General features: G+C 63.9%; 40 protein-coding genes, 2 tRNA genes and 3 rRNA genes (2 of these 45 cut by a window edge). 20 read left to right on the top strand and 25 right to left on the bottom strand.

Annotation, left to right across the window (positions count from 1 at the left end; all coding sequences use genetic code 11):
* Positions 1-3,553, bottom strand: the 5' portion of a protein-coding gene (locus tag EST26_RS04370) for an FAD/FMN-binding oxidoreductase (RefSeq protein WP_291065661.1). Its footprint begins 341 nt before the window's first position; only the first 3,553 of its 3,894 coding nucleotides appear in the window; it begins with the start codon at positions 3,551-3,553; its stop codon lies off the left edge, out of view.
* 207 nt (positions 3,554-3,760) lie between these two features.
* On the opposite strand from EST26_RS04370, the gene ugpB reads away from it, so the two are divergent.
* The 9 genes from ugpB (at position 3,761) to EST26_RS04325 (ending at position 14,325) form a co-directional block, all read left to right on the top strand.
* A complete protein-coding gene (gene ugpB / locus EST26_RS04365) occupies positions 3,761-5,122 on the top strand; it encodes a sn-glycerol-3-phosphate ABC transporter substrate-binding protein UgpB (RefSeq protein ID WP_291065660.1) in 1,362 nt (453 codons plus the stop codon).
* 122 nt (positions 5,123-5,244) lie between these two features.
* On the top strand, positions 5,245-6,129 hold the full coding sequence (gene ugpA / locus EST26_RS04360; RefSeq protein WP_291065659.1) for a sn-glycerol-3-phosphate ABC transporter permease UgpA: 885 nt from the start codon (positions 5,245-5,247) through the stop codon (positions 6,127-6,129).
* 23 nt (positions 6,130-6,152) lie between these two features.
* Complete coding sequence (ugpE, locus tag EST26_RS04355; protein WP_291065658.1) at positions 6,153-7,007, top strand: sn-glycerol-3-phosphate ABC transporter permease UgpE; 855 nt, start codon at positions 6,153-6,155, stop codon at positions 7,005-7,007.
* Between the two features lie 14 nt (positions 7,008-7,021).
* Positions 7,022-8,038 carry a sn-glycerol-3-phosphate ABC transporter ATP-binding protein UgpC gene (gene ugpC, locus EST26_RS04350; protein ID WP_291065657.1) on the top strand — a complete coding sequence of 339 codons (1,017 nt, stop codon included), beginning with the start codon at positions 7,022-7,024 and terminating at the stop codon, positions 8,036-8,038.
* Complete coding sequence (ugpQ, locus tag EST26_RS04345) at positions 8,035-8,781, top strand: glycerophosphodiester phosphodiesterase (protein WP_291065656.1); 747 nt, start codon at positions 8,035-8,037, stop codon at positions 8,779-8,781. The genes ugpC and ugpQ overlap by 4 nt, the downstream gene beginning before the upstream one ends.
* Before the next feature lie 703 nt (positions 8,782-9,484).
* Positions 9,485-10,957 (top strand): efflux transporter outer membrane subunit, encoded by a 1,473-nt coding sequence (locus tag EST26_RS04340; RefSeq protein ID WP_291065655.1) that lies wholly within the window; start codon positions 9,485-9,487, stop codon positions 10,955-10,957.
* 34 nt (positions 10,958-10,991) lie between these two features.
* Positions 10,992-12,299: an efflux RND transporter periplasmic adaptor subunit gene (locus tag EST26_RS04335; RefSeq protein ID WP_291065654.1), complete on the top strand. Its 1,308-nt coding sequence runs from the start codon at positions 10,992-10,994 to the stop codon at positions 12,297-12,299.
* Between the two features lie 113 nt (positions 12,300-12,412).
* Positions 12,413-13,117: an ABC transporter ATP-binding protein gene (locus EST26_RS04330; protein ID WP_291065653.1), complete on the top strand. Its 705-nt coding sequence runs from the start codon at positions 12,413-12,415 to the stop codon at positions 13,115-13,117.
* A complete protein-coding gene (locus EST26_RS04325) occupies positions 13,117-14,325 on the top strand; it encodes an ABC transporter permease (RefSeq protein ID WP_291065652.1) in 1,209 nt (402 codons plus the stop codon). The genes EST26_RS04330 and EST26_RS04325 overlap by 1 nt, the downstream gene beginning before the upstream one ends.
* Before the next feature lie 142 nt (positions 14,326-14,467).
* On the opposite strand, the gene rrf is transcribed toward EST26_RS04325, so the two are convergent.
* The 5 genes from rrf to EST26_RS04300 all read right to left on the bottom strand — a co-directional run bounded on the left by rrf (position 14,468) and on the right by EST26_RS04300 (position 19,748).
* A 5S ribosomal RNA gene (gene rrf, locus EST26_RS04320) occupies positions 14,468-14,580 on the bottom strand.
* 159 nt (positions 14,581-14,739) lie between these two features.
* Positions 14,740-17,616, bottom strand: a 23S ribosomal RNA gene (locus EST26_RS04315).
* Positions 17,617-17,940: 324 nt separating this feature from the next.
* A tRNA-Ala gene (locus EST26_RS04310) sits at positions 17,941-18,016 on the bottom strand.
* 26 nt (positions 18,017-18,042) lie between these two features.
* Positions 18,043-18,119 (bottom strand) — tRNA-Ile (locus tag EST26_RS04305).
* Positions 18,120-18,218: 99 nt separating this feature from the next.
* Positions 18,219-19,748, bottom strand: a 16S ribosomal RNA gene (locus tag EST26_RS04300).
* Together the 16S, 23S and 5S rRNA genes with 2 tRNA genes alongside form the textbook arrangement of a ribosomal RNA operon.
* A gap of 537 nt (positions 19,749-20,285) precedes the next feature.
* Between EST26_RS04300 and EST26_RS04295 the strand changes: the two genes are divergently transcribed.
* Positions 20,286-22,196, top strand: a complete 1,911-nt coding sequence (locus EST26_RS04295) for an ATP-binding cassette domain-containing protein (RefSeq protein ID WP_291065651.1) — start codon at positions 20,286-20,288, stop codon at positions 22,194-22,196.
* 34 nt (positions 22,197-22,230) lie between these two features.
* On the opposite strand, the gene hslU is transcribed toward EST26_RS04295, so the two are convergent.
* From hslU to EST26_RS04265, 6 genes are all read right to left on the bottom strand, one after another.
* Positions 22,231-23,556 carry an ATP-dependent protease ATPase subunit HslU gene (gene hslU / locus EST26_RS04290; protein WP_291065758.1) on the bottom strand — a complete coding sequence of 442 codons (1,326 nt, stop codon included), beginning with the start codon at positions 23,554-23,556 and terminating at the stop codon, positions 22,231-22,233.
* 29 nt (positions 23,557-23,585) lie between these two features.
* Positions 23,586-24,134, bottom strand: coding sequence for an ATP-dependent protease subunit HslV (hslV, locus tag EST26_RS04285; RefSeq protein ID WP_291065650.1), 549 nt, complete (start codon positions 24,132-24,134; stop codon positions 23,586-23,588).
* Between the two features lie 24 nt (positions 24,135-24,158).
* Positions 24,159-25,931: an STAS domain-containing protein gene (locus EST26_RS04280; RefSeq protein WP_291065649.1), complete on the bottom strand. Its 1,773-nt coding sequence runs from the start codon at positions 25,929-25,931 to the stop codon at positions 24,159-24,161.
* Positions 25,932-25,974: 43 nt separating this feature from the next.
* Positions 25,975-26,802: an RNA polymerase-binding protein DksA gene (gene dksA / locus EST26_RS04275; RefSeq protein ID WP_291065757.1), complete on the bottom strand. Its 828-nt coding sequence runs from the start codon at positions 26,800-26,802 to the stop codon at positions 25,975-25,977.
* Between the two features lie 276 nt (positions 26,803-27,078).
* Positions 27,079-28,158 carry a GTP-binding protein gene (locus EST26_RS04270; RefSeq protein ID WP_291065648.1) on the bottom strand — a complete coding sequence of 360 codons (1,080 nt, stop codon included), beginning with the start codon at positions 28,156-28,158 and terminating at the stop codon, positions 27,079-27,081.
* A gap of 132 nt (positions 28,159-28,290) precedes the next feature.
* Positions 28,291-30,144 (bottom strand): ABC transporter ATP-binding protein/permease, encoded by a 1,854-nt coding sequence (locus tag EST26_RS04265; RefSeq protein WP_291065647.1) that lies wholly within the window; start codon positions 30,142-30,144, stop codon positions 28,291-28,293.
* 37 nt (positions 30,145-30,181) lie between these two features.
* On the opposite strand from EST26_RS04265, the gene EST26_RS04260 reads away from it, so the two are divergent.
* On the top strand, positions 30,182-30,613 hold the full coding sequence (locus EST26_RS04260) for an acyl-CoA thioesterase (protein ID WP_291065646.1): 432 nt from the start codon (positions 30,182-30,184) through the stop codon (positions 30,611-30,613).
* A gap of 26 nt (positions 30,614-30,639) precedes the next feature.
* Here EST26_RS04260 and EST26_RS04255 read toward each other — a convergent pair whose 3' ends face one another.
* The 6 genes from EST26_RS04255 to EST26_RS04230 are packed head-to-tail and all read right to left on the bottom strand — an operon-like array spanning position 30,640 to position 40,461.
* Positions 30,640-36,564, bottom strand: coding sequence for an Hpt domain-containing protein (locus EST26_RS04255; RefSeq protein WP_291065645.1), 5,925 nt, complete (start codon positions 36,562-36,564; stop codon positions 30,640-30,642).
* Positions 36,565-36,583: 19 nt separating this feature from the next.
* Complete coding sequence (locus EST26_RS04250; protein ID WP_291065644.1) at positions 36,584-38,836, bottom strand: methyl-accepting chemotaxis protein; 2,253 nt, start codon at positions 38,834-38,836, stop codon at positions 36,584-36,586.
* A 59-nt stretch (positions 38,837-38,895) separates the two neighbouring features.
* Positions 38,896-39,435: a chemotaxis protein CheW gene (locus EST26_RS04245; protein WP_291065643.1), complete on the bottom strand. Its 540-nt coding sequence runs from the start codon at positions 39,433-39,435 to the stop codon at positions 38,896-38,898.
* A gap of 46 nt (positions 39,436-39,481) precedes the next feature.
* A complete protein-coding gene (locus EST26_RS04240) occupies positions 39,482-39,847 on the bottom strand; it encodes a response regulator (RefSeq protein WP_291065642.1) in 366 nt (121 codons plus the stop codon).
* Complete coding sequence (locus tag EST26_RS04235) at positions 39,847-40,245, bottom strand: response regulator (protein ID WP_291065756.1); 399 nt, start codon at positions 40,243-40,245, stop codon at positions 39,847-39,849. Before EST26_RS04235 ends, EST26_RS04240 begins: the two co-directional genes overlap by 1 nt.
* Before the next feature lie 42 nt (positions 40,246-40,287).
* Positions 40,288-40,461: a rubredoxin gene (locus EST26_RS04230; RefSeq protein ID WP_291065641.1), complete on the bottom strand. Its 174-nt coding sequence runs from the start codon at positions 40,459-40,461 to the stop codon at positions 40,288-40,290.
* Positions 40,462-40,596: 135 nt separating this feature from the next.
* Between EST26_RS04230 and EST26_RS04225 the strand changes: the two genes are divergently transcribed.
* From EST26_RS04225 to EST26_RS04190, 8 genes are all read left to right on the top strand, one after another.
* The gene (locus EST26_RS04225; RefSeq protein ID WP_291065640.1) at positions 40,597-41,529 is read left to right on the top strand and encodes a bifunctional hydroxymethylpyrimidine kinase/phosphomethylpyrimidine kinase; all 933 of its coding nucleotides are present in this window, start codon (positions 40,597-40,599) and stop codon (positions 41,527-41,529) included.
* Complete coding sequence (gene hemL, locus EST26_RS04220; RefSeq protein ID WP_291065755.1) at positions 41,526-42,836, top strand: glutamate-1-semialdehyde 2,1-aminomutase; 1,311 nt, start codon at positions 41,526-41,528, stop codon at positions 42,834-42,836. Before EST26_RS04225 ends, hemL begins: the two co-directional genes overlap by 4 nt.
* Positions 42,837-42,891: 55 nt before the next feature.
* On the top strand, positions 42,892-43,749 hold the full coding sequence (locus EST26_RS04215; RefSeq protein WP_291065639.1) for a 3',5'-nucleoside bisphosphate phosphatase: 858 nt from the start codon (positions 42,892-42,894) through the stop codon (positions 43,747-43,749).
* On the top strand, positions 43,749-44,633 hold the full coding sequence (locus EST26_RS04210; RefSeq protein WP_291065638.1) for a DMT family transporter: 885 nt from the start codon (positions 43,749-43,751) through the stop codon (positions 44,631-44,633). The genes EST26_RS04215 and EST26_RS04210 overlap by 1 nt, the downstream gene beginning before the upstream one ends.
* A 39-nt stretch (positions 44,634-44,672) precedes the next feature.
* The gene (locus tag EST26_RS04205) at positions 44,673-45,308 is read left to right on the top strand and encodes an L-threonylcarbamoyladenylate synthase (protein WP_291065637.1); all 636 of its coding nucleotides are present in this window, start codon (positions 44,673-44,675) and stop codon (positions 45,306-45,308) included.
* Between the two features lie 79 nt (positions 45,309-45,387).
* On the top strand, positions 45,388-46,056 hold the full coding sequence (locus EST26_RS04200; RefSeq protein ID WP_291065636.1) for a site-2 protease family protein: 669 nt from the start codon (positions 45,388-45,390) through the stop codon (positions 46,054-46,056).
* Between the two features lie 21 nt (positions 46,057-46,077).
* Complete coding sequence (locus EST26_RS04195; protein ID WP_291065635.1) at positions 46,078-47,388, top strand: tryptophan--tRNA ligase; 1,311 nt, start codon at positions 46,078-46,080, stop codon at positions 47,386-47,388.
* A 141-nt stretch (positions 47,389-47,529) separates the two neighbouring features.
* Positions 47,530-48,123, top strand: coding sequence for a response regulator transcription factor (locus EST26_RS04190; protein WP_291065634.1), 594 nt, complete (start codon positions 47,530-47,532; stop codon positions 48,121-48,123).
* A 12-nt stretch (positions 48,124-48,135) separates the two neighbouring features.
* On the opposite strand, the gene EST26_RS04185 is transcribed toward EST26_RS04190, so the two are convergent.
* Complete coding sequence (locus tag EST26_RS04185; RefSeq protein WP_291065633.1) at positions 48,136-49,548, bottom strand: HAMP domain-containing sensor histidine kinase; 1,413 nt, start codon at positions 49,546-49,548, stop codon at positions 48,136-48,138.
* A 92-nt stretch (positions 49,549-49,640) separates the two neighbouring features.
* Positions 49,641-50,480 (bottom strand): pseudouridine synthase, encoded by an 840-nt coding sequence (locus tag EST26_RS04180; protein WP_291065754.1) that lies wholly within the window; start codon positions 50,478-50,480, stop codon positions 49,641-49,643.
* A gap of 396 nt (positions 50,481-50,876) precedes the next feature.
* Between EST26_RS04180 and EST26_RS04175 the strand changes: the two genes are divergently transcribed.
* On the top strand, positions 50,877-51,860 hold the full coding sequence (locus tag EST26_RS04175) for a tripartite tricarboxylate transporter substrate-binding protein (protein WP_291065632.1): 984 nt from the start codon (positions 50,877-50,879) through the stop codon (positions 51,858-51,860).
* 96 nt (positions 51,861-51,956) lie between these two features.
* On the opposite strand, the gene EST26_RS04170 is transcribed toward EST26_RS04175, so the two are convergent.
* From EST26_RS04170 to EST26_RS04150, 5 genes are all read right to left on the bottom strand, one after another.
* On the bottom strand, positions 51,957-52,283 hold the full coding sequence (locus EST26_RS04170) for a DUF1840 domain-containing protein (RefSeq protein WP_291065631.1): 327 nt from the start codon (positions 52,281-52,283) through the stop codon (positions 51,957-51,959).
* A gap of 137 nt (positions 52,284-52,420) precedes the next feature.
* Positions 52,421-52,891 carry a CopD family protein gene (locus EST26_RS04165; protein WP_291065630.1) on the bottom strand — a complete coding sequence of 157 codons (471 nt, stop codon included), beginning with the start codon at positions 52,889-52,891 and terminating at the stop codon, positions 52,421-52,423.
* A 327-nt stretch (positions 52,892-53,218) separates the two neighbouring features.
* Positions 53,219-54,289 (bottom strand): phosphate ABC transporter substrate-binding protein PstS, encoded by a 1,071-nt coding sequence (gene pstS / locus EST26_RS04160; RefSeq protein WP_291065629.1) that lies wholly within the window; start codon positions 54,287-54,289, stop codon positions 53,219-53,221.
* Between the two features lie 22 nt (positions 54,290-54,311).
* Positions 54,312-56,609, bottom strand: coding sequence for an ATP-dependent DNA helicase DinG (dinG, locus tag EST26_RS04155; protein ID WP_366474295.1), 2,298 nt, complete (start codon positions 56,607-56,609; stop codon positions 54,312-54,314).
* 57 nt (positions 56,610-56,666) lie between these two features.
* On the bottom strand, positions 56,667-57,671 hold the 3' portion of the coding sequence (locus EST26_RS04150) for an NADP-dependent isocitrate dehydrogenase (RefSeq protein ID WP_291065628.1). The gene runs 519 nt beyond the window's last position; the window shows 1,005 of its 1,524 coding nt (coding positions 520-1,524); its start codon lies beyond the right edge, outside the window; it ends in the stop codon at positions 56,667-56,669.

Genomic DNA, 57,671 nt, shown 5'->3' with positions numbered 1-57,671 from the left:
CGTTGTCGCCCAGCAGCGCCTTCACCGTCTTCATCGGCTCTTGCAGTTTCATGGGCGAGTGGCAGGGGTCGTGATACAAGTAGCCGCCCGGGCCGCCTGGCAAGGTGATGCCTTTTTCCAGCAGGTATTCGTGGATGTCGATGATGCGGCAGCCGGGGAAAATTTGATCGAATTCGTAGCCCTGCAACTGGTCGTAGCAGGTGCCGCAGCTCACCACCACGGTCTTGATGTCCAGGTAGTTCAGCGTGTTGGCCACGCGGTGGAACAGCACCCGGTTGTCGGTGATGATCTTCTCCGCCTTGTCGAACTGACCACTGCCGCGCTGCGGGTAACCGCAGCACAGATAACCCGGCGGCAGCACGGTCTGCACCCCCGCGTGCCACAGCATGGCCTGCGTGGCCAGCCCGACCTGGCTGAACAGGCGCTCCGAGCCGCAACCGGGAAAGTAGAACACCGCCTCGGTCTCGGCCGTGGTGCCCACCGGGTTGCGGATGATGGGCACGTAGTCCTTGTCCTCGATGTCGAGCAAGGCGCGCGCGGTCTTCTTGGGCAGGCCGCCCGGCATCTTCTTGTTGATGAAGTGGATCACCTGCTCCTTGATCGGCGCCGGGCCCAAGGTGGCCGGTGGTGCGCTGGTCTGCTTGCGCGCAGCGAGATTCAGCACCTGGTTGGCCAGCCGCTGGGCCTTGAAACCCACGCCGACCATGGCCGAGCGCATCAACTTGATGGTCTGCGGGTGGGTGGCGTTCAGGAAGAACATGGCCGCAGCGTTGCCGGGGCGAAAGCTCTTCTGGCCCATCTTGCGCAGCAGGTTGCGCATGTTCATGCTCACGTCGCCGAAGTCGATCTTCACCGGGCACGGCGAGAGGCACTTGTGGCAGACCGTGCAGTGGTCGGCCACGTCCTCGAATTCTTCCCAGTGCCTGATGCTGATGCCGCGGCGCGTCTGCTCTTCGTACAGAAAAGCCTCGACCAGCAGCGAGGTGGCCAGTATCTTGTCGCGCGGGCTGTACAGCAGATTGGCGCGCGGCACATGGGTCGAACACACCGGTTTGCACTTGCCGCAGCGCAGGCAGTCTTTCACCGAATCGGCAATGGCGCCAATGTCGCTCTGCTGCATGATCAGCGACTCGTGGCCCATCAGGCCGAAGCTGGGCGTGTAGGCGTTGGACAGATCCGCGCTGCGCAGGCTGGTGTCGGCGGCCAGGCCTTGCACGCCCGAGAGCTCGCGCAGCAGCTTGCCCTTGTTGAAGCGGCCTTGCGGGTCCACCCGGGCCTTGTACTCGGCGAACGGGCGCAGCTCGTCGTCGGTCAGAAACTCCAGCTTGGTGATGCCGATGCCGTGCTCGCCGGAGATCACGCCGTCCAGGCTGCGCGCCAGCAGCATGATGCGGGCCACCGCCTGGTGGGCGGTCTGCAACATCTCGTAATCGTCGCTGTTGACCGGGATGTTGGTGTGCACGTTGCCATCACCGGCGTGCATGTGCAGCGCCACCCACACGCGGCCTTTGAGCACGCGCTGGTGAATGGCCGTGATTTCGCTCAGGATCGGGCCGAACGCCGCACCGTTGAAGATGCCTTGCAGCGGTGCACGCAGCTGCGTCTTCCAGCTCGCGCGAAGCGAATGGTCTTGCAGCTGGGGAAACAACACGTCCACACCGCTCAACCAGCCAGCCCACAGCGCGCGCACTTCGCGCACCAGCGCCAGCGCCTGTTGCACGCGGTCTTCCAGCAGCTCGGCGCTGGGGATGTCGTTGGCGTCGTCGGTTTTGCCCAGCGGCAGCTGCCCTTGGGCGAAGAAGGATTCCAGCGCTTCACACAGCTTGAGCTTGTTGCGCAGCGAGAGCTCGATGTTGATGCGCTCGATGCCCTCGGTGTACTCGCCCATGCGCGGCAGCGGAATCACCACGTCTTCGTTCACCTTGAAGGCGTTGGTGTGTTTGCTGATGGCCGCGGTGCGCTTGCGGTCGAGCCAGAACTTTTTGCGTGCTTCGGCGCTGATGGCCACGAAACCTTCGCCGCTGCGGCCGTTGGCCAGGCGGATCACCTCGCTGGTGGCGCGCGCCACGGCGTCGGCGTCGTCACCCACGATGTCACCCACCAGCACCATCTTGGGCAGCGTGCCGCGCTTGCTCTTGGTGGCGTAGCCCACGGCCTTCAAATAACGGTCGTCCAGGTGCTCCAGACCCGCCAGGATGGCGCCACCTGGGCGCTTCATCTCGGCGAACATGAAGTCCTTGATGTCCACGATGGACGGCACACAGTCCTTGGGGTTGCCAAAGAACTCCAGGCACACGGTGCGCACGTGCTGCGGCATGCGGTGCACCAGCCAGCGCGCGCTGGTGATCAGGCCGTCGCAGCCTTCTTTCTGGATGCCCGGCAGACCGGCCAGGAACTTGTCGGTCACGTCCTTGCCCAGGCCTTCCTTGCGGAAAGTCGAACCGGGGATCACCAACTGTTCGGTGCGAACGTGCGTCTTGCCATTCGCCTCGAAGTACTTGAGCTCGAAGCTGGCGACCTCGGCGTCGTGGATCTTGCCGCGGTTGTGGTCCAGCCGCGTGACTTCCAGCCACTGCGCCTGCGGCGTCACCATGCGCCAGCTCACCAGGTTGTCCAGCGCCGTGCCCCAGAGCACGGCTTTTTTGCCGCCGGCATTCATGGCGATGTTGCCGCCCACGCACGAGGCCTCGGCCGAGGTCGGGTCCACCGCGAACACATGGCCGGCGCGCTCGGCCGCATCGGCCACGCGCTGCGTCACCACGCCGGCCTCGGTCCAGATCGTGGGCAGCGGCTCGGTGTGGCCCGGCACCGCCACGAACTCCAGCTCGGTCATGGCTTCGAGCTTTTCGGTGTTGATCACCGCGCTCTTGCAGGTCAGCGGGATGGCGCCGCCGGTGTAGCCGGTGCCGCCGCCGCGCGGGATGATGGTCAGGCCGAGCTCGAAACAACCGCGCACCAGCTCGGCCATCTCGGCCTCGGTGTCGGGGGTGAGCACCACGAACGGGTATTCCACGCGCCAGTCGGTCGCGTCGGTCACGTGCGACACGCGCGACAGACCGTCGAATTTGATGTTGTCTTTGGCGGTGAGGCGGCGCAGCGCCTTGGTGGCGCGCTGGCGCAGCGCGGCCATCTCTTCGAACGAACGGGCAAAACGATCCACCGCACCGCGAGCGGCGGTGAGCAGCTCGGCCACCAGCGCGTCGCGCGCGGCATCGTCCTGCGGCGTGCGGCGCTTTTGCACCTCGCCCAGGCGGTGGTGCAAGGCGTCCACCAGCGCGCTTCGGCGCTTGGGGTTGTCCAGCAAATCGTCCTGCAGATACGGGTTGCGCTGCACCACCCAGATGTCGCCCAGCACCTCGTACAGCATGCGCGCCGAACGGCCGGTGCGGCGCTCGGTGCGCAGTTCGTCGAGCAAAGCCCAGGCGCGCTGGCCGAGCAGCCGCAGCACGACTTCGCGATCCGAGAAAGACGTGTAGTTGTAGGGGATTTCGCGCAGACGCGGCGCGTCGGCGGTGGCGCAGCCGAGCGGCAGCAGCGGAAGGGGGGCATTCATGGGCGTGGCAGCGAACAGCAAAAAATGCTGAACGGTCGATGTTAGCGCAGCGCCACATAGACTTGTTTGCCATGGGGAAACCCGAGCAGGCAAACGTTTGCTGTCATCTGACTTGCATCTTTGTGAAATATTCCTGACGCAGCAGGCTCGGACAATCGTCAGTTAGCTGTTTTCAACCGAGATGGTTCAACCAATCCTGGAGTTTTCATGAAACGATACCTGACCCGCCTGGCACAGGCGCTGGCCCTGAGCACTGCCTTGGCGGGCACGGCGCAGGCGCAAGCCCCGGCGCCCGCGCCGGCGCCGACCGAAATTCAGTTCTGGATGGGCCTGACAGGCGTCAACGGCCAGTTGCTGAGCCGCTTTGGCGAAGACTTCAACCGCACGCAAAACGAATACCGCGTGGTGGTGTCGTTCAAGGGTCAGTACCCGGAGCAGCGCGCCGCTGCCGTGGCGGCTTACCGGGCCGGCAATCCGCCGCACATCATGCAGATGTTCGACGCCGGTTCGGGCGACATGATGGCCGCCAGAGAGGCGATTGTTCCGGTGTCGGAGGTGTTTCGCCGCGCTGGCCTGCAGTTCAACCCGGCTGACTTCATTGCGCCGGCGCGTGGCTACTACGGTTTGCCCAACGGCGACCTGCTGTCGATGCCGTTCAACGTCTCGACCACCGTGCTGTTCTACAACAAAGACGCGTTTGCACGCGCCGGCCTGAACCCCGAACAGCCGCCGCGCACCTGGCCCGAGCTGGTTGCCGCGGCGCAGAAAATTCGCTCCAGCAACGCGGCCGATTGCGGTTTCACCACCACCTGGTTGGCCTGGGTGATGCTGGAGCAGTTCAGCTCGCGCCACAATCTGGCGTTCGGCACCCGCGACAACGGCCGCGCCGGCCTGGACGCAGCCCTGCAGATCGCCAACAGCCCGCTGCACATCAAGATGGTGCAGACCCTGGCGGACATGCAAAAAGACAAGCGCTTTGTCTACGGCGGGCGCAGCAACGACGCCGCCGCCAAGTTCATCTCGGGCGAATGCGCCATGATGACGCAGAGCTCGGGCGGGCTCGGCGCCATCACGCAGGGCGCCAAATTCAATTTCGGTGTCGGGCAATTGCCGCACTGGCCCGAGGTTCGGGGTGCGCCTTATGCCACCACCATCGGCGGCGCCTCGCTGTGGGTGTTCAACGCGCCCAATCGCAGCGAGCGTGAATTTCGCGGCGTGGCGCAATTCCTCAACTTCCTGCGCTCGGATCGGGTCATGACCGAGTGGGCCAAGACCACCGGCTTCCTGCCAGCCACCAACAGCGCCTTCAAGGCCATGCAAGACGAGGGCTTCTTCACCCAGAACCCGGGGCGCGATGTGCCGATTCTGTCGCTGATTCAAGCCCGCCAAGGGGCTCACACCAACGGCTACCGTTTTGGCCGCTGGACTGAAATTCGCGACGTCTACCACGAAGAAGTCGAGCGCGTGTTGCAGGGCCGCCAAAGCGCGCGCGACGCGATGCGCAACTTCGAGCGCCGGGGCAACGCCTTGCTGCGCGCCTTTGAGCGCACAGCCCGCACAGCCAACTGATTTGCGGTCAAGCCGCCAGGCGGCTTGACCGCAGCCGCCCTTTGCACCCGGGCAGCACGCCGACTGGCGCGCCGTGCCGGGTGCTTCTGATTTCTGATTCCAGCCCAAGCCGAGCCCGCTCCATGCAACGCCGCGTCATCTTTCCGCACCAGGGGCTGCCGTATTTGTTGTTGGCGCCGCAACTGGTGGTGACGCTGGTGTTTTTTTTCTGGCCCGGTGCGCAGGCCTTGTACATGTCGCTGCTGATGCAAGACCCGTTTGGCCACCAGGTCAGCTTTGTCGGGTTGGAGAATTTCGTCGTCTTGTTCCAGGACCCGGCCTATCTCGAATCGGTCTGGCGCACGTTTTATTTTTCTGCTGCGGTCACCCTGTTGGCCATGCTGCCGGCGCTGTGGCTGGCGGTGATGGTCGACCGCGTGCTGCGCGGCGCCAGCGCCTACACCACGGCGATGCTGATTCCCTACGCGATTGCGCCGGCGGTGGCAGGCGTGCTGTGGCTGTTCATGTTCAACCCCTCGATCGGTGTGCTGGCCTGGTGGCTGGAAGCCGCCGGGGTGGACTGGAACCCGACACTGGACGGCAGCGACGCCATGTGGCTGGTGATTCTGGCTTCGGCCTGGAAGCAAGTGGCCTACAACTTTTTGTTTTTTCTGGCCGGGTTGCAGGCGATTCCGAAGTCCTTGCTGGAGGCGGCCGCCATTGACGGTGCGCGCGCCATGCGGCGCTTCTGGACCATCATCTTCCCGCTGCTCTCGCCCACCACGTTCTTTTTGCTGGTGGTCAATCTGGTCTATGCCTTCTTCGAGACCTTTGGCGTGATTGACGCCGTCACCCAGGGCGGGCCGGCCGCGGCGACCGAAACCCTGGTCTACAAGGTCTACCAAGACGGTGTGCGCAACCTGGACCTGGGGGGCTCGGCGGCGCAGTCGGTGGTGCTGATGACGATCGTGATTTTGCTCACGGTGTTGCAGTTCAAATACATCGAGCGGCGCGTGCACTACGGTTGACACTCTTTTCATTTGGCCCACCCATGCAAACCGCTGCGTCCGCGCGTCAACAAGTGCTGCCCCACCTGGTGTTGTGGCTGGGTCTGGCGCTGACGGCTTTTCCGCTCTACATCGCCTTTGTCGCTTCCACCCTGACGCCTATGGACGTGGCGCAGGCCCCCATGCCGCTGCTGCCTGGGACGCACGGGCTGGAGAACTACAGCGCGGTGTTGCTGGCGGGCATGAGCGGCAATTTCTTGTCGCCGCCGGTCTGGCTGATGCTGTGGAACAGCCTGTTGATGGCGCTCATCATCACCGGCGGCAAAATCGTGCTCTCCATCTTGTCGGCCTACGCGGTGGTGTTTTTTCGTTTTCCCGGCCGCATGTTGGCGTTCTGGCTGATTTTCCTCACCCTGATGCTGCCGATCGAGGTGCGCATCATTCCCACCTACGCGGTGGTGACCGATCTGGGCATGATCAACAGCATGGCGGGTCTGACCATTCCCTTGATCGCATCGGCCACCGGCACGCTGCTGTTTCGGCAGTTTTTCATGACCATTCCGGACGAGCTGGTGGAGGCTGCGCGCATCGACGGCGCCGGGCCGATGCGCTTTTTCAAAGACGTGGTGCTGCCCTTGTCGGCCACCAACATCGCCGCGCTGGCGGTCATTTTGTTCATCTACGGCTGGAACCAGTACCTCTGGCCCCTGCTGATCACGACCGACAACCGGCTCGATACCATCGTGGTCGGGATCACCAAGATGATAGGCACCGGCGACGCCGCGACCGACTGGCCCAAAGTCATGGCCACCACCTTGCTGGCGGTGTTGCCGCCGGCGCTGGTGGTGGTGCTGATGCGGCGCTGGTTCGTCAAGGGCCTGGTGGACTCGGAAAAATAGAAAGCACGACACCGATGGCCGCGATCTCATTTCGTCAGGTATCCAAAAAGTTCGGCAGCGGCGCCCAGGCGGTGCCGGTGATCCACGGCGTCAGTGCCGAAGTCGAACCGGGCGAGTTCGTCGTCATCGTTGGCCCCAGCGGCTGCGGCAAGAGCACGCTGCTGCGCATGGTGGCCGGGCTGGAGCAGATTTCCGGCGGCCACATTTCCATTGGGGGGCGGGTGGTCAACCAGATCGAACCGTCCGAGCGCGACATTGCCATGGTGTTTCAGAACTACGCGCTCTACCCGCACTTCAACGTGTTCGACAACATGGCCTACGGCTTGCGCATTCGCAAATTGCCGGCGGCAGAGATCAAGGCGCGGGTGGAGAAGGCCGCCGCTACGCTCGAACTCAGCGAGCTGTTGCAGCGCAAGCCGCGCCAGCTCTCGGGCGGGCAGCGCCAGCGGGTGGCGATGGGGCGCGCCATTGTGCGCCAGCCGCAGGTGTTTTTGTTCGACGAGCCGCTCTCGAATCTGGACGCCAAGCTGCGCGCGCAGACCCGGCTGGAAATCAAGAAGCTGCACGCCGAACTGGGCATCACCTCGCTGTTCGTCACCCACGATCAGGTCGAAGCCATGACACTGGCGCAGCGCATGATGGTCATGAACGCCGGCCGCATGGAGCAATTTGGCACCCCTGAGGAGGTCTATTCCCGCCCCGCCAGCACCTTTGTCGCCAGCTTCATCGGTTCGCCGCCCATGAACCTGTTGCAACACGCACCCGGCTGCCGCACCGACCGCGTGCTGGGCGTGCGGCCCGAGCACATCGACATCGACACCAGCAGCAGCCCCAGCGGCTGGGCACTGCAGGTTGAAACGGTCGAATTGCTGGGTGCCGAGCGGCTGATCCACGCGCGCCTGGGAGCCGAGCAGCTCATCATTCGCAGCCACGAAGACCAGGGTGCGCCAGCGCTGGGCAGCACCGTTTACGCCCGCCCGCGCGCAGACCGGTTGCACTGGTTCGACGCCAGCAGCGGGGCGCGGCAGTGAATCCGGTTCGGCCCGACTGGCCTTACCCGCGTTGGCTGGCGCACCGCGGCGCCGGCCTGCTGGCGCCAGAGAACACCTTGGCCGCTTTTCGCCTGGGCGCACAACACGGCTACCGCATGTTCGAGTGCGACGCCAAGCTCAGCGCCGACGGCGTGGTCTTTTTGCTGCACGACGACACGCTCGAACGCAGCAGCAACGGCACCGGTCTGGGCGGCGCGCTGACTTGGGCCGAGTTGAGCCAGCTCGACGCGGGTGCTTGGCATTCGCGCTTGTTTGCCGGCGAGCCGCTGGCCACGCTGGCGGCGCTGGCGCGTTTTTGCCTGGCCAACGCCTGCCGGTTGAACATCGAGATCAAACCCACACCCGGGTTGGAAGCGCAAACCGGTCGGGCGGTGGCACGGGAAGCCGCCCAGATGTGGGCGCAGGCCGGCACGCCGCCGCTGCTGACCTCTTTTTCAACCGAGGCCCTGCTTGCTGCGCAGCAGACGGCCCCGCAGTTGCCGCGTGGCCTGTTGCTGCAGGAGTTGTGGGCCGGCTGGCTGCCCGCCGCGCAGCAACTCGGCTGCACCGCCGTGGTGTGCCAGCACCGGCTGTGGGACGCTGCCCTGCAGGCACAAGTGCGCGCGGCCGGACTGCGCAGCCTGAGCTACACCGTCAACGACGCCAGCACCGCCGAGCGCTTGCTGGCGCTGGGGCTGGACGGCATCATCACCGACCGGATCGATCGTTTCGCCCCGGATTGAACCTAAAAACCGCAGTTGACCGCTGATTTCCGCTTGGAATGCCGCATGGACACTCACTTTTGTACCCACGCGCAGACGCACCTTCTGGGTGACAGCGCTACCTGCCGGATTGAGCCGCCGCAGCCGCGCCTGGGGGCGTTGCTCCGCCTTGCAGGCAGTAGCCTGCCGCGTTGTCGCGCCTACCCAGACGCGCCCGCATCGGCCCACTCCGGCAGGTCCAACTGCGGTTTCTAGGTTAATAGCGCGGACACCGCAGCCGTCCACTACGGCGGCCCTTGCGCTGTGTGCTCTTGTTCTATGTGCTGGCGTATGACAGGGCGGATTCATTCGAGTGACATGTGCATCGTCAGCCAGCACCTGCGTGGCCACATCCACCAGCAACGCATATGGGCTCAATCCACTGACCAAACCCTATGCAGGAGGCTTCTCATGCGCAGCTCGGTAGGAATCTCCGGTCTTGCGGCTGGAGATGATGTCAAGCGGTTCACTGCCTCCGTGTAAGCGGGCAATTCCGGCGGGCCGCTGCTGGTCATGTCGGGCCAGCTGGTCAAAGCGCCATCGACGCGCGACATAAAGGCCGCTGAAGTGGGCGAGCTGCCGTACACCCTGGGCGTCTTGGCCAACCCGAAAAGTCCGACGCTGGCCTCCAGCTTTGGAACAAAGCTGCACCTGCCGGGCTCGAAATGCTCACAATCGCGGCCACATGCAAGACTCTTCCCATCCCACGACGCGCAGCCGGCGCTGCGCAAGCGGCAGCCGACCGATTCGGCCCTGGTCGGCCGCGCTGCTGGCGCTGGCCATGCTGGCATTGTCTGGCTGCGCCAGCCGGCAAGCCGGCTCCCCCGCAACACGAGAACAAGCGGCACCGCTGCCGTCTTCAACGCCAGCCAGCCCCTTGGCCAACTGGTGGCAACACTTTAACGACCCGACCCTCAGCGCTTTGGTGGCGCAGGCACTGCAAGCCAGCCCCGACGTGCAGCGTGCGCAGGCGGCACTGCAACAGGCCGACGCGCTGGCCGTGCAGCAGCACGCTCAGCGCTGGCCTCATCTGACGCTGGCGGCTTCGGCCCAGCGCAGCCAGACCGGTGACGCCGCCACCAGCCAGCGTTTCCAGACGGCTTTGGATGCGCGCTGGAACCCGGATCTGGCCGGTGGTCTGGGCAGCGCGGCGCGCGCCAGTCTGGCCGACGCCGCCGCTGCCGCTGCCAGCCTGGCCGACGTACAGGTCAAGCTGGCGGCCGAGCTGGCGCTGACCTACATCGACCTGCGCGGCTTGCAAGCACGCCTGGGCCACGCCCAGAGCCAGTTGCAGGTGCAGTCTGAGGCGCTGCAAATCGCCCGCTGGCGTGCCCAGGCGGGTCTGGGCACAGCGCAGGACATCGAGCGCGCGCTGCAAGCCAGCGCACAGAGTTCCGCCCAGGTACCCCCCTTGCACATCGGCATCGAGCAGGCCTTGCACCGCCTGGCGGTGCTGAGCGGCCAGTTGCCAGGCTCGCTGCCGGGCTCGCTGCGTGATCCGGCTTCGATTCCGCTGCCGCAGCCCGATTTGGCACAGGCGTTTGCGGCTGACACCCTGCGCCAGCGCGCCGATGTGCGCGCCGCCGAGTACCGGGTCAGCGCGGCTTGGGCGCGGCTGGCGCAAGCGCAGGCGGCGCGCCAACCCAGTTTTTCGCTCAGCGGCTCGCTGGGGCTGTCGGCGCTGGGCCTGGGTGCTTTGAGCGGCGGCTCTGCCTTGGCCAGCGCGCTGTTGGCGGGCATTTCGCTGCCGCTGTTCGATGCCGGCGCAGCCCAGGCCCAGGCAGACGCCCAGCAGGCGGCATGGGAGCAAGCGCGCGCGCATCTGCGCGCCAGCGTGCTGAGCGCGCTGCAAGAGGTGCAAGACGCGCTGGTTTCTTTGCGCGGCAACACCGAACGCTTGCAGCACGAGCAGGCCGCCCTGGCGGCAGCCCGGCAGGCCGAACACCTGAGCGCGCTGCGCTTGCAAGCCGGCCTGATCGATGTGTCGGACCTGCTTGACGCCCAGCGCGGCCGCCATGCAGCGCAAGACAGTCTGACGGCCACGCAAGCCCGCTTGAGCGCCGACCATGTGCACCTTTACCTGGCGCTGGGCGGTGGCTGGCGCCCCAGCGTCACCGCACACCCCCCGGCAAAGGCCGCCCAGCGCTCGAGTTCTTGACTCTTTTTGACACCGGAAAACATTCTTTGAGACCGTGAAAAATTCCAGTCCGACTCTCGCCCCGGAAAGCGCCGAGCTGCAAGCTCTGCTTGGCAGCGACCCCACACCACCCTGGTGGCGTCGACCTGCGCTTGGGTTCACGCTGGCGTGCCTGATCGTCGCCGCTGTTGGGCTGTGGTTTTGGCAGTCGCAAGCTCGCAGCGAGGCGGCGCTGAGCTACGTTACCGAACCGCTGCGCCGTGGCGACCTGACGCTGACGGTGAGCGCCAACGGTACGCTGCAGCCGACGCGCACCGTCCAAATCGGCAGTGAACTCTCCGGCACAGTAGCGCGCGTTCATGTCGACGTCAACGACCGGGTACAGGCCGGTCAGGTCTTGGTCGAACTCGATCCTTCACGGTTGGCCGATCAGGTGTTGCGGGCACAAGCGGCGCTGCAAGTCGCGCAGGCCCAACTGACCCAGGCGCAGGCCAGCGAAACGGAGGCGCAGGCCCAGTTGGCGCGGCTGGATGAAGTGGCGCGCCTGTCCCAGGGACAGCTTCCTTCGGCGGCTGAGCTCGACGCTGCGCGCGCAGCGTACGCGCGCGCGCGCGCGGCGCGCGCCAGCGCACTCGCCAACGTGAATGCGGCGCAAGCAGCACTGCAATCCGACCAGTCCCAATTGTCCCGGGCGTCGATTCGTTCGCCGATCGACGGCGTGGTGCTGGCACGCTCGGTTGACCCCGGCAATGCGGTGGCTGCATCGTTGCAGGCCGTCACCCTGCTGACGATTGCGCAAGACCTGTCTCAGTTGCGCCTGGACGTCAACATCGATGAGGCCGACGTGGCGGCGGTTAAAGCCGGCCAGGACGCCAGTTTCACCGTCAGCGCGCACCCCGGGCGGCGCTTTCCAGCCCGCGTCACCCGGGTGGCGTTCGGCGCCTCGCGCACCGACAACGTGGTGTCTTACACCGCCACCTTGTCGGTCGACAACCGGGATCAGCGTCTGCGTCCGGGTATGAGCGCGGTGGCCCGCATCACTGCCACCGAGCGCAGCGATGTGCTGTTGGTGCCCAACACCGCGCTGCGTTTCGCCCCCAGCAGCCCTCCTTCTGAAGGCGGCAACGGCTTTATCGGGCGGCTGCTGCTGAGCCCGCCCCGTGTGGGCGCACCCAAGACGGTCGGCACCGAGCCGGTGGGCGCCAGGTCCACCCGTCAAATTTGGCTGCTACAGGACGGCGTGCCGGTGCCGCAGGTGGTGAAAACCGGCATCAGCGACGGCCGTCTGACCGAAGTCAGCGGCGACGCACTGGCGCCGGGACTGGCCGTCATCACCGACCAACGCATCGGTGCTGCGCCGTGAACCCAACCGACCCATCTGTCGCATCCGCTTTACGTGCCGCTGAGCATTCGGATGCGACTCCTGGCGAAACGGCTGCCACGTCTGCGCTGATTCGCCTGCGCGGCATTTGTAAGGTGTATGGCAGTGGTCACAGCGCATTTGCAGCGCTCAAGGGTGTCGATCTGGACATCGAATCCGGCGATTTCGTAGCCATCATGGGGCCCAGCGGATCGGGCAAGTCGAGCGCGATGAACATTCTTGGTGGGCTAGACACGCCCACGGCGGGACGTTACCTGTTTCAAGGCGTGGGCGTCGAGACCCTGACGCGCGACCAGCGCGCGCGCTTGCGTAGGCGCTATTTTGGCTTTGTGTTTCAAGGCTTTAACCTGCTGGCGCGCACCTCGGCGCAAGAAAATGTTGAGCTGCCGCTGCTGTACCGCGGCGAGTCCAGCGCCAGGCGGCGCGCCTTGGCAGCGCATGCCCTCCAGGCGGTGGGCCTGCACGGCTGGGAGCACCACACGCCGTCAGAACTCTCGGGAGGACAACAGCAGCGGGTGGCGATTGCCCGCGCCATCGTCACCGGGCCAGCGGTGCTGCTGGCCGACGAACCGACCGGCAACCTCGATAGCCAGCGCAGCCACGAAATCATGGCCTTGCTTTGTCACATGAACAGCGAACACGGCATTACCGTGTTGATGGTGACCCACGAAGCCGACATGGCCGCCTACGCCCGGCGCATCGTGCGGTTTGTCGATGGAAGAGTAGCCAGTGACGAGGTCAACCCCAGGCGTGTGACTGTGGCATCGGGTGCCGCATCACCACGGATGGAGTTGAACTGATGTGGCTCAACACGTTTTTGCAGGCGCTGCGATCGATTCGTCGCAACTTGCTGCGCTCATGCCTGACCATGCTGGGCATTGTCATTGGCGTTTGCGCCGTCATCACCATGGTCACGCTCGGCCAGGGCGCAACGCAGGCGGTGCAAGACCAGATTACGAGTCTGGGCACCAATTTGCTGCAGGCGCGCCCCGGCCAGCGCCTGGGGCCCGGCGGCGGGGCGGGTGGAGCGCCTGCGTTCCACATGGCCGATGCCGAGGCCATCGCCACTCAAGTGGGAGGCATCGTCGCCGTGGCACCTGAGGCTCGCACCGGCGCCACCGCAGTCGCACTGGGCCGCAACTGGAGCAGCAGCATCATTGGTAGCAGCAACGACTGGCTGCTGACCGGCAACTGGGCGCTGGCGCAGGGACGTGCGTTTACCGAGCAAGAACAGCGCGCCGGCGCGCCGGTCTGCCTGATCGGAGAAACGGTGCGGCGCGAGCTTTTCCAACAACAACCCGCCCTGGGCGAACCCTTGCGCGTGCGCCAGCTTTCCTGCGAGGTGATCGGCGTGCTCGATTCCAAGGGGCAGGGGGCGTTTGGCAACGATCAGGACGACCTGGTGCTGCTGCCGATCGAGACCGTGCAGCGCCGTATCACCGGCAACACGCGTGTCAACACGCTGCACATCTCGCTGGCCGACGGCAGCGATGCCGCCCGCGTGCAGGCCAGCGTGACGCAGCTGCTGCGCGAACGCCGGCGCCTGGCCGATGGAGAAGAGAACAACTTCAACATCCTGGACACCCGGCAACTGGCGCAAACCCTATCCGGCACCACGCGCGTGCTGACCGCCCTGCTCGGTGCGGTTGCAGCCGTTAGCCTGCTGGTGGGCGGCATTGGAATCATGAACATCATGCTGGTCAGCGTGACCGAGCGTACGCGCGAAATCGGGCTGCGCCTGGCAATAGGCGCGCGCGAATCCGAAGTCTTGTTGCAGTTTCTGATCGAGGCGGTGGTATTGGCCGCACTCGGTGGTCTGATCGGCATCGCGCTGGCAACGCTCGCGTCGCTCGGACTGGCTGCCGTCATGGATGTGCCCTACAGCTTCAACCTGGCTGTCAATCTGCTGGCGTTTCTATTTGCCGCTGCCATTGGCGTGCTGTTTGGCTATTTTCCGGCGCGCCGCGCCGCTCAACTCGATCCGATCGAAGCCTTGCGCTACGAATGAGTCGTCACTGACAAGAGCGACTGCATGCAGTGATGCGTTGCGGCACATGCAAGCTGCGCTTGTTTGCCGAACAACTGCAGACCCACAAAGCCCAAACCCCCAGGCACCGGCAGGCGCGAGGGGGTTTGGGGGGCTGGTAAGAGCCTGACGATGACCTACTTTCACACGGGAACCCGCACTATCATCGGCGCAAAGGCGTTTCACTGTCCTGTTCGGGATGGGAAGGAGTGGTACCACCTTGCTATGGTCGTCAGGCATAACTTGTATTCCGGCTGCGCGCAATGCGCAAGCGGACGAATTCATAGAGTTTGGAATCAGCTGATTTTTGACTGCGGTCAACGTCATGGAATGAACCATGAAGGCATAGGAACTATGTGTTCCAGACATTTGCCTGCTGACTGTCATCAAAGTTATAGGGTCAAGCCGCACGAGCAATTAGTATCGGTTAGCTTAACGCATTACTGCGCTTCCACACCCGACCTATCAACGTCCTGGTCTTGAACGACTCTTTAGGGGGCTCAAGGCCCCGGCAGATCTTATCTTGGAACGAGTTTCCCGCTTAGATGCTTTCAGCGGTTATCTCTTCCGCACTTAGCTACCCGGCGATGCCACTGGCGTGACAACCGGTACACCAGAGGTGCGTCCACTCCGGTCCTCTCGTACTAGGAGCAGGCTTCCTCAAATCTGCAGCGCCCACGGTAGATAGGGACCAACCTGTCTCACGACGGTCTGAACCCAGCTCACGTACCACTTTAAATGGCGAACAGCCATACCCTTGGGACCTGCTTCAGCCCCAGGATGTGATGAGCCGACATCGAGGTGTCGAACAGGGCCGTTGATGTGAACTCTTGGGCGGTATCAGCCTGTTATCCCCAGAGTACCTTTTATCCGTTGAGCGATGGCCCTTCCATACAGAACCACCGGATCACTATGTCCTGCTTTCGCATCTGCTCGACTTGTCAGTCTCGCAGTTAAGCACGCTTATGCCATTGCACTATTAGCACGATGTCCGACCGTACCTAGCGTACCTTCGAACTCCTCCGTTACACTTTGGGAGGAGACCGCCCCAGTCAAACTGCCTACCATGCACTGTCCCCGATCCCGATTCAGGGACCCAGGTTAGAACCTCAAACACACCAGGGTGGTATTTCAACGTTGGCTCCACAAGATCTAGCGACCCTGCTTCAAAGCCTCCCACCTATCCTACACAGATCTGTTCAAAATTCAATACAAAGCTACAGTAAAGGTTCATGGGGTCTTTCCGTCTTTCCGCGGGGAGATTGCATCATCACAAACATTTCAACTTCGCTGAGTCTCTGGAGGAGACAGTGTGGCCATCGTTACGCCATTCGTGCGGGTCGGAACTTACCCGACAAGGAATTTCGCTACCTTAGGACCGTTATAGTTACGGCCGCCGTTTACTGGGGCTTCGATCAAGGCTTCACCCCATCAATTAATCTTCCAGCACCGGGCAGGCGTCACACCCTATACGTCCACTTTCGTGTTTGCAGAGTGCTGTGTTTTTAATAAACAGTCGCAGCCACCAATTTTTTGCAACCCGTTCGTGCTCAGATGTTCTCATCACACTACAAGGGCACACCTTCTTCCGAAGTTACGGTGTCAATTTGCCGAGTTCCTTCTCCAGAGTTCTCTCAAGCGCCTTAGAATACTCATCTCGCGCACCAGTGTCGGTTTGCGGTACGGTCAATTGCAAGCTGAAGCTTAGTGGCTTTTCCTGGGACCTCGTTCAGTTACTTCACGGGCAAGCCCGCTCGGTCGACAGCCTCGGTATATGACACGCGGATTTGCCTACGTATCGCCTACATCTGTCTAAACCGGCACATCCAACCGCCGGCTAACCTATTAAGATCCGTCCCCACATCGCACTTGCAATCGGTACAGGAATATTGACCTGTTTCCCATCAGCTACGCATCTCTGCCTCGCCTTAGGAGCCGACTCACCCTACGCCGATGAACGTTGCGTAGGAAACCTTGCGCTTACGGCGAGGGGGCTTTTCACCCCCTTTAACGCTACTCATGTCAGCATTCGCACTTCTGATACCTCCAGCATCCTTCACAAGACACCTTCACAGGCTTACAGAACGCTCTCCTACCACTTGCAATAAATTGCAAATCCGCAGCTTCGGTAACTGGCTTAGCCCCGTTACATCTTCCGCGCAGGACGACTCGATCAGTGAGCTATTACGCTTTCTTTAAATGATGGCTGCTTCTAAGCCAACATCCTGACTGTTTTAGCCTTCCCACTTCGTTTCCCACTTAGCCCGTTTTAGGGACCTTAGCTGGCGGTCTGGGTTGTTTCCCTCTTGAGTCCGGACGTTAGCACCCGGTGCTCTGTCTCCCAAGCTGTACTCGTCGGTATTCGGAGTTTGCCTTGGTTTGGTAAGTCGCCATGACCCCCTAGCCAAAACAGTGCTCTACCCCCGACGGTAATACTTGAGGCACTACCTAAATAGTTTTCGGAGAGAACCAGCTATTTCCAAGTTTGTTTAGCCTTTCACCCCTATCCACAGCTCATCCGCTGGTTTTGCAACACCAGTCGGTTCGGACCTCCAGTACCTGTTACGGCACCTTCATCCTGGCCATGGATAGATCACTTGGTTTCGGGTCTACACCCAGCGACTGAAATCGCCCTATTCGGACTCGGTTTCCCTGCGCCTGCCCTATTCGGTTAAGCTTGCCACTGAATGTAAGTCGCTGACCCATTATACAAAAGGTACGCAGTCACCCTTGCGGGCTCCTACTTTTTGTAAGCATGCGGTTTCAGGATCTATTTCACTCCCCTCCCGGGGTTCTTTTCGCCTTTCCCTCACGGTACTGGTTCACTATCGGTCGATGATGAGTATTTAGCCTTGGAGGATGGTCCCCCCATGTTCAGACAGGATTTCTCGTGTCCCGCCCTACTTTTCGTCAGCTCAGTACCACACAGGTCTTTTCACGTACGGGGCTATCACCCGCTATGGCCGTCCTTTCCAGAACGTTCCGTTAAGTCTTGTGCTATCACTAACAGGCTTTTCCAATTTCGCTCGCCACTACTTTCGGAATCTCGGTTGATTTCTTTTCCTCGAGCTACTGAGATGTTTCAGTTCACCCGGTTCGCCTCGCATGGCTATGTATTCACCATGCGATACCTACTGCTAGGTGGGTTTCCCCATTCGGACATCTCCGGATCAAAGCTAATTTGCCAGCTCCCCGAAGCTTTTCGCAGGCTATCACGTCCTTCGTCGCCTATCATCGCCAAGGCATCCACCACATGCTCTTATTCACTTGACCCTATAACTTTGACGTCTTGCAACGCAAAAGCCATGTCTCAAGCAAATGTCTGTCAGGTCTTGCACCTGACGCGTTATGCCGCTTCAATTCGTATCTCTCGATAAAATTGAATATTCGTTGACGCAATCAAAAATTCTTGTTGCTGATGGCACGGTGCACATGAAACCTTTACGAATATGTGCTTTCCATCAGCAACGCTGATTCGACTCTATGAATTTTTAATGAACAGCCGTGGCAACTTCGTTGCCTGTCAATCGGTAGATACCGATCCACATCAAAGCTCCCGGCTGCGCCAGAAGCTTTGATGTTGAACGATCAGATGTTTGGTGGAGGATGACGGGATCGAACCGACGACCCCCTGCTTGCAAAGCAGGTGCTCTCCCAGCTGAGCTAATCCCCCCGGGTGATTGCGGAGCAAAGAGCACTTGGTGGGTCTGGTTGGTCTCGAACCAACGACCCCCGCCTTATCAAGACGGTGCTCTAACCAGCTGAGCTACAGACCCCAAGTCGGCCACTAGAGGCCCGGATGAATCCAGACCGCTGGCGACTTCTCTCCAACAACCGATAAGTGTGAGCGTTTGAGCTTGACTGCTCTTTTCCAGAAAGGAGGTGATCCAGCCGCACCTTCCGATACGGCTACCTTGTTACGACTTCACCCCAGTCACGAACCCCGCCGTGGTAATCGCCCTCCTTGCGGTTAGGCTAACTACTTCTGGCGAGACCCGCTCCCATGGTGTGACGGGCGGTGTGTACAAGACCCGGGAACGTATTCACCGTGACATGCTGATCCACGATTACTAGCGATTCCGACTTCACGCAGTCGAGTTGCAGACTGCGATCCGGACTACGACCGGCTTTATGGGATTGGCTCCCCCTCGCGGGTTGGCTGCCCTTTGTACCGGCCATTGTATGACGTGTGTAGCCCCACCTATAAGGGCCATGAGGACTTGACGTCATCCCCACCTTCCTCCGGTTTGTCACCGGCAGTCCCATTAGAGTGCCCTTTCGTAGCAACTAATGGCAAGGGTTGCGCTCGTTGCGGGACTTAACCCAACATCTCACGACACGAGCTGACGACAGCCATGCAGCACCTGTGTTACGGCTCTCTTTCGAGCACGAAGCCATCTCTGGCAACTTCCGTACATGTCAAAGGTGGGTAAGGTTTTTCGCGTTGCATCGAATTAAACCACATCATCCACCGCTTGTGCGGGTCCCCGTCAATTCCTTTGAGTTTTCAACCTTGCGGCCGTACTCTCCAGGCGGTCAACTTCACGCGTTAGCTTCGTTACTGAGTCAGAAGAGACCCAACAACCAGTTGACATCGTTTAGGGCGTGGACTACCAGGGTATCTAATCCTGTTTGCTCCCCACGCTTTCGTGCATGAGCGTCAGTGCAGGCCCAGGGGATTGCCTTCGCCATCGGTGTTCCTCCGCATATCTACGCATTTCACTGCTACACGCGGAATTCCATCCCCCTCTGCCGCACTCCAGTTTCACAGTCACAAGCGCCATTCCCAGGTTGAGCCCGGGGATTTCACGCCTGTCTTACAAAACCGCCTGCGCACGCTTTACGCCCAGTAATTCCGATTAACGCTTGCACCCTACGTATTACCGCGGATGCTGGCACGTAGTTAGCCGGTGCTTATTCTTACGGTACCGTCATTAGCCCAGGGTATTAACCCGGACCGTTTCGTTCCGTACAAAAGCAGTTTACAACCCGAAGGCCTTCTTCCTGCACGCGGCATTGCTGGATCAGGCTTGCGCCCATTGTCCAAAATTCCCCACTGCTGCCTCCCGTAGGAGTCTGGGCCGTGTCTCAGTCCCAGTGTGGCTGGTCGTCCTCTCAGACCAGCTACAGATCGTCGCCTTGGTGGGCCTTTACCCCACCAACTAGCTAATCTGACATCGGCCGCTCCAATCGCGCGAGGCCTTTCGGTCCCCCGCTTTCATCCATAGATCGTATGCGGTATTAGCACAGCTTTCGCTGCGTTATCCCCCACGACTGGGCACGTTCCGATGCATTACTCACCCGTTCGCCACTCGTCAGCACCTTGCGGCCTGTTACCGTTCGACTTGCATGTGTAAAGCATGCCGCCAGCGTTCAATCTGAGCCAGGATCAAACTCTTTAGTTCGATCTTGAATTTACTCATAAAAACGGAATTGAAGTGAACTTCACTTCTATTCTCATGAGCGTTTAAAGTCTTGCGACTCGGACACTTTCGTGTCCAGTTTGGCAATCGCCTTCAAACGCCCACGCTTATCGGCTGTATATTTTTAATGATCTGCAAGCATTCAGCACGGTTGCTGCTGCTTGTTTTTGCTCTGCTGCGATCAGCAGAGCCTCGTATTATCACACGGTTTTCACACGGTTTTTGCAGTTTTTCTAAAAATTTTTTGCTAAGCACCAAAATTTTTTTTCAAGCTGCCCGGCCTCTTGGCCACCGCGCTTCGCTGGCTTTTTGAACTACTCAAGAGCAGAACATCGATCAGCGAAGCCTTGCAGTATACATCGGATTTTCGGCTGCGCACAAAGTTTTTTAAAGATTTATGTCAGCAGCCTGATCGCATCCGCTGTGCTGCGCTGACTGCTTGCCCTCCAATGGCCAGCGGCCTTGCTGCTGGCTGGGCGACGCTGGGATAATGCCGTTCCTTCTCTTGCGACTGGCTCCATGGCTCTTATTACTCTGCAGGATGCGCAACTGGCCTTTGGCCACGTGGCGCTGCTCGACCACACCGACTTTGCTCTGGAGTCACAAGAGCGCGTCGGGCTGATCGGGCGCAACGGCAGCGGCAAGTCTTCGTTGCTGAAGATTTTGGCTGGACTGGAGCGACCCGACGATGGCAGCTTGCAGGTTCAGACCGGCCTGCGTATCGTCTATGTGTCGCAAGAACCGGTGCTAGACCTGCAATCCACTGTTTTTGAAGCTGCCAGCGTGGGTCTGACCGACGCGCGTGCCGCGCGCGATCTCTATTTGAGCGGTGCCGATGATTTGGACCTGGATGCTTTGCAAAACCGCATCGAGGCGCTCGACGCCTGGAACTGGGAACAGCGGGTCGATGAGACGCTGCATCGTCTGCACCTGGATGCACACGTTTTGGTCGGGTCTTTGTCCGGCGGCAACCGCAAGCGCGTGGCACTGGCGCAGGCTTTGGTGAGCCGACCCGACGTGCTGCTACTCGATGAACCGACCAACCACCTCGACTTGGACAGCATCGCCTGGCTGGAAGATTTGCTGCTTGACTTTGCCGGCAGTGTGGTGACGATCAGCCACGACCGCGCTTTCTTAGATCGCGTTGCCACCCGCATGGTCGAGCTCGACCGCGGACGCCTGTTGAGTTACCCGGGTAATTTTGCACAGTATCAGTCGCTCAAGGAAGAACAATTGGCGCAAGAGGCCATCATCAACTCGCGCGCCGACAAGCTGCTGGCACAGGAGGAGGTCTGGATTCGCAAAGGGGTGGAGGCGCGGCGCACGCGCGCGCAAGGCCGCATCACGCGCTTGCAGCGGCTGCGCGAGCAACGCGCGCAGCGCCGCGACAACATGGGCAGCGTCAAGCTGGAGGTCGCCAGTGGCGCGGCCAGCGGCAAGATCGTGGCGGAATTGGATCGGGTCAGCAAATCTTTTCACAACGCAGACGGCAGCCAGCGCTGTGTCATTCGTGATTTTTCGGCCATCATTTTGCGCGGTGACAAGATCGGCCTGATCGGGCCGAATGGCGCGGGCAAAACCACCTTGCTCAAGCTTGTCCTGGGCGAGCTCGCACCCGACAGCGGCTGCGTGCGCCAGGGCAGCAAGCTCAGCGTGGCCTATTTTGACCAGATGCGCGAGCAGATCGACCTCGACACCACCTTGGAGGACTTCATCAGCCCGGGTAGTGAGTGGATTGAAATCGGCAACAAGCGCACGCACGTCAAGAGCTATTTGAGCGACTTCCTGTTTTCTCCTGCGCGCGCCCACGCGCCGGTGCGCACGCTCTCGGGCGGCGAGCGCAACCGCTTGCTGCTGGCTCGCTTGTTTGCCCGCCCGGCCAACGTGCTGGTGCTGGACGAACCCACCAACGACCTCGACATCGACACGCTGGAGCTGCTGGAGGACTTGTTGCAGCAGTACGAGGGGACGGTTTTTCTGGTCAGCCACGACCGGCGCTTTCTCGACAACGTGGTCACCAGCACGCTGGTGAGCGAGGGCGAAGGCCGCTGGCGCGAATACGTCGGTGACGTACAGGACTGGGTGACGCAGTCGGCGCGTGCGCAGGCGCTGCAGCGCGAGCGCGACGGCACGGCCGCTGCGCCGCCAGCTCCATCGGGGGCGTCGAGCGTCGAGCGCACAGCATCTGCAGCCCCGGCGCCGACGGCGCGCAAAAAGCTCAGCAACAAAGATCAACGCGAACTCGATCTGCTGGTCGCGCGGGTGGCGGCGCTGGAGGCGGAGCAGGCACAGCTGGGGCGTGCGCTTGGCGACGGCGAGCTCTATCGCAGCAACCCGGCGCTGGCGGCACAATCGGCAGCGCGCCACGCCGCGATTGAAGACGAGTGGTTGCAAGCCCTAGAGCGCCTGCAACAACTGGGCGCCACCTGAGCGCTTGCAGCCGCGTGGGCCGCCAGCGCAAGCGCTAGAGAATGTAGCGCGACAAATCTTCGTTGCGGCTGAGCTCGGCCAGACGCCGGTCTACGTAGCCGGCATCGACTGTGATGGTCTGTCCCTGCAAGCCGGTGGCACCAAAGCTGACCTCGTCTAGCAAGTGCTCCATCACCGTGGACAGGCGGCGTGCACCTATGTTTTCGGTACGCTCGTTGACGTCGCAGGCGATCTGCGCCAGTTGTCTTATCCCAGCGGGGGTGAATTCGATCTGCACGCCCTCGGTGGCCAGCAGGGCTTGGTACTGACGCACCAGCGAAGCATGGGTTTGCGTCAAAATGGCCTCGAAATCGTCCACCGTCAACGGCTGCAACTCGACCCGAATCGGAAAACGACCCTGCAACTCGGGAATCAGGTCGCTCGGTTTGGCCAGATGAAAAGCCCCGCTGGCGATAAACAAAATGTGGTCGGTCTTGAGCGTGCCGTATTTGGTCGAAACCGCCGTGCCTTCGACCAGCGGCAGCAAGTCGCGCTGCACGCCCTGACGCGAAACTTCGGCGCTGCCGCTGTCGCTGCGCGAGGTCACTTTGTCGATCTCATCGATGAAGACGATACCGTTTTGCTCGGCGTTGTGCAGCGCACGGGTCTTGATTTCTTCTTCGTTGACCAGTTTTCCGGCTTCCTCGTCGATCAGCAACTGCATCGCCTCGGCAATTTTGAGCTTGCGCCTGCGTTTGCGCTCCTGCCCCCATTGGCTGAACATGCCACGCAGTTGCTCGGCCATGGCCTCCATGCCAGCCGGGCCCATGATCTCCATCGCCGCGCGCGGCTCGACCAGGTCGAGCTCGATCTCGTGCTCGTTGAGTTGACCTTCGCGCAATTTCTTGCGAAAGCTCTGGCGCGCCGCGCCCTGCGCCGGGGGCTGCGCGTTCGCGTCTGCGCCTGCCGGGCGTGGCGGCGGAATCAGAATGTCCAGAATGCGTTCTTCGGCCGCGTCTTCGGCACGCACACGCTGTTTGCGCATTTCAATTTCGCGCGTTTGCTTGACGGCCACTTCGGCCAGGTCGCGAATGATGGAATCGACGTCCTTGCCGACGTAGCCGACCTCGGTGAACTTGGTCGCCTCGACCTTGATGAAGGGCGCATCGGCCAGCCGCGCCAGGCGGCGCGCGATCTCGGTCTTGCCGACCCCGGTCGGGCCGATCAGCAAAATGTTCTTCGGCGTGATCTCGACGCGCAATTTTTCATCCACCTGCTGGCGCCGCCAGCGGTTGCGCAAGGCAATCGCCACCGCGCGCTTGGCCGCTTGCTGGCCGATGATGAAGCGATCGAGTTCGCTGACGATTTCCTGCGGTGTCATGGGGCTGGGATGAGGGTCGAGCTGAACGTTCAACGCAACACCTCTATGGTGTGATTCATGTTGGTGTAAATGCACAACTGCCCGGCAATGGCAAGCGACTGGCGCACCACGTCCTCGGCGCTGAGCTCGGTGTGGTCGAGCAGCGCTTTGGCCGCCGCCTGCGCGTACGCGCCGCCGGAACCGATGGCGACAATGCCGTGTTCAGGCTCGAGCACGTCACCGTTGCCGGTGATGATGAGGGCCGCGCTGTGATCCGCCACCGCCAGCATGGCCTCCAGACGACGCAGCACGCGGTCGGTGCGCCAGTCGCGCGTGAGTTCTATGGCCGCGCGTGTCAGGTGGCCCTGATGCTTTTCCAGCTTGGCCTCGAAGCGCTCGAACAGGGTAAAGGCGTCGGCGGTGGCGCCGGCAAAACCGACCAGCACCTGATCCCGGTAGAGCTTGCGCACCTTGCGTGCCGTGCCCTTGACGACGATCTGGCCCAGCGTGACCTGACCGTCACCGCCAATGGCAACCTGCGCCCCCTCGGGACGCAGACGCCGCACGCAGACGATGGTGGTTCCGTGAAATGATTCCATCAATGCAAGTTCAGTTGAGTCGGCTCAGTCGTTACGCAGCACCACTTTGGCGTATTCGGAGATGCCAATGACGTGAAAAAACGCCGCCACCAGGCGGTGTACTTCGACAAACTGAACCTGGCGGCCAGCACCCTGCTGGAGCGCGACCCAGTTCAGCAAGGTGCCGGCGGCGGAAAAGTCGACCCGGATCAGGTGCCGGCAAGAGATGATCAGCACGTCCGCCTGTTGCAGCCGCTGCTCGAGTGCTGCCAGCGTATCCTGCGGGTCACCCCGGATTTCGCCCGAGAGCTCCACCAGCCCGAGTTGGTTGAAGCCGGACTTCGGCTCTAACGTGTCGCCACCGGCTGGCTGGGTCGATGGAGCCGACTCAAACGTGCTCTCGCCCAGCACGGTCTGGACCTGCTCGATCGTCGCATCGGACAACAAGGACTGGAAATGGCAGCGCGGCGCCTCCCAGCTCGGCGGTGAGACTTCGTAGGTGACGCAAAAATCGAGCGCGGTCAACTCGAACTCGTCCGGGCAGTTCATGGCCCGCAGCACCGTCAGGCGCAGCTCCCACCACAGTTGTTCGACATCGCGGCGGCCCGAAGGGGTCTGGGCCTTGAGCCGTTCGCGCAGGCAAGCGGCACCCAAAAAGCACAGTGTCACGTCCTGGTCGCCCCAGAGGGTGAAAATGCCGAGCAGCGCGCGCGCGGCCTTGAGGTCGATCAACTCCAGCGGCGACCAGTCCAGCACCCAGGGCTGGCTGGTGCGCAACAGCACACTTTGCAGCGTGCCGACCGCATGCGCGTCGAGCGTGGGTTCGCACACCCAGGCTGTGCGCCGCTTGTCTGGCGCCGCCTGGACGCGCTTGCCGCTCAAGCCCCGCACGATGGCCGGCAGGTCGTACCACTGCGGCGCCGAACGGTGGAAGCGATTGACGAATTCGACCGCACGGCTCTCAAACGGCGCCATCTGCCCGGTGGCGCGGTACAAGTCAAACAAAGTGAGCCAGTCGTTGGGCTGATCGGCCCGCACGCCCCCGGCGCCCAAACCCTGCAACAGCCCTTGTTCGGCGGCCGCGTCGTCGCCGTTGGCAAAGCGAATCGCAGCCTCCTCGATCTCGGGATCCTGCATGATTTCCTGCACGTCCAGCGCGTAGAACTCGGAGGCGGAAAAGGGCGACTGCTGCCGACCGTCCGCGCCCGGCGCAGTGGCTGCCATCAGTCCGGTGCGCAGCGCCGCCGTCGCCGCAGCAGGCGCCGGTGACGGCGTGCTGCTCTGAGCGCTTGTGGGCTGACGCAGCGCCGCCTCGCCCCCCCTGTGCTCGCCTTCCTCAGGCTCGCTCTGGGGGCCCGATTCGGCGTCGCCGGCCTGCTGTCTGCGCCGGCGCTCGTGCCCGTCCCATGCCTGTGCCTGGGTGCTGCTCTGTGAGCCGCTGCTGATAAGGGATTCCGGCGCCTTGGTTTTCCACCACTGCATCGACATCTGGGCTTCGATATCGTCGATTTTTTTCAGCGTCTGCGCCCGATCGTCGGGCCGAGACGGCAGACTGCTCTGGAAAAACGAGGGCCGCACGCCGCGCTCGGTGCCAGACTGATCGCTGCGACTGCGGATTTTTCGCAGCGCGTCAAATTCGCGCTTGCGCACAAAATCGTTGCGCCGCTTGCGCTCGACCAGGCTTTTGAGCGCCTCCTTGGTGTGGACGCTCTCGCCTTCGACCGACCGGGTGTCCAGATCGGCCCAGCGGGTGGTGGGGTGACGCACGAAGCGCATCACCTTGGACAGAAAACCGCCGTTTGAATCTTCCTTGGGCATGGAGCGTCAGGGGAAAACCAAAACCGTAGAGGCCGAATGGGACTCAGTCGCCAAACATCTTTTGCTTGAGCTCGCGACGCTGCTGCGCTTCGAGCGACAAACTGGCGGTCGGACGCGCAATCAGGCGGCCCACGCCTATGATCTCGCCGGTTTCGTCACAATAACCGTAGTCACCCGAGTCGATGCGGGCAATCGCTTGCTCGATCTTTTTCAGCAGCTTGCGCTCGCGGTCGCGGGTTCGCAGCTCCAGCGCGTGCTCTTCCTCAATGGTGGCGCGGTCGGCCGGATCGGGCACCACGGCCGCATCCTCACGCAGATGTTCGGTGGTTTCACCGGCGTTGGCCAAGATGCCGTCTTTGAGCTGACAGAGCTTGCGGCGAAAGAACGCCAGTTGCAATTCGCTCATGTATTCGCTGTCCGGCATGGCGAGCACGTCTTGATCGGTCAACTGCTCAAGCGGTAGGCTTTTCCAATTGTCGGCCCGCAGCAGGTCTTTCGGAAGCGCAGGGGTGAATGCGGCAGGGATCATCGAAGCACGTGAATTCATGGTGGAAAAAGTGGCCTTGGCGGCATTGGCGGCATGGGTCGGCAGCACAGCAGCCTGCGTCATCTGCTCGAGCATGATTTTTTTTGCCGCCCGCTTGCCCAGCGGCCGCGGCGTAGGCTCGAACGACGACAGCGCTGCGGCTTCGGCCGCAGCGGCAGGGCTGGCAGCCAGCGCTGGCTCCGACGGGGCCAAGACAGGGGATGCGCTGCCGGCTGCGCGCCCAGGCGCCGTTGCAGCTTTTACCGTCGGCGCATGGGCCGCTTTTTTCGGCCGCGTGGCAGCGGCGGCTGGAGTCGACGGCACGCCCGGGTCAGCAGCGACCATCTCGACCTCTGCCGCAACGGATGTGGCTGGGCTTTTTTTGGTGTTCGGGCTGGCCGGGATTTTCACAACGGATCTCCTGTGCGCACCTGGGGGCGTCGGCTCTGGGGTTGAGACAGCAAACGGGGCATCTTGCACGAGGGCTGATGGCGCTGGTGACTTGGGCCGCGATTCTAACGATGGCGACGGGCTGGCAGACAAAACAGCACCCGAGGGAAACCCCAGTTGTTGGAGCAGCGAGACAAAGAGCACGATACGTTCCTTCTTGCGGTCTGGAGTTCAGAGCAAAGCCTGATCCAAGCCCTGTACCAGTATGTCGCGCGGCAAATCAATGCCGATGAACACCATTTTGCTCACGCGCTCTTCGCCCGGGGCCCAGGGCGCGCCGAGGTCGCTGCCCATGAGCTGGTGCACGCCCTGGAAAATCACCTTGCACTCGGTGCCATCCATGTCGAGTACACCTTTGTAACGCAACATGCGCGGCCCATAGACCTGCACGATGGCGCCCAGAAAATCTTCCAGCTTGGCCGGGTTGAATGGCCTGCTGGCGCGATAGACGAAGCTCTTGACATCGTCGTCGTGATGGTGGTGGTGCGCAGCAGCGTGGCCGTCCTGATGTGACGGGTGCGAACAAGGCGTCTCGTGCTGAGAGTGCGCGCCGTGCGCGTGCTCATGCGGGGGGTGCTCATGCTCATGCTCGAGCGCGCGCAAAAAATCGGGGTCTATGTCGAGCTTGGCATTCAGGTTGAAGCCGCGCAGATCGAACACCTCGCTGAGTGCTACCGCGCCGAAATGCACCGCGCGCATCGGTGCGCGCGGATTCATGTGCTTGAGGCGATGGGTGAGCGCGTCGAGCTCAGCCGCACTCACCAGGTCGGCTTTGCTGATGAAAATCTGGTCGGCGAAGCCGACTTGTCGGCGCGCTTCCTGGCGTTCGTTGAGCTGCTCGGCGGCGTGCTTGGCGTCTACCAGCGTCAGGATGGAATCAAGCAGATACTGCTCGGCGACCTCGTCGTCCATGAAGAACGTCTGCGCCACCGGCCCCGGATCGGCCAAGCCGGTGGTTTCGATCACCACGCGCTCAAAATCGAGCTCGCCTTTGCGTCGCCGCTGCGCCAGGTCTTGCAAGGTGGCGCGCAAGTCTTCGCGAATGGTGCAGCAGATGCAGCCGTTGCTCATCTGAATGATGTTTTCGTTCGTGTCGGCGACCAAAATCTCGTGGTCTATGTTTTCTTCGCCGAACTCGTTTTCGATCACCGCGATCTTCTGGCCGTGCGCCTCGCTCAGCACGCGCTTGAGCAAGGTGGTTTTGCCCGAACCCAGAAAACCGGTGAGGATGGTGGCGGGAATGAGGGACATGGATATTCAGTTGGGAGCAACACGAAAGCCTGCTGGCAGCAGCGGTTAAGTGTATGCGAGTAGCCCGCACTTTGTGCCGCGCGGGCAAGATCAATTCGCTGTTTTATGCCGGCCCGGCACAAGCCCGGCCCGCTACGCGCTGGCCGCTTGCTGCAGCGCCCACATGCCGGCGTAAACCCCGCCCTGATCCAGCAGCGCCGCATGCGTGCCACGCTCTGTGATCTGGCCGCGCTCGAGCACCAAAATCTCGTGCGCGTCGACCACGGTGGACAGTCGGTGTGCAATCACCAGCGTGGTCTTGTCGCGCGCTGCGTTTCTGAGTTCGGCCTGGATAGCGCGCTCGTTGGCCGAATCCAGCGCCGAAGTGGCCTCATCGAAAATCATGATGGGCGGATTTTTCAACAAGGTGCGGGCGATCGCCACCCGCTGCTTCTCACCCCCTGAGAGCTTGAGGCCGCGCTCGCCCACGATGGTGTCATAGCCCAGCGGCAGTTTGCTGATGAAGTCGTGAATGTGCGCCGCCTGCGCCGCCTGCACCACCTCGGCGTGGCCGGCCTCGGGGCGGCCGTACCGGATGTTGTATTCGATGCTGTCGTTGAACAACACCGTGTCCTGCGGCACGATACCGATCGCCTGGCGCAGACTGGCCTGCGTGACAGCGCGAATGTCTTGCCCGTCGATGCAGATGCGCCCACCTTGTGCGGCGTTGCTGACGTCGTAGAAGCGGTAGAGCAGGCGCGCCAGAGTGGACTTTCCCGCACCCGAGGGGCCGACCACGGCCACCGTCTGCCCGGCTGGAATTTCAAAGCTCAGGCCATGCAGGATTTCTCGCCCTGGTTCGTAGGAAAAACGCACGTTCTCAAAGCGCAGCGTCGGCGCGCCGCGGCACAGCAGCGCCGGCGCGCCCGCTCGATCGGCGACTTCTCGCTCTTGCTCGAGCAAGGAAAACATCCGGTCCAAATCGGTCAGACTTTGCTTGATTTCGCGGTACAGCACGCCCAGAAAGCCCAGCGGAATGTAGAGCTGGATCATGAAGGCATTGACCATCACCAGATCGCCCAGCGTCAACCGGCCCTCGGCCACGCCCTGGGTGGCGCGCCAGAGCATCAGCAGCAGCGCGACCGCAATCACCAGTTGCTGGCCGGCGTTGAGCATGGACAAAGTGGTCTGTGTCTTGATGCGCGCGCGGCGCAACTGCTCCAGTGCAGCGTCGTAGCGGCGCGCCTCGAAGGCCTCGTTGTTGAAGTATTTGACCGTTTCGTAGTTGAGCAAGGAGTCGATCGCGCGGCTTTGGCTGACGGACTCGTACGCGTTCATTTCGCGCCGCAGCTTCATGCGCCATTCGGTCACCAGCACGGTGTAGCTGATGTAGACCAGCAGGGCAAGCAGCGTGATCCAGACGTAGCCCAGGTCGAACAAGGTGCCCAGCAGCGCCAGCACCAGGGCAACTTCGATCAAGGTCGGCAGCACGCTGTAGAGCGAGTAGGAGATGAGCGACTGCACGCCGCGCGTGCCGCGTTCGATGTCGCGCGTCATGCCGCCGGTCTGGCGCTCCAAGTGAAAGCGCAGACTGAGTGCATGCAAATGGCCAAACACCTGCAAGGCGATGCTGCGCGTCGCGCCTTCGGTGGCCTTGGCAAACACCAGTTCGCGCAGCTCGGTGAATACGGCAGTGGACAAACGCAAGCCGGCGTACGCCAGCAACAGGCCCACCGGCACCACCAGCAGCGCCTGCGCGCTGCCAGGCGCAATGTTCATGCCGTCGACCAGTTGCTTGAGCAGCAAGGGCACGCTGACGTTGGCCATCTTGGCCGCCACCATGAAGCCCAACGCCAGCAGCACGCGCAGCCTGTACTGCCACAGGTAAGGCAACAGACGCTTGAGTGTGTCCCAGTCGCTGCGGCGCGCGGCCCTGGCAGCGCTGGCGCTGCGCAGCAAGGTGGCGTCAGGACCCTCAGGTGCGGGCGAACTGCGGTCTTGGCGCATGCGGGACAATCGGAACCATTGTCCACCGATTGTGCCCATGTCCAGCCAACCCCACCCGAACGCCCAAACCAGCCTGCCGCACGACCGCGAACTGGTGCTCAAAGTCATTCCGATGCCGGCCGACTGCAACCCGAACGGCGATATTTTCGGCGGCTGGGTGATGGCGCAGGTCGACCTGGCTGGCGCCGTGCTGCCGGCACGCTACGTGCGCGGGCGTTTTGTCACGGTGGCGGTCAACCAGTTCATTTTCAAGCAGCCGGTGCGGGTGGGCGACATCCTGAGCTTTTTCGCCCACGTCAGCCGCGTCGGCAACAGCTCGATCACGGTCCAGGTCGAGGTCTTTGCCGAACGCTTTTCGGCCCAGGGCCGCTACGTCAAGGTGACCGAAGCCAGCCTGACTTACGTAGCCGTCGACGCGCAGGGCAAGCCCCGTCCGATCCCGAACGACGCCCTGAACCCGCCTGACTGAAGACCACGCGCTGCGCGCTTGGCCGCTCAGCCCGCCAGCGCGGCGTGGTGCACGTAATGCGCCAGCAGGCCCAGCAACTCGTCCTCCGCATAAGGTTTGCCCAGGTAATGGTCAACCCCCAGGGCGCGGGCGTGTTCCCGGTGCTTTTCGGCCATGCGCGAGGTGATCATGATCACCGGCAGGGCCGCCAGCCGGGGGTCGTTGCGAATGTTGCGCACCAGATCGAAGCCATCCATGCGCGGCATCTCGATGTCAGACAAGACCACCGTCGGGCGCTCTTGCTGCATGCGTTCGATCGCTTGCAGACCGTCGGCGGCCAGAGCGACCCGATAGCCCTCGCGCAGCAGCAGTCGCTGCGTGACGCGGCGCACGGTGATCGAGTCGTCTACCACCAGCACCAGCGGCACCGAACTCGGCACCGAAGCGGCTGACGACTCGGCCCGTCTGTGCGGCACGGCCGACGGCTGCTGGTTGTGCACCCAGGCGGGCACCCGGCTGCCATACACAGCGGCCAGCGCCACCGGGTTGTAGATCAGAGCCACCGCACCCGATGCCAGCGAGGCGATGCCGGCCAGCCCAGGCAAACGCGCCAACTGCGGCCCGAGGTTTTTCACCACCACTTCCTGGTTGCCCAGCACCTCATCGACGTGCAGCGCCACGCGCTGCGCAGCACTGCGGAAAATCACCACCGCATGGCTGCGCCCAGGGGTCTGATACGAATGCGGCGACGACTGCAACAAGGCGCCGGCCCAGTAAAACGCCAGCTCTTGCTCGCCCGCGCGCAGCGTAGCGCTGGCGTAGGCCTGAGCCAACTCGGTGCTGCTGATGCGGCGCACCAACTCGACCAGATGCGAAGGCACACCCAGTGTGAGCTCCCCGGCGCGCAACATCACCACCTGCGTGACAGCGGTGGTCAGCGGCAGCACCAACTTGAAGCGCGTACCCAGCCCCGCCTGGGAGCCGGTCTCGATGCGTCCGCCCAGCGCTATCACTTCGGAGCGCACCACGTCCATGCCGACGCCGCGGCCGGCCAGCGCCGTGACTTGGGCCACGGTGCTCAGCCCGCAGGCAAACACCAGATCGGCCGCCTGTTGATCGCTCAAGGGCGCGCCCGGCACAATGAAGCCTTGGGCCTCGGCCTTCTCGCGCAGCAGCGCCAGGTCCAAGCCGGCGCCGTCGTCCTGGAACACGACCGATACGTCGTTGAGCTCGTGTTTGAGCATGATGTCTATGCGTCCCTCGGCCGCTTTGCCCGCCGCCCGCCTGACTTCGGGCAACTCGATGCCGTGCACCACGCTGTTGCGCAGCAAGTGCTCAAAAGCGGTGGTCATGCGGTCGAGCACGCCGCGATCCATTTCGATACCGCCGCCGCTGATGTCTAGCCTCACCTGCTTACCCGTTTCCTTGGCGGCTTGTCGCACCACGCGGTACAGGCGTTCGGAAATGCCTTCGAATTCCACCATGCGGGTGCGCAACAGGTCGCGCTGCAGCTCGCGCGTCAGCCGCGCCTGCGCCACCAGACTGTCTTCTGTGCTCTGCGCGGCGCGCTGCAGGTTGCGCTGCACGGTGGCCACGTCGCTGACCGACTCGGCCATCATGCGGGTGAGTTCTTGCACCCGGGTGAAGCGGTCAAACTCCAGCGGGTCAAACGACAGCTCGGCGTCGCGCGCCTGTGCCAGCCGCGACTGCATCTGCGTTTCGGCCTGCAGCTCGATCTCGCGCAGTTGATGGCGCAAGCGCTCCAGATTGCCGCTCAGGTCTTGCAGCGACCCGCGCAGACTCAGCAGTTCAGACTCCATGCGCGCGCGACTGCTGATGAGTTCGCCAGTCTGGTTGACCAACCGATCCAGCAGTTCTGGGCGCACGCGCACCGCTGCACCGGGGCGCGCACTCACGGTGGCGGGCGCTTGCGCCAACGGCAGGCCGGCCAGCGCCGAAAGGGGTGCGACCGCAACGGCCGCAGCGACCGCAGCGCTGGGCTGCTCGGGAACGACCAGGAGCACCCCGGGCGACTCGGAATCGCTGCGGCGCAGCCAGTTGAAGCGGGCGTCGATCGCGTCAAACGCCGTTTGCAAAGGCTCCAGATCGGTATCCGGCTGCAGTTCAGACCCGAGCCGCTCGGCCAAGGTCTCAAGCCGGTGCGCCATCTCACCCAGTCGCAAGGCACCGGCCAGACGAGCACTGCCCTTGAGGGTGTGCAGATGGCGCAATACCTCGGCACGGGCGATGCTGTGGTCCGGCTGCGCCTTCCACTGACGCAAAGCAGCGGCCAGGCGCGGCAACAGTTCCTGTGCTTCGTCGGCGAAAATGGGGAACAAGTCGACGTCTATCGTGTCGCTGACGTCGATGTCGTCGTCAATGTCCTGCACCTGCCGCGCCGCAGCTCGCGGCGCGTCTGCGTGGACCGTCCGTGCAAGCGCGGGCTGCGGGATAGGCGTTTGGACTTCGCTTGCAAGCGCGCTTGGCGCGCCGCCAGAGGCCGACAAGAGCTGTGGAGTCGGTGGCAGCGCGGCACGCTCTGGCTCTGGCTCTGGCTCTGGCGCGGCGGCTGTCGTCGGCGTGCCTGCTGCCGCGGGCAGCTCTTGCTGCAGCACGCGCTGCAGCGCGGCCAGCAATTCAGGCTTTGGCTGCTTGAGAAAACCGGCGGCAAACTGGTGCAACAGAGCGTGAATCTCTTGCGCCGCCGCAACGAACAAGTCGGTCATTTCGGCGTTGAGCGCCGCACCGGCTTGCTGACGCATGCCGACCGACTCCAGCGCGTGCTCGAGCGCGCGCGCAAGCTGGGATAAGCCGTCAAACCCGACCGCCGCCGAACTGCCGGCCAGCGAATGCGCCAGCGCCTCGGCCTCGGCAGGCAAGGCCTCCTGCGGCTCGAGTGCGGCTTCGTCGAGTGCGGTGCACAGGCGTCGCGACCACTCGTCTGCCTCGTTCAGGTAGACGTTGTAGAGCTTGATACCGATGCACAGCGGGCCAACGACGCGGACCTGCTCGTCGCTCAGGGCGCCCAGGAAGGGGGCATCGACACCTGCCAACGGCGCTGGGCTGCCTGCCTGCTGCTCGGTTTGCGGCAGCGCCGCTGCGCCGGCGTCTTCGACCGCAGCGGCTGGCGGTGGCACCTCAACCGACAACTCCAACAACCGGTCGAAGTCAATTTCTTGCAGCAGCGGCGACGGCTCAGGTTCCGAGTCAGACCGCTCATCGTCGCTGCCCTGCAGCGGCCCGTCTTCGCATGCCGGGACATCGACCCGCTCGGGGCCTTGCTGGCGCGCCGCGGGGTCGGCGGGCACTTGCTCTGGCGGAAAATCAGGCTCGAAGCCTGGATCGGGGAAAAACAGCGCAGCGGCTGCGGCGTCGAGTTCGCCCACTTCCAGCTCGCTCGACAGCAGCGCGTCTGACGGCGGTGCCGGCGCAGCCTGCTGCGGCTCGGTCCGGTGCGGAAGCAGCAGAGCCTGGTAGCTGGCCTGCGTGCGCCAGGCCAAGGCGCTGTCACAAAAAGCCTGCGCGTGCCAGTGCGCAGCGCTGCCGTCAACGATGTCCTGCACCCAGCAAGACAGCGCTTGCAGCGCCTGCTCGGACAAGTCGATCATCTCGGATTCGGCCGGATGCCGTTCGGCCAGCACGGTATTGAGCAACTGCTCCATGGCCCAGGCGGCCTCACCGAACTCGGACAGGCCGACCATGCGCGAGCTGCCCTTGAGCGTGTGAAAGGCTCGGCGCAGTGTGCTCAAACCCTCCAGATCAGCCTTTTGATGGCGCAAGCGCCGCACCGCCTGCAGACCGCTGGCCAACACTTCCCGGGCTTCTTCCAGGAAGATATGGAGCAGGTCGTCCTCTGGCGGCCCAGACGGCGCAGCGAGCTCGGCACTGGTCTGCGAGACCCGCCCGGTGAGCGGCTGCGCCACATGCTCCAGGCCGACCAGCGCCAGGCTGGCCGCGCCGGCGTCTGCCTGCACCACGGCTTGAGCCGCGTGTTGCGCAGCGCGTGCCCGCTCACCCTGTTCGGCCTGTTCGGCCTGCGAGACTTGCGAGGCCGGCGTGTCCAAGCCTTGACTCAACTCGACCAAATCCAAGCCTTCTGGTGCGCCATCGACCACGCCATCGACCACACGCTCGAGCGCCGCACCGATGAACTGCGCCTCTTGCTGGGCCGCTAGCGGCGCGCTCTCAGGGCTGTGCGATTGGCCGACCAGGGACAGCAACTCGCCTTGTTCCGCATTAAAGACGAACAGCTTCTTGGCCAGCGCGGGTTGGTAGTTGAGCATGTCGACCAAAAAGCCCAGCGCGCTCAGGTTTTTGCCCAGTTGCTCGAAGGTGCCGGCCTGGCACGCCAGCGTCTGGTCGACTTCGGTATCGAGCATCTGTTCGACGCTGGCGCGCATGCGGGTGACCGCCTGCACCGCCTGCTCGAGCCCGAGCACCGAGAGCACGCCGCGCATTTGCGCCAATTGCGACAGCGCCAGGTTCAGCCCCGCCTTTTCCTGCGGCTTGCGGAAAAACTGATCCAGCAGTTTCTCCGTCTGTGCCAGGGAAACCTTGAGCTCGCCGACCACGCTGCCCATGGTCTGGCGCTCGCTGACGCGGCGGTAGAGTTGCTCCATCCAGGCCTGGAGCGGCTGCGCCGGCGCGCCGGCAAGCACCTGCTCGAGCCGCACCGCCAGCGCCTGGGTGCGCTCGGTCATGCTGGCCGCATCGGGGTCGAAATCCTCGAAAGCAGCCTCCAGGTACAAGGTGGTGGTGGCGACCTCCATCGCCAATTCGGTCCGCACGCTGGGCGCTTCGCGCGCCGCCTGCTCAGACGCCCGAACCAGGCTGCGGGCCAGCGCGGTGCTGGCCGGATGCAGCTTCAAGAGCGAGTCCGCCACCAGCCCAAGTTGCTCGACAACCGCGCGCACACGGCCGGCGTCGCCCCCCGCATACAAGGACCAGGCTTCTTTGGCCGCCACAATCCGTTTGCGCGCCTTGAGCAGCAAGGCCGGATCAAAGCGCCCCAGGGTGGCGCGCTGGTAGTCCGCCACGGGCACCGATTCGATTCCAAAGGCCTGCTGCACCGCCTGCAACTGACTCCCGGCGGCCAGCCGTGCACCGCCAGCCTGCGCACAAAAAAACAACAAGTCGTGCAACAGGGTTTCCGACACCTGAGTCTGACCCCGCGCGCATGAGGCAAACTGCAGCAAGATGCGCGAAGTCGCACGCTTGACGAACACGTCCAGCGGCAGCAACTGCTGCTCTTGCGCCTCAAAGAAGGCGGCAGCCACGCGCCAGAACGTCTGGCCGCGCGGCACGTCGGCGCCGGCGGAAAGACGCGCACAGATACCGACCAACTGTTGCGCTGAAGCGATATCGGTATTTTTGACCAACTGCAACACCAGGCGGTCGAACTGGGGCCGCAACGACGCCTCGCAGCGCAGCGGCGCAAGACCCTGCGGCGGCGCCACGTTCAGGCCATGCTGCTCGAACGGCCACAGATCGGCCGGATGCACGCGCTCGGCGCCGGCCAACTCCTGCACCTCGCGGTACTGCACAAACAAAGCCACCGGCGGCACCGGCACCTGGTTGAGCATGGCCTGCAGGTATTCGATCAGGGCAAAGCTGGCGCGCTCGATCGTGCTGGCCGCCTGCGCGGTGCAGGTGCCGGGCCGCTGCACGAAAGCTTGCACGGCAGCTTCCATGGCGCGCAACACCTGCGACGGTGCGCCCAGGCCGACCGCCTCGAGTGCGCCAACGGCCTGATGCAACTGCTGGCGCGCCAGCCGCAGCGGGGCCGGGTCGAGCGCCGCCAGATCGCCCAGGCGCGCTTGCTCGGCTTCCCGCACGAACCGCTGCACCGCCTTGTTGGCGGCTTCGAGGGACTTGCGCAGCTCGTCAAACACCCAGGCCAGCGGACCCAGGTCCACGAGCGGTGCATCTGGCGGCAGACTGTCGGTGGCGGTGTCGAGCATGATGGCGTGCATGAGGCGTGGCCCGCGCAACTCAGGCGATGCGGAAGCGCTGCACCGACTGGCGCAATTCTTCGGCCATGACGGAGAGTTCACGCACCTGGTTGGCGGTCGAGCGCGTGCTCTCGCCGGCCTGCTCGGCCACGGCGAAGATGTGCTGGATATTGCCGGCCACGTCGTTGGCTGAATTGGCTTCGCGCGCGGCGGTGCTCGAAATCTGCTCGATCAGCTCGGCCAGACGGCGCGAGACGCGGTCGATCTCGGTCAGCGCGGCGCCGGCGTTGTCGGACAGCCGGGCTCCGGCGACCACCCCCTGGGTGGAGCGCTCCATGGCGGCCACCGCGTCTTGCGTGTCGGTCTGAATCGCCTTGACCAGCGCAGCGATCTGGCGCGCGGCGTCGGCCGAGCGCTCGGCCAGCCGCTGCACCTCTTCGGCCACCACCGAGAAGCCGCGCCCGGCTTCCCCGGCCGACGCAGCCTGGATGGCGGCGTTGAGCGCCAGCACGTTGGTCTGCTCGGTGATGTCCGAAATCAGCTCGGTGATCTCGCCAATTTCTTGCGAAGATTCGCCCAGCCGCTTGATGCGCTTGGAGGTTTCCTGAATCTGATCGCGGATCGCGTTCATGCCGCCGATGGCGTTTTGCACCGCTTGCAGCCCCGACTCGGCGGCATGCAGCGAGCTGCGCGCCACCTGCGCCGACTCCTGCGCCTGTGCCGAGACCAAGTTGATGCGCTGCGCCATGTCCAGCACCGACTGACCGGTGTCACGAATTTCGCGCAACTGCTCGCTGGAAGCATCCAGCAAATCGGTGGAAGCGCTCTCGACCACCGAGGTGGTCGAAGCCACCCGGGCCGCCGTGATTTGCACGTTGCCCACCAGCGAACGCAGCTCCTCGACCGTGTAATTGACCGAGTCGGCAATGGCTCCGGTGATGTCTTCGCTCACCGTCGCTTCCTGCGTCAGATCGCCCTCGGCCACCGCCTGCAGCTCGTTCATCAAGCGCAAAATGGCTGCCTGGTTGGCGTCGTTGACGCGCTTGGCGTCTTGTTCGAGCGTCTCGGCCAAACGACGCTGCGCATCGGCCACGGCCTGGCGCTGACGGCTGTCTTGCAACTGAACCGATACCAGACCACCCGCGCAGGCCAACACCAGCAAGGCCGAAAGCAGCAAGGCCGCGAGTTCAGCAGCGCCCACGGCGGCGTCTGCAGCCAGTTGCGCGCGCAAACTCTCACCGCCCAGGCGCAACGGCTCGCTGTCGGCAATGATGGCATTCTGCGCCTCACGCGCAGCCACCAGCCCCTGCAAATGGCCCAGAATGGTGCCGGCATAGGTGCGGGTTTGTTCATACAGATTCTGCAAAGCAGTCAGGCTCTCGCGCAGTTGCGGGTCGGCGGTCGCCGCCAGACCCAGCACCTCGCTGCCAGCGAGCAAGGCGTCGCTGATTTCCTTGAAGGTGTTCATGTCTTTGCCCAGCAGAAACACCGCTTCGGGACTGACGCCTTCCATGGTCTGAAATTCGTTGGCCGATTTGCCGATACGCTGCGTCAGCATCAGCAACTGGCCGGTAGCGGCAATGTGGGCCGGCGGGGCATTCTGTTCGAGCTGCTGTGCCGCTACGGCTTCCACCATTTCGAACAGGTCGGAGGACTGGCGGTTGAGGCTGCGCAAAGACGCGCCGACCTCGGTCAGCGCCTCTTGCTGCGCCAGTAGCACAGCAGCATGGCGTTCGGCCCGTTCGCCTTTGGACAGCAAGGAGTCGATTTGCGCCTCGTAGCCAGCGCCCAGGCGGTCGATATCGGCGCTGCCCTGCTTCAAACCGCGCAAATTGTTCGCCAGGATGCCTGAACTCTCACGCACCTCGGCAAAGGCCGCCGGGTTGCCGACCAGCGCCTGCGCCGCGCTCCTGGCCAAACGCTGCGACTGCACCACCGCCTGTCCACTGGCAACGGCTTGCTGTGCGCCGCTGGCGGCCTGATTGAATACGAAAAAGGTCGTCGCGCCCAGTGCCAGCAGGCCAAACAGCAGCAGCGCCGCCAGCATGCGCTGCTGCTGCGGCGCCGGGCGGCGACCGAGCAGGGGCAGAAAAACCCGGCCGTCAGGCGCTGCATCGCTGCCTGCGCCTGCGCGCTCGGCGAGGCGACTCTCCCGAAAATCTCCTGCCGACGGATCGGGTGCCAGCCGCACAGCGGCCCGTTCGGCCAGGTCCTGATCGTCAGACTGAATGGGGTCCGACACCGGTTCAGATTTTTTCTTGAACAGCCCCTGGAGTCGATCGAACATGGCCATGAAACACCTTCAAACAAAAAACAAAACGACCTCGTCGCGCCTTTGACTCACGCCAACCCTCAGGCGGCGATGGCCAAAAAGGCCGGATCTGCCGCCAGCACCTGCAAATCGAGCTCCAGCCACGACAGGCCCTGGTGATCGACCAGACAACGGGCGCCGTAAGGCGGCGCAGCAGCAGCAAGCTGACCCAGACCGCTAAACGACGCCGGGTTGCGCAAACCCAGCAAGCGGTCGACCCACAACACCGCATTAACCCCCAACGCCGGGTGCAAGCCCACCAGCCGCGACTCGGAAGTCAAGCGCCCAGCCACACCCGGCGCCGCCGGTGGCTGCGCGCGCGCGCACAGGCCAGTCAGGTCGACCACGCCGTAGAGCGCGCTGCGCAAGTTGACCACCCCGAGATACCAGGCCTGGGTGTACGGCACCGGGTGAATCGAGGTCAGGGAAAAAATCTCGCCGGCCTGCACCAAGGGCAGCAAAAAGTTCTGCTCACCGGCCTGCACCGCCAGCCAGGCGGCGCTAGGCGCTTGCGACTGGGCACTGCTCAAACGCAGCGCCAAGCGCTCTTGCAGTTCGCGAAGTGACTGTCTGTTGCCCATGGTTTGATACGCTCGATCGCGCGTGCGCAGCGGCGCTGGCGCCGACTCAGCCCAGCGCCCGAATCTTGGAGAGCAGCTCTTCGCTGTTGACCGGCTTGGTCACGTAGTCGCGCGCGCCCTGGCGCAAGCCCCAGAGGCGATCGGTCTCCTGGTTTTTGCTGGTGCACATGATGATGGGAATGGCCGCATACTGCGGATCGCGGGCGATGGCGCGGGTCAGTTGAAAGCCATTTTGGCCGGGCATTACCACGTCCATGAGTATCAGGTCCGGCTTGGCCTCGTCCAGGCGACGCAAAGCCTCTTCGGCATTCTCGGCCGTGCGCACGCTAAAGCCGTGTTTTCCCAGCAGATCGGACAAAACCATGAGCTCGGTTTTGGAGTCGTCTACCACCAGCACATGTTGAATCGACATCACGCAACTCCTGTAGGCTTGGCACCAAACTGCTGCACCGCTTGCAGCAACTGGTCCTTGGTGAAAGGTTTGGTCAAATATTCCTGCGAACCGACCATGCGGCCGCGCGCCTTGTCAAACACGCCGTCTTTGGACGAAAGCATGACCACCGGAATGTCGGCCAGGCGGGCGTTTCGCTTGATGATGGCACAAGTCTGGTAGCCGTCCAGGCGCGGCATCAGGATGTCGCAAAACACCAGATCGGGCATATGGTCGTTGATCTTGGACAAGGCGTCGAATCCATCTTCGGCCAGCAAGACTTCGTGCCCACCCTGCTTGAGAAAAATTTCCGCGCTGCGGCGAATGGTGTTGCTGTCGTCCACCACTAAAACTTTGCGTGCAAGAGGCGTGCTCACGATTGACTGACTCCAGAACAAACTTGAGGGCCAGACAGCCCCGGCTCAGATCGGCACCATTTCGAAGTCTTCCTTGCGAGCCGCGCATTCCGGGCAGCTCCAGGTCGACGGCACCAGGCTCCAAGGCGTTCCAGGCGCAATGCCGTGCTCGGGGTCGCCCTGGGCCTCGTCGTAGATCCAGCCGCAGATCAGGCACATCCAAGTCTTGGTTTCGGTCATGGTCAGCGCAGGCCCTGTCATAGAATGAACGGATTGTATCGAGCACCATGCAGCCTGCCACATTTTCCCGGCCAACCGGCGGCTGACCTGCACGACGCAGGCCTTTGCGTTGCGCCTTCACTCCCGACTGTGCCCATGCCCCATACCCCTGAACCTTCTGCCGCCAGCCCGGACGGCGCAACCGAAGCGGCCGGCCTGCCGTGCGTGATGGTGTTCAACGCCAACGACCCCAGCGGCGCAGGCGGTCTGGGCGCCGACCTGACCGCGATGTCCAGCGCCTCGGTTTACGTGCTGCCTGTAGTCACCGGCGCCTACATCCGCGACACCGTCGAAGTGCACGACCACCTGGCCTTTGATGAAGAAGCCGTGGGCGAGCAGGCGCGCTGCGCGCTCGAGGATGTGCCGGTGCAGGCGTTCAAGGTCGGCTTTGTCGGCAGCGCAGAAAACCTCAGCGCCATCGCCGCCATCACCACCGACTACGCAGAAGTGCCGCTGGTAACCTATATGCCCGACCTGTCCTGGTGGGACGAGCTGGCGATCGAAAACTACCTCGACGCCTGCGCCGAGCTGTTGCTGCCACAAACCACTGTGCTGGTGGGCAACCACAGCACGCTGTGCCGCTGGCTGCTGCCCGACTGGAGTGATGAGCGCGCGCCCGGTCCGCGCGACATTGCGCGCGCTGCTGCTGCGCACGGCGCACCCTACACCCTGGTGACTGGTTTCAACGCTGCCGACCAGTACCTGGAGAGCCACCTGGCCTCGCCCGAGACGGTGCTGGCCAGCGCACGCCACGAGCGCTTTGCCGCCACTTTCAGCGGCGCCGGCGACACCCTCTCGGCCGCGCTGTGTGCACTGATCGCCGGCGGTGCCGACCTGCAGACGGCCTGCATCGAAGCGCTGAGCTACCTCGACCAGTGCCTGGACGCCGGTTTTCAACCCGGGATGGGCCACGCCGTGCCGGACCGGCTGTTTTGGTCGCACGACGACGAACCGGCCCCCGCCGTCGAACCGGCGCCCGATAGCACGCTCGACGCCGAGCATTTTCCACTCGACACCACGCGCCACTGACCGCCATGACCGACCGCAACCAACAACTGTTCGAGCGCGCCAAGGCCGTGATTCCGGGCGGCGTGAATTCGCCGGTACGCGCCTTTCGCGCCGTCGGCGGCACGCCGCGTTTCGTGCAGCGCGCGCAAGGCGCCTACTTCTGGGACGCCAACGGCCAGCGCTACATCGACTACATCGGCTCCTGGGGCCCGATGATTCTGGGCCACGGCCACCCGGCGGTGCTGCAAGCGGTGCAGGCCGCGCTGCTGGACGGTTTTTCCTACGGCGCCCCCACCGAGCGCGAAGTCGAGCTGGCGCAAGAAATCATCCGGCTGCTGCCCAGCATTGAGATGCTGCGCCTGGTCAGCTCGGGCACCGAAGCCGGCATGAGCGCGATTCGGCTGGCGCGCGGCGCCACCGGGCGCAAAAAAATCATCAAGTTCGAGGGCTGCTACCACGGCCACGCCGACGCGCTGCTGGTCAAGGCCGGCTCCGGCCTGGCCACCTTCGGCCACCCCACCAGCGCCGGCGTGCCGCCTGAGGTGGTGCAGCACACGCTGGTGCTCGAATACAACAACGTCGAACAACTGGAAGCCGCGTTCAGCGAACACGCGGCCGAGCTGGCCTGCCTGATCATCGAACCGATTGCCGGCAACATGAACTTCGTACGCGCCAGCCTGCCCTTCATGCGGCGCTGCCGCGAGTTGTGCACACAGCACGGCGCGCTGCTGGTGTTTGACGAGGTGATGACCGGCTTTCGCGTTGCGCTCGGCGGCGCGCAAAGCATCTACGCCGCGTTGATCCCCGGCTTCGAGCCCGACATGACGGTGCTGGGCAAGGTGATTGGCGGCGGCATGCCGTTGGCGGCGTTCGGCGCCAAGCGTGCGCTGATGGAGCACCTCGCGCCACTGGGCAGCGTCTACCAGGCCGGCACGCTGTCGGGCAACCCGGTGGCCACCGCCTGCGGCCTGGCCACCTTGCGCGAAATTCAACGCCCCGGTTTCTATACCGAGCTGGGGGCCAAGACACGCACCCTGGTGCAGGGGCTGAGCGACGCCGCCCGGGCCGAGGGCATCCCGTTTTGCGCTGACTGCGAAGGCGGCATGTTCGGCTTTTTCCTGTTTGACTCGTTGCCACAAAACTACGCCCGCGTCATGCAGACCGACGGGGCACGCTTCAACCGCTTATTTCACGGCCTGCTCGAGCGTGGCGTCTACATCGCACCGGCTTTGTACGAAGCCGGCTTCGTGAGTGCGGCGCACAGCGAGCAAGACATCAGCGACAGCGTGGCGGCGGCACGCGAGGTCTTGCGTGGCCTGCGCATCTGATGTCATGTAACAACAGTGTGCGCCAAACAGCTCGCGCGCCCCAGCTCATAAAACCGTGACCGCTCCCCGCAACGCCGACCTGCACTGCCACTCGACCGTCTCCGACGGCACCCTCACGCCCGAGGCGCTGGCGCAGCGCGCAGCGCGCAACGGCGTAGATTTGTGGGCGCTGACCGACCACGACGAACTTGGCGGGCAAGACCGCGCCATCGCTGCGGCGCGCGCGCTCGGTCTGGCCTACCTGAGCGGCACCGAAATCTCGGTCAGCTTTGCGGCCCAGACGGTGCACATCGTCGGCCTGGGCTTCGATCACACCGACGCCGGCTTGCAAGCCGGACTGCGCGCCACGCGCAGCGGCCGCGAGCAGCGCGCGCGCGCCATGAGCGAGGACCTCGCGCGCGTCGGCATCGCCGGTGCCTACGAGGGAGCGCTCAAGTACGTCGACAACCCGGAACTGATCTCGCGCACCCACTTTGCCCGCTACCTGGTCGAGGCGGGTGTCTGCCGCGACACCAACGAGGTGTTTCGCCGCTACATCACCGAAGGCAAACCCGGCTTCGTGCCGCACCGCTGGGCCGCGCTGCGCGATGCGCTGCGCTGGATCACGCAGGCGGGCGGGGTGGCGGTAATTGCCCACCCAGGACGCTACCCGTTCAGCGCCAACGAGGAATACGCCTTGTTCAGCGAATTCAAAGCCCACGGTGGCCAGGCGGTGGAGGTGAGCACCGCCGCGCACAGCCCGGCCGACAGCGTCAAATTCACGACACTCTGCCAAGAATTTGATCTGGCCGCCTCGCGCGGCAGCGATTTTCACAGCCCGCAAGAAAGCCGCTTCGACCTGGGCCAACTGCCGGCGCTGCCCGCTGGCGTGCGCCCGGTGTGGGAGCTGCTGCAAGCGCGCGTGCTTAGGTGATGCAACCGCAATTGCACCGCAGCGCACGGCCACTGCTTGGCATCGCGTTGCTGGTCGTCGCCACCGCCTGCTTTGCAGTGCTCGACACCACGGTCAAAGTCGTTGGCGCCTATGTTTCGGTGCTGATGGCGGTCTGGTTTCGTTACGTGTTTCAGGCGCTGGCGGTCAGCCTGTTCATGCTTCCCCTGCGTGGGCGCACGCTGCTGCGCACCGCTGCACCGCGCCTGCAACTGCTGCGCGGGGGCTTGTTGCTGCTGGTCAGCGTGCTGTCGTTCCTGGGCGTGCAGTTCATGCCGGTGGGCGAATTCACCGCCATTGTGATGACCACGCCGCTGGTCGTCACCCTGCTGGCGGCGCTGTTTCTCAAAGAGCAGGTGTCGCGGCTGCGCTGGCTGCTGGTGGCAGGCGGCTTTGTGGGCGCCGTGCTGGTGGCGCGCCCCGGCGCCGACATGCTGGGTTGGGCCAGCTTGATACCGCTGGCGATGGTGTGGGTCTACGCCGGCTTCCAAATCCTGACCAGTCAGATGGCGCGCACCGAAGACCCCATGACCATGCACTTTTACACCGGCTGGGTCGGTGCGATCATCGCCACGGCGCTGCTGCCGCTGGTCTGGCAGGCCATTCCCGACTGGCACACCTTTGCGCTGCTGTGTCTGATCGGCCTGATGGGAACGGTAGGGCATTTTTTGCTGATTCTGGCCTTCGCCCGGGCGCCGGCGTCCACGCTCACGCCCTATCTCTACAGCCAGATCGGTTTTGCCACCCTGTGTGGCTGGCTGGTTTTTGACCACATTCCCGGCGCGCAGGAACTCAGCGGCATTGCCCTGATTGCGCTGTGCGGTGTGGGCGCGAGTTGGCTGGCCGCGCGCGCAAGACGCGGATAATTGGAGTCTGACCCCGATTTTCCCGACCCCGATTCTCAGATGTCGCAATTCTTCCGCCTGCACCCAGACAACCCGCAAGTGCGCTTGCTCAAGCAAGCCGTGCAGTTGCTCGAACGCGGCGGCGTGCTGGCCGTGCCCACTGATTCGAGCTACGCGCTGGTCTGCCACCTCGACGACAAAGACGCGGCCGAGCGGCTGCGGCGCCTGCGCGGCATGGACGGCAAGCACCCTCTGACGCTGCTGTGCCGCGACCTGAGTGAACTCTCCAGTTACGCCCGGGTCGACAACCGGCAGTTTCGCCTGCTCAAACTCGCCACGCCCGGCCCCTACACCTTCGTTCTGGAGGCCAGCAAGGAAGTGCCGCGGCGCCTGAGCCACCCGGCGCGCAAGACCATTGGCCTGCGCGTGCCCGATCACCACAGCCTGCTGGCGCTGCTGGCGCTGCACGACGGCCCGCTGCTGGCCACCACCTTGATCGCGCCGAACGAGAGCAGCCCGATGAACGATCCGCACCATATCCGCACGCGCTTCGAGCACGAGCTGGCCGGCGTGCTCGACGCCGGCGCCTGCGCGCACGAGCCCACCACCGTGCTCGACCTCACCCCAATGGGCGGCGGCGGCGCCCCGCTGCTGCTGCGCGCCGGGCGCGGCGCGCTCGCGCCGCTGGGTCTGTGAGACGCGTGCCGGGCCCGCCGAAGCGGTCTGCGTGCGCTGCCGCCCCTTCTGGGACAATGGCGCTTTGACCGGGGCCGCCATGGACTTCGCCCAAATCATTCAAACCATTACCCTCTACGCCATTCCTGTGCTGTTTGCCATCACGGTGCACGAGGCCGCACACGGCTACGCGGCGCGGCACTTCGGCGACAACACGGCCTACTTGCTGGGCCGCATCACGCTCAACCCGATCAAGCACATCGACCCGGTCGGCACCATCGCGATCCCGCTGCTGCTGTTTTTCGCCACCGCCGGGGCTTTCCTGTTCGGTTACGCCAAGCCGGTTCCGGTGAATTTCAACCGCTTGCGCTCGCCCCGACGCGACATGATCTGGGTCGCACTGGCGGGTCCGGGTGCCAACCTGCTGCAAGCGATCGGCTGGACCGTGCTGCTGTACCTGCTGCTGGCCGCCGGGGTGGAAGAACGGTTTTTCCTCGACATGTGCCGCGCCGGCGTGCTGGTCAACCTGGTGATGTTTGCCTTCAACCTGTTTCCGCTGCCGCCACTTGATGGCGGGCGCATTCTGGTCGGTCTGCTGCCGCCGCAGCCGGCTTCTTTGCTCGCGCGCGTCGAGCCCTGGGGCTTTTTCGTCGTGCTGGCACTGGTGCTGACCGGCATCGTCGGCACCTTCTGGCTGCACCCGCTGATGGCGCTGAGCAACGCCGCCATTGAAGCGCTGCTGACGCCGCTGCGTCTGCTGCTATTTTGATTCGATCCCGCACCTTCTGCCATGCAAAACCTGCGCGTCCTCACCGGCATCACCACTTCGGGCACCCCGCACCTGGGCAACTACGTGGGCGCGATCCGCCCCAGTGTGCGCGCCAGCCGCCCAGCGGGTGTGCAGAGCTTTTACTTCCTGGCCGACTACCACGCCCTCGTCAAGGTGGGCGACCCCGTACGGGTGCAGCGCTCGACGCTGGAGATTGCCGCCACCTGGCTGGCCTGCGGCCTGGACCCGCAGCACGTCACGTTCTACCGCCAGTCGGACATTGCGGAAATCCCTGAGCTCACCTGGCTGCTGAGTTGCGTCACCGGCAAAGGCTTGCTCAACCGCGCCCACGCCTACAAGGCCGCGCTGGACAAGAACAATGCCGCAGGCGACGACCCCGACCAGGGCGTGAGCGTAGGCCTGTTCATGTACCCGGTGCTGATGGCAGCCGACATCTTGCTGTTCAACGCCCAGCAGGTGCCGGTCGGGCGCGACCAGGTGCAACACATCGAAATGGCGCGCGACATCGCCGTCAGCTTCAACCACCTCTACGGCGAACACTTCTTGCTGCCCGCTGCGGCGGTCGAGGCCCATGTGGCCACCCTGCCCGGGCTCGACGGGCGCAAGATGAGCAAAAGCTACGACAACACGATTCCCCTGTTCGCGCCGCGTGAGCAGCTCAGAAAACTCATCCTGAGCATCGTCACCGACTCGCGCGCCCCCGGCGAGCCCAAGGACACCGAAGGTTCGGCGCCGTTTCAGATTTACCAGGCCTTTGCTTCGGCGCCGGAGTCCGCCGCGCTGGCGCAGGCCTATGCCGACGGCATCTCATGGGGCGAGGTCAAGCAAGCGCTGTTCGAGCGCATCGAGCGCGAGCTCGCACCGCTGCGCGAGGTCTACGACGAACTGATGCAGGAGCCGGCGCACATCGAGAGGGTCCTGCGCGACGGGGCGGAAAAAGCGCGCGCCAGCGCCACCCCCTTTTGCGCCCGGCTGCGCCAGGCGGTAGGCCTGCGTGCGCTCGAACGCGCAGCGCCAGCGGCCCCAGGCGGCAAAGCGGCCCGGCTTGCCCGGCCCGCTTTCAAGCAGTACCGCCAGAGCGACGGCCTGTTCTATTTCAAGCTGCTGGACGCGCAAGGCCGCTTGCTGCTGCAGAGCGCCGGTTTTGCCACACCGCAGGCGGCCGCTGCAGCCATCGCCCACTTGCAAGGGCGTGGCAGCGCGGCGCTGGCTGAAATGCCGGCCTTGCAGCCCCAACCCGGTCAGAGCCAGGCCCTTGCCAGCGCCTTGCAAGAGCTGAGCAAAGCGGGGGGCCATAAGCGATTTGCATAAGTTTTGCCGCCGCGGCGCCACACAAGCGATCGAAACCCTGATAATCTGGCAGCGGGTGAAAAATTAACCCCTTCTGGCTATTGTTGGATTCCGACACAAACAACCGGCTCCTGCGCTGCGAACAACGATCAACCGTCCGCCATGAGTATTTTTGTCATCGATGACCACCCACTGATGCGCGAGGCTGTGGTCATGCTGCTGCGCCGCATGCGCGCATCGACCCAGGTGGTCGAGCTCGAACGCATGGCTTCGGTCGGCAAAGCAATCGCCGAGCACGGTGAGCCCGAGTTGGTCTGCCTGGACTTGAAGCTGCCCGACACGCACGGCGTCTCCGGGGTGCGCGAGATGCGGCAACTGCTGCCCGATACCTCGCTGATCGTGCTCTCAGCCTCGCCAGCCAGCGACTACGAAGACCTGGCGCACGAAGCCGGGGCCGATGCCTATGTGGAAAAATCGGCCGGTGCGGCCCAGATATCCAAGGTGCTGCGCGAATTTCTGATCGAAGACGGCGAGGACGAAAACGCCCCCACCATTCCGAGCAAACTCTCCAAGCGGCAAAAACAATTGCTCGTCTTGCTCGATCGCGGCCTGTCCAACCGAGACATCGCCGAACAACTCCAGATCAGCGAACACACGGTCAAGGTGCATCTGTGGCGGCTGTTTCGCCGCCTCAACGTCAAGAGCCGTTCGCAGGCCAGCCACCTGGCCCGCAGCGCCGGACTGCTCGAATTCTGAGTCCCCACCCGCTCAGCGCGCCGACGCAATCAGCGTTGGCCGCTGCTGCGTTTGCTGCGGCAACATGATGCGAAACACACTGCCGCGGCCCATGGTGGAAGTCAAGTCGAGCAAGTAGCCCATCAAGGTGGCCAGGCGCGAGACGATGGTCAGTCCCAGGCCCAGACTGTCTTCGGTGCCCTGGTGCTGCGAGACGCGGAAAAACTCTTGGAAAATCGCCTGCTGATGCTCGCGCTCGATCCCAACGCCGGTATCCCAGACTTCAAACGCGAGCACCCCTTCTCGGCGCCGCAGTGTCAGCAAGACCCCGCCCTGCTTGGTGTGTCGCAAGGCGTTGGAGAGCAGGTTGCCCAGCATGCGGCGCAACACCACCGGGTCGGCCCAAAGCGTCATCGGCCGGGTGCGGCTGCGCAGGCGCAGCGACTTGGCGGCTGCGACCGGCTCATACTGCGACAGCAGATCGGCAAACAATTGCTGCACGTCGACCTCTTGCAAACGCAGCTTGTAATTGCCGGCATCGATGCGTGTGAGGTCAAACAGCGAATCAAACAATTCATTGATGGCGCGCGTCGATTGCAGCATGCGCGGCGCAATGTCGCGCCCCATCTCGGGCTCTGCCATCAACCAGTCGGCGTACAGGCTGAGCGCGTGCACCGGTTGCCGCAAGTCGTGCGCGGCCGAGGCGAGAAAACGGTTTTTGGCCGTGATGGCGCGCTGTGCGGCCCGGGTTTGCAAGGTGAGCGAGTCGATCAACTCCTGGTTGGAAAACTGCAGCTCGAAATTGCTCTGGTGCACCTGATTCAAACGCGTGCCAACCCGCATCAGCAGCCACCAAAAAAGCAGGGCTAGCGCCATCATTTCCAAACCGAACAGCGGCACGTCGAGGCCGTGTGCCAAGCGCGCGGTGTTGACCAGCAGACCCAGCACCACCGACCCCATCAAGCTGTGCGCGTAGAGCCGGAACACCGGCAGATAGGCGCTGCAAATGACCAGGGTCAAAAACGCATGGCCGAGCACCACCAGACCGGTGACAAACTGCGTCTGCAGCGTCGCTTGCTGAAAGCTCAGCAGCACCGCAGCGCCCCAGAACAGACCGAGCGCCACCCACATCCAGCGGTAGCGCTCGACGAAGGCCAGCCGCTGCGAGCCTTCGGAACTGTCGTGACGCAAACGGTAAATGCCGATCAGGCGGTAGTGGTACACCAACAGCGCCAGCAAGCCTGCCGCCCAAACCAGCAAGCCGGGCAGACTGACTTCATTGGCCATGTTGTAGACCAGCACCAGCATCGACAGCACGCCCGCCAGCAAGGCCGCCGGCATGCCGTCCATCAACACGCCGATTTGCTTGGACTTCACCCACAACGCCCTCACTTCGGGCGCGGCGGGCTGATGTTGGTGGGTGGCGGGCTGGGTATCGACGAGCATGGACCGGCTGTTATCGTTTGGTGCGCCATTCTCGCACTGGTTTGAGTCGGTACCGCCACCAGCGCTTGCTGCACACTGCGGCGACCCCAGCCTCAAAAGCGTTCGTCGCTGCGCAAATACCGCCACTGCCCCGGCGGCAGATGGCCCAGCAGCACGCGCCCGATGCGCACCCGTTTGAGGCCCACCACATGCAGCCCCACTTGTTCGCACATGCGCCGGATCTGGCGCTTTTTGCCCTCGGTGAGCACAAAGCGCAACTGCTCCGGGTTCTGCCACTCGACCTGCGCCGGCTTGAGCGGCTTGCCGTCCAGGCTCAACCCAAAGCGCAGCCGCTGCAACAGCGCAGGGTCCAGGGCGGCCTGCACGTTTTGCGTCACACGTTCGGCTGGTGCGGCGCCTGCGCTGTCTTGGGGCGCGTAATGCACCCGCACCAGGTATTCTTTTTCCACCCCGCTGTGCTCGCCAATCAGCGCACGTGCCACACGGCCGTCTTGCGTCAGCACCAAAAGACCGCTGGAGTCGATGTCGAGCCGGCCGGCCGGCGCCAGCCCGCGGCTGTGTTCGGGCGCAAAACGACGCTCGGGTGCCGCCGGCGTGCCCGCGTCGCCGCGCCACCGATTGGCGGGCGTTATCAACACCGCCGCCGCCTCGTGACCGTCCTCGGGCTGAGCGCTGACATAACCCAGCGGCTTGTGCAGCACGATCGTGACCCGCCCGTCTTGCTGGTGGCGCGCCTGCGCCAGCACATCGATGCGCGCGTGCGCCGACACCGGCTGACCCATCACCGCCGGCTGACCATCGACGCGCACCCAGCCGCGCGCAATCCAGGCGTCGGCCTCGCGTCGCGAACACAGCCCGAGCTCGGCCATGCGCTTGTTCAAGCGCTGCCCCTCGACGCTCTGGGCGACCGCCCGCTGCGGCTGCTGCGGCACAGCGCCAGCTGGGTGCGGCGCGCTCTGCCGCGCCGCACGGGCCCCGTCGTCTGAGCCGTGCCGCGCGTTTGACGCCGGGCGTTCGATCGGCGCGCGGGCTGGCTGCCGCACGCGAGCGGCCACACTTTGCGCACGCGCCGGGCCGCGCGGGCGCACCGGTGCACGGCGCGCCGGGAATGGCCCGGTCGGGCTATTTTGAGCCGCCTGCGGCTTGAGTTTGAGCGTGTGTTTGAGTGGTTCGGTCGACATGTGGCGATCATCCCAGACTGGCGAACGAAGCGCGCGCCCGTTACCCGATAGGGTTTTCCCTCATGGTCGACTACGCAACTTCCGCTGCAAAAACCTTTGTCAGCGAGCCTATCATGCTGCATTGATTCAACCCTCAGGAGCAATTGCATGAAAAAAATGTTCGCATTGGCCCTGGCCGCCACACTCAGCACGGCGGCCTGGTCGCAGGCCTTCCCAAGCAAAACCGTCACCCTCATCGTTCCCTTCGCCGCCGGCGGCCCGACCGATCTGGTGGCGCGTCATCTGGCCGAAGCGATGCGCGGCCCGCTGGGCAACGCCACCATCGTGGTGGAAAACGCCGCCGGCGCCGGCGGCACCATTGGCGCGACCCGGGTGGCGCGCGCCACGCCAGACGGCCACACCCTGCTGGTCTGGCACATCGGCATGGCCGCCACCGCCAGCCTGTATCGCAACCTGCAGTTCAAGGCGCTGGAAGACTTCGAATACCTGGGCATCATCAACGACGTCCCCATGGTTGTGGTCGGCGCCCCGAGGTTGCCCGCCACCACCTACCGAGACCTCGAAAACCACATCCGCGCCAATGCCGGCCGGCTCAACCTGGCACACGCTGGTCTGGGGTCGGCCTCGCACCTGTGCGGCCTGATGTGGCAGTCGGCCATGCGACTGAACCAATCGATCACCACCATCGCCTACCGCGGCACCGGCCCGGCCATGAACGACCTGATCGGCGGCCAGGTCGACGTGATGTGCGACCAGACCACCAACGTCATGCCGCAAATCGAAGCCGGGCGGATCAAGGCCTTCGCCGTCACCACCGCCAGCCCGCTGTCGACGCACCCGGTGTTGCGGCACTATCCTTCGCTGCAGGAAATGGGGCTCACAGGCTTTAACCTGACCGTCTGGCACGGTCTGTACGCGCCCAAAGGCACGCCAACGGCCGTCACCAAGCGGCTCAACGACGCGCTGCAAGCCGCCCTGCGTAACCCCGAATTCATCAAACGCCAAGAAGCCCTGGGCGCCGTCGTGGCGCGCGACCGGCGCATCACCCCGGCTGGCCATAAAGCCTTTGTGGCAGGCGAAATCACCAAGCTGCGCAGCGTAATTGAAGCGGCGGGTCAGTTCGCCGACTAAGCCTTGACGCGGCGCAAGCCGGCTGGCGCGCCGGCTGTTCAAGCCTGCGCCAGCCCGCTAAGCAGACTGCGCAGCGGGCGTGCAGCCCATTCCGGCTCAAACGCCCCAAATGATCTCGACCCCAGCCTTTTCGCAGCGTTGCAGCATGTCGATCAGGGGGGCGCTGCGCATGCGCAGGCTGACGACGTCGAATTCCGGCGGCGCCTCACCAGCCGCTTCGGCCTCTTGGCGCAGCCGCTGCTGCTCTGCCTCTTCCTGCTCCACCGCGTCGCGCAGCAATTGCACCGCAGCCGCCATTTTGGCCGGAAAAATGATCCCCGGGCCTGTCAGCGGCTTGCCTAAAATCTCCAGCGTGCGTTTGCCATGCGGCTCGAGCATGACCAGGTCGCCGGTTTCGCGCGATTTGAATCGATAAAGAGACATCGAATTTTCCTTCGTGTTTGTACATGCACACCGCGTCTGATTTTGCCTCAAGTCACGTCCGTCACATCCACGCAGCCGACCCGATCAAGCGCCAGCGCCAGCGGCGCGGCGGTTTTGCCCGACACCCGGTTCGAGACTCAAGTCATCAGCAAGGTAACGGCAATGATCAGCACGCCAATCGCCAGGTTGATGCCGGTCCAGGTGCGAATCGACGCCAACGCGACGCCACCGGCGGCCCAGTCGCTGGCGGCTGTTGCGCGCCCCAGGCGCTTGAACAGCGAAAACCGAATGTGCCCAAAAATGATTATCATCAACAACCCCAGCACCGCCATGATTTTCCAGTCCAAAGGCATATTGAAGGCCAGTCCGGCCTGCACGGTTTCCTTGGCCAATCGGGCAATCATCCACATGCCGCTGACCAGCACCAGCGTAGCCGCTACCAGTACGGCAGCAAAAAAGCGCTGCATCACCCCGTGCAGCAAGGGCACGCGCAGCGCCGGCTCCAGAAACTGCGCTGCCGGACGCAGGAAAAAGTAGCCAAACACCATGCCGCCGACCCAGACCACGACGGCCAACAGGTGCACCAGCTTCAAGAATTCATAAACCATGGCGATCAAGGCGGCAGCAAGCCGCAGTAGAGTTGAGGAAACTGATCCTAACCCACCGCGGTGCGGTGAACAGCCCCCCAGCATGAAAACCCTTGGCAGCAGGAAAATGGGTTGGCAGACGGGCCAACGGGCTTGCCAAAGGAAGGACGGACCCACGCCGAACCGCAGGCTCGCCACCCGCACGGACGCACAGCGCGGCCCTGGCCCCTGCCTAGCTTGGACGCGCTACCACGGTGCCCGCGCTTGTCATGGCACATGGCATGGCGGCTCTGGAGTAGGGGTCATCTCGTCCTCCTTCCGGCTTGTGCAACAGCGCCGGGCGCGACATCACAGCAAGTGAACCGCCCGACCGTCGCGCGGCCGCACCTGCATCAGTCGAGCAAACAGCCGCGCCTGCAGCAGCACCGGCAGCGGGGCAAAGCCGGTGCCGCTGACCAGCCGGTCGCCCTGCAGGAAAGACCAGACCAAAAAGCGCATGGCGGGTTCGACGTCGCTGGCGCGTGCCGGCTCGGCGTCGAACAGCAAAAAGGTCACCATGACGATGGGCCAACTCCCGGGTGCCGACATATTCAAGGTGTTGGCGCTGTCGTCCCCGGTGCGATGCACGTCGCTGGCACGCAGCGCGGTCAGAATACTGGCTTCGCTGGCTTGTACCGGACGGCCCGCAGTGTCCTGCAAGCTGATACTGGAGAGGCGTTGGCTGCGCACGCGGTCGTAGCCGACGTAGGTCAGGCCGCCTTCGGTATTTTGCAGCAGCTTGACCACCCCGCTGTTGCCGGCCGCGCTGAGCACCTCACCGGGCCAGCGTGGCAAGCGCGAGGCGCCAACTTCGGTCTCGAAAGTGCGGCTGACCAGCGCCAGGTAGCGCGTGAAGGCGTGCGTGGTACCCGAGGTATCTGAGCGCACGATCCGGCGCACCGGCAGATTGGGCAGCGCCACCCCCGGGTTGAGAGCGACAATTCGGGGGTCGTTCCAGCGCTCGATCCGGCCGCTGAACATCTCGCCCAGCACCTCGCCAGAGAGTTGCAGCCGCCGCCCCGCCAGCGCCCGCAGATTGAAGACCGGCACCACGGCGCCGGCCACCGTCGGCACCTGGATCAGCCGGTGTTCGGCCAACTCTTGGGGCGTCAGCGGCGTGTCGGTGCCACCGAATGCCACCAGGCGCGCCTTGATCTGGCGCTCGCCGTCGCCCGATCCAGTCGCTTGGTATTGGATCTGCGTGCCGGTGACGGCCTGATAGCGCTCGGCCCAGATGCTATAAATATCCTCTGGAAAAGTCGCGCCGGCACCCTGCACGACCAGGGTAGCGGGCGGCTGCGACCAGGCCAGAGCGGCAAGGCCAGCCCAAAGAACGATCAACAGCAAAAATCCGCGCAGTGGACGAATCGGTGTTTTCATTTCGGCAAGAAGAATAAAACCATCAAACCGGAAACAGCACGCCGTTGACGCGCCGCTGCAAGAGGTAGGGCGGCAGGCCCTGGAGCAGGCGACGTCCATAGGCCTGCAGCAAGAGCCGACGATCGTAGCAGACGATCACCGCCTGATCTGCCTCGCTGCGCAAAGCGCGGCCGCTCCACTGCAATAAGCGCACCCCGGTGGCGGGTATCACCAGTTCGGCAAACGGGTCGCGGCCCTGGCTTTTCAGCCAGTCGGCGCGCGCCTGACTGACCGGGTCATTGGGGGATGCGAACGGCAGCTTGGTGATGAACAGCCATTCGCACAACGCGCCCGGCAGGTCCAGCCCTTCACCAAACGATTGCAGCCCGAACAGAATCGAGGCCTGCCCTTGCGCCACGCGCGCGGCGTGCCGCGCCAGCAACTGCGGGCGCGCCGTCTGGCCTTGTACCAGCACCCGCGCGCGCAGTTCGCCGTGCGGCTCGCTCGCCAACAATTCCTGCGCGCTGCGCAACTGCGCCCTGGAAGTGAACAGCACCAGCGCGCCGCGTGGCACGGCGGCCAGATCTTGCAGCAGCGCCGCCAGCATCTCGTCGGTGTAAGCCGACACGTCTTTCGGGTCGGCCTGGGTCTGAACCACCACCAGACGACCCTGGCGTGCGTGGTCGAACGGGCTTTGCACCGCACGGCAGACCACGTCCGGATCGTCGTCCAGACCCGACTCGCTCAAAAAGTGCTCAAAGTTGCCGCAGCTCACCAAAGAGGCCGAGGTCAGCACCGCTGCGCGCACCCGGCTCCAGAGCTGCTGGCGCAACAGGCTGCCGGGCTGCAGCGGGCAGGCGTGGGCGCTGAGCGTGACGAGCCCGCGCTCGGTACCGGCTTGCAACCACTTGGCCAAGGGTGGCTGCTGCGCCTGGGGCTGCTGCAAAAATAGTTCGGAGGTGGCCCACGTGTGCTGCAGGCGCGGCGCAAAAGCGCCCAGGCGGCTGTAGAGTCGCGCGCAACGGGCGGCCTCTCCCGGGTTGTCGCGCGCCTTGGCCTTGATCTGGCCAGCCAAAGCCTCCAGTTGCTTGAGCAGGGCGTTGGCGCGGCTGTGCACCAGCTCCAGCGGGGGCAACCACTCGGGCGGCAGCGCACCACTTTCAAAGCGCTCCAGCAGCGGCACCGCCGGGGCGTCAGTAGCAGCCGTCCCTGCGCCACGGCACAAGACGCTCCACTCGGGCCGCGCAGCGACGCGCGCCAGCGCCAGCCGCGCCAGCTCAGCCAGTGCGGTCTTGAGTTCGCGCGCCAGTGGGGCCACGTTCAAGGCCGGCGTGTGCTGCAAGGCGCTACACACCTCGTCGATCGCGCGTGGCAAGCGATCGAGCCATTGGCTGTGCATCAAGTCCATGGCCTGGGTGAAGCGCCCTTGCGCCACCGCGCCCAAATGGTGCGCCTCGTCGAGCACCAAGTAGCAGTCCGACGGGTCGGGCAGCGCATACATCCCCAGGGTGGACAGCAGCAGGTCGTGGTTGACCACGATCACCTGTGTCTGCGCCAGCCGTGCACGCGCTTTGTAATAGCTGCAACCGTGGTAGCTGGGACAGTGGCGCGCGCTGCAACTGTGGCGCTCGGCGGCCACCGGCTGCCAGCTCGCGGGCGGCGGCGGCACTTCGAGCCGGTCGCGGTCGCCGTCCCAGGCGCCTGCGTCCAATTGCAAGGCCCACTGCGCGTATTGGCGCGCACGTTCTGCCCGGCGCTCGGCGCCGAACCCGTCCGCCACAGCCGCATCCGCACCGACAGCGGCGTCGGCGTCGGCGTCGTTATCAAACAATTCGGCGCTGGCCGCGTCGCCGTCGCTGAGTTGGTCGAGCTTGAGGCGACAGACATATCGACCCCGTCCTTTGGCGAGCGCAAAGGAGAACGGCTCGGACAGCAACGCCGCCAACGCGGGCAGGTCTTTGCCGATCAACTGCTCTTGCAGCGCCACGGTGGCGGTGGAAATCAGCACGCGCTTTTGTTGCGCCAGCGCCAGCGCGATCACGCTGGCCGCGTACGCCACCGACTTGCCCACACCGGTGCCGGCTTGCAGCACCGCAATGCCGCGCCGGGGTGCAGCCGCCGCCTCGGTGCCGGCCAACTCGCCCAGGGTTGCGCCACTGAGGGTTTGCGCGATCTGCGCGGCCATGTCGCGCTGACCGGTGCGCGCACGAAAACCTGGCGCGTGCGCCACCAGATGATCGAACGCAGCCAGCGCCAGCGCCGCCAGCTCTGCTGGCGCGCGTACCGGTGTGGCTGCGCAGGGTCTGGGGTCGGCGGCGTTCATGTTCAGGGCCAGGGACACGGCCGACGCCGATTGTCCCAGAGCCCGGGCAAACCCCGCTCCCGCACTGACAAACGCTTACTGACCCTGACCGAGGGCGAAGCCCTGCACGCCGTCGAACGTGCAGAGGTTTTCGGTTTTGATCACGTCCACACCAGCATCGGTGAGTTGCCCCAGCAGCGCGACGATGTCGCGCTGCGTGATTTCGCCGTCCGCCTGGGCCGCCATGAAACGGCAGCGCCAGTGGTCGGTGCAAAAGGTTTCCGGGAAGCCACCCGGCCAGACCTTGACGCCGCGGTTGGTGATCATCAGCAAGCGCAAGGCCGGCGTCTGGTTGGCCTGCAGGTGCAGGGCCAGCACATCGGCTGACGACTCGGACTGGTGCACGAACACGTCCACGCCCACCATGGCTTTCTTGGCTGCGGGCCGGCGCACGTACAAGGGCGCGACCGGGCCAGTGGGCAGCGGCGGGTTCTGATAACTGATCGGCTTGAACTGCTGCGGCAAACGACCGAGCCGCTCGACGATGGCGTCGGCAAAATCCATGCTGCCAAAAGGCCGGCCAATCTGCGCCCTGCCCTGACCTTGCAGGTCGGCGGTGAAAACGCCGTCTTCCAGCGTACACAACCAGGCGTTGTGCACCTTGGCCGCCACGTCGGCCTGGCGAATGTGCACCAGCATCATCACCGCGCCCAGCAGCAGTCCGCTGGGGTTGGCAATGCCCTTGCCCGCGATGTCGGGCGCGCTGCCGTGAATGGCCTCGAACATGGCGACGTGTTCGCCGATGTTGGCGCTGCCAGCCAGCCCGACGCTGCCGGTCATCTCGGCGGCAACGTCGCTGATGATGTCGCCGTACAGGTTGGGCGTGACGATGACGTCAAACAGCTCCGGGCGCGTCGCCAGTCGTGCCGCGCCGATGTCTATGATCATGTGATCACTGGCGATCTGCGGGTATTCAACGCGAATTTCGTCGAACACCTGGTGGAACAGGCCGTCGGTCATCTTCATGATGTTGTCCTTGCTCATGCAAGTGACCTTGTGCCTGCCGTTGGCGCGTGCGTACTCGAAGGCGTAGCGAACGAT

Origin of the sequence: Hydrogenophaga sp. (assembly GCF_014773545.1) — a bacterium.
Classification (GTDB): domain Bacteria; phylum Pseudomonadota; class Gammaproteobacteria; order Burkholderiales; family Burkholderiaceae_C; genus Hydrogenophaga.
This window is presented reverse-complemented; position numbering and strand designations above follow the sequence as displayed.

Bases quoted from the DNA above. Each gene is read 5' to 3' on its own strand.
- EST26_RS04200 (WP_291065636.1), top strand. From the start codon at position 45,388: ATGGACTTCGCCCAAATCATTCAAACCATTACCCTCTACGCCATTCCT.
- EST26_RS04280 (WP_291065649.1), bottom strand. From the start codon at position 25,931: ATGCCCAAGGAAGATTCAAACGGCGGTTTTCTGTCCAAGGTGATGCGC.
- EST26_RS04245 (WP_291065643.1), bottom strand. From the start codon at position 39,435: ATGGGCAACAGACAGTCACTTCGCGAACTGCAAGAGCGCTTGGCGCTG.
- pstS (WP_291065629.1), bottom strand. From the start codon at position 54,289: ATGAAAACACCGATTCGTCCACTGCGCGGATTTTTGCTGTTGATCGTT.
- EST26_RS04255 (WP_291065645.1), bottom strand. From the start codon at position 36,564: ATGCACGCCATCATGCTCGACACCGCCACCGACAGTCTGCCGCCAGAT.
- EST26_RS04230 (WP_291065641.1), bottom strand. From the start codon at position 40,461: ATGACCGAAACCAAGACTTGGATGTGCCTGATCTGCGGCTGGATCTAC.
- EST26_RS04195 (WP_291065635.1), top strand. From the start codon at position 46,078: ATGCAAAACCTGCGCGTCCTCACCGGCATCACCACTTCGGGCACCCCG.
- dksA (WP_291065757.1), bottom strand. From the start codon at position 26,802: ATGGTCGCTGCTGACCCGGGCGTGCCGTCGACTCCAGCCGCCGCTGCC.
- EST26_RS04295 (WP_291065651.1), top strand. From the start codon at position 20,286: ATGGCTCTTATTACTCTGCAGGATGCGCAACTGGCCTTTGGCCACGTG.
- EST26_RS04185 (WP_291065633.1), bottom strand. From the start codon at position 49,548: ATGCTCGTCGATACCCAGCCCGCCACCCACCAACATCAGCCCGCCGCG.
- EST26_RS04205 (WP_291065637.1), top strand. From the start codon at position 44,673: ATGTCGCAATTCTTCCGCCTGCACCCAGACAACCCGCAAGTGCGCTTG.
- EST26_RS04210 (WP_291065638.1), top strand. From the start codon at position 43,749: ATGCAACCGCAATTGCACCGCAGCGCACGGCCACTGCTTGGCATCGCG.
- hslV (WP_291065650.1), bottom strand. From the start codon at position 24,134: ATGGAATCATTTCACGGAACCACCATCGTCTGCGTGCGGCGTCTGCGT.
- EST26_RS04240 (WP_291065642.1), bottom strand. From the start codon at position 39,847: ATGTCGATTCAACATGTGCTGGTGGTAGACGACTCCAAAACCGAGCTC.
- EST26_RS04250 (WP_291065644.1), bottom strand. From the start codon at position 38,836: ATGGCCATGTTCGATCGACTCCAGGGGCTGTTCAAGAAAAAATCTGAA.
- EST26_RS04170 (WP_291065631.1), bottom strand. From the start codon at position 52,283: ATGTCTCTTTATCGATTCAAATCGCGCGAAACCGGCGACCTGGTCATG.
- EST26_RS04265 (WP_291065647.1), bottom strand. From the start codon at position 30,144: ATGCGCCAAGACCGCAGTTCGCCCGCACCTGAGGGTCCTGACGCCACC.
- ugpA (WP_291065659.1), top strand. From the start codon at position 5,245: ATGCAACGCCGCGTCATCTTTCCGCACCAGGGGCTGCCGTATTTGTTG.
- EST26_RS04175 (WP_291065632.1), top strand. From the start codon at position 50,877: ATGAAAAAAATGTTCGCATTGGCCCTGGCCGCCACACTCAGCACGGCG.
- EST26_RS04340 (WP_291065655.1), top strand. From the start codon at position 9,485: ATGCAAGACTCTTCCCATCCCACGACGCGCAGCCGGCGCTGCGCAAGC.
- ugpB (WP_291065660.1), top strand. From the start codon at position 3,761: ATGAAACGATACCTGACCCGCCTGGCACAGGCGCTGGCCCTGAGCACT.
- EST26_RS04165 (WP_291065630.1), bottom strand. From the start codon at position 52,891: ATGGTTTATGAATTCTTGAAGCTGGTGCACCTGTTGGCCGTCGTGGTC.
- EST26_RS04325 (WP_291065652.1), top strand. From the start codon at position 13,117: ATGTGGCTCAACACGTTTTTGCAGGCGCTGCGATCGATTCGTCGCAAC.
- ugpE (WP_291065658.1), top strand. From the start codon at position 6,153: ATGCAAACCGCTGCGTCCGCGCGTCAACAAGTGCTGCCCCACCTGGTG.
- EST26_RS04190 (WP_291065634.1), top strand. From the start codon at position 47,530: ATGAGTATTTTTGTCATCGATGACCACCCACTGATGCGCGAGGCTGTG.
- hslU (WP_291065758.1), bottom strand. From the start codon at position 23,556: ATGACACCGCAGGAAATCGTCAGCGAACTCGATCGCTTCATCATCGGC.
- EST26_RS04225 (WP_291065640.1), top strand. From the start codon at position 40,597: ATGCCCCATACCCCTGAACCTTCTGCCGCCAGCCCGGACGGCGCAACC.
- EST26_RS04260 (WP_291065646.1), top strand. From the start codon at position 30,182: ATGTCCAGCCAACCCCACCCGAACGCCCAAACCAGCCTGCCGCACGAC.
- EST26_RS04270 (WP_291065648.1), bottom strand. From the start codon at position 28,158: ATGTCCCTCATTCCCGCCACCATCCTCACCGGTTTTCTGGGTTCGGGC.
- ugpC (WP_291065657.1), top strand. From the start codon at position 7,022: ATGGCCGCGATCTCATTTCGTCAGGTATCCAAAAAGTTCGGCAGCGGC.